Raw genomic sequence first — 46,109 nt, forward strand, 5'->3', positions numbered from 1 at the left:
CTGTCAGTTACATAGATCACAATATGCTCCAGACTGATTTCAAAAATCCTGACGATCACAAGTATCTTATGAGCGTTGCTAAAAGATACGGTATATACCTCTCAAAACCGGGAAACGGTATATGTCATCAAGTGCATGTAGAAAGGTTTGCAAAGCCCGGGAAAACTTTGCTCGGATCTGATTCGCATACCCCAACTTCGGGTGGTGTAGGTATGCTCGCTATAGGTGCCGGTGGTCTTGATGTTGCTGCTGCTATGGCGGGTGAACCTTTCTATTTGAAAATGCCAAAAATTATAGGGATCAAACTGACCGGGAAGTTACCCCCTTGGGTTACAGCAAAAGACATAATCCTTGAGCTTTTAAGAAGACTCACAGTAAAAGGAGGCGTCGGTAAAATTTTTGAGTACTTTGGAGATGGAATAAGGGAGCTTTCCGTTCCTGAAAGATCAACCATAACCAACATGGGCGCAGAGCTTGGAGCTACAACATCCATTTTCCCTTCCGACGAGATAACAAGAGCTTATCTGAAAGCTCAAGGCAGAGAGGAAGACTGGATAGAGCTTTTGCCAGATCATGATGCCGAGTATGACGAAGTTATAGAGATAAACCTTTCAGAACTTGAACCTCTTATAGCTTGCCCACACTCCCCTGACAACGTAGTACCTGTAAGTGAGGTGGAAGGTATAAAGGTTGATCAGGTAGTTATAGGTTCATGTACAAATTCTTCTTTTGTGGATCTTACCCGTGCTGGGAAGATGTTGGAAGGTAGAAAAATACACCCGGATGTGATATTCGCAGTTGCACCAGGTTCAAAACAAGCTCTTGAACTTATCACTCAAAATGGTATGCTCCTTAACTTTCTAAAAGCGGGAGCCAGGATACTGGAGAGTGCTTGTGGTCCATGTATAGGTATGGGATACGCTCCACCGAGCGGAGGAGTATCTTTGAGAAGCTTCAATAGAAATTTTGAAGGAAGAGCAGGTACAAAGGATGCAAAGGTTTATCTGGCATCTCCCGAAGTTTGCGTGGCTTCTGCCATTGTCGGTGAGATCGTAGACCCCAGGAGGCTTGCACAAAAGGAAGGTATAAAATGGATAAAGGTAGAGATGCCCGAAAAGTTTCCGTATGGCGATGAAGCCATTATAGAGCCTCTTCCTGAGGAAGAAGCTAAAAAGGTAGAAATATACAGAGGACCCAACATAACACCTCTGCCTGAGTTTGACGAACTCCCGCAATATATAGAGGGAGAAGTTTCCCTTATAGTAGGTGACAACATTACTACAGACCACATAATGCCCGCAGGTGCGAAAATTTTACCTCTGAGGTCAAACATATACGCCATAAGCGAGTATGTTTATCACTACGTAGATCCGGAGTTTGTAAGTAGGGCTAAAGGGATCAGGGACGAAAAGAAAAAGTGGAGCATCATAATAGGTGGGGAAAATTACGGGCAGGGTTCTTCAAGAGAACACGCTGCGCTCGCTCCGAGATTCTTGGGTGTAAGAGTCGTCATAGCCAAATCCTTTGCACGCATACACCACGCAAACCTTGTCAACTTTGGCATACTACCTCTTGAGTTTACGGATAAAGAAGATTACGCTAAGTTTTCGGTGGGTGATGAGGTTTACCTGCCAGAACTTATAGAGAGACTTCAAACAGGCAAGGAGATAGTTGTAATAAATAAAACTACACAGGAAGAGATAGTATGCAGGTACAATCTAACGCCCAAGCAGATATCCGTCCTGTTAGCGGGAGGGCTTCTAAGATGGATAAAAAACAAACAAGAAGTCGGTGTAAATTGACGTGATAGGAGGGTAGCAATTATGAAGATGAGGAAAGTTGTATCGGTGATAGGTGCCGGTAATGTAGGTGAACATGTGGCGAGTCTTTTGGCTTTGAGGGGTCTTGTAGATGTGAGGATGTTTGACATTCCCAGAAAGGACGGAGAGAAGGTTATAGAACCAGTTAAAGGGAAAGCTCTTGACATAAAGCAGATGCTCGCAGCCATAGATATTGACGCGAAGGTGGATGGCTATACGATAAGCCCGGAAGGTAACGGCTATGAGGCATTAGAAGGAAGCGATATAATAGTAATAACTGCAGGTTTTCCAAGAAGACCCGGCATGTCAAGAGAGGATCTCCTTGAAAAAAACCTCTCCATACTCTCTGTTATATCAGAAAGGATAAAACAGTATGCCAAAGATTCCATAGTTATAGTGGTGACTAATCCCGTTGACCTGATGACTTATGCAGTATATAAGATGCTTGGATTTGGCAAAAGGAAAGTTATGGGAATGGCAGGTGTCCTTGATTCTGCGAGGTTTAAAACCTTCATATCACAGGAAGTAAAAGTTTCCCCAAAGGATATACACGCTTACGTCATAGGTGGTCACGGAGACGAGATGGTACCGCTCATATCCATATCCAACGTGGGAGGTATACCTTTAAAAGATATGCTACCCAGAGAGAGGCTTAGCGAACTTATAAAGAGAACACAATTTGGAGGAGGTGAGATAGTTGACCTCATGGGAACTTCAGCCTATTACGCACCTGCTGCATCCATAGTAGAAATGGTGGAAGCGATCGTGACGGATAACAAGAGAATACTTCCATGCTCCGTTTACCTTGAGGGTGAGGAAGGAAAGTACTACGAAGCTGAGGATATATGCGTAGGAGTACCTGTAAAACTTGGAAACTGTGGTGTGGAAGAAGTTATAAATATACCCATGATACCAGAAGAGAGGGAAATGTGGAGGAGATCCGTAGCATCCGTGAAGAAAAATCTCAAAGTAGTGGAGGAAATGCTTCATGCGCGAAGTGTATTACGGTGATATAGTCAGAGCTGTAAAGGAAGCAGCCATAAAAGCCAACTACGAGCTTCCAGAGGACGTAGTTCACGCCTTTGAATCGGCACTTGAGAAGGAAAGATCTCAAATAGGGAAAGAAGTTATCAGGCAGATACTTACAAATGCTCAAGCTTCAAAAGAGGAACAGATGGCATACTGTCAGGATACTGGCGTGGCTGTAGTTTTTGTGGAGATAGGGCAGGATGTCCATATAACAGGTGGATCCCTTGTTGATGCTATAAATGAAGGTGTCAGGCAAGCTTATACAGATGGATATCTGAGAGCATCTATGGTATATGACCCTGTGTTTGAAAGAAAGAACACGAAAGACAACACGCCTGCGGTGATACACACATTCTTAGTTTCTGGAGATAGAGTTAAGATCACCTTTGCACCCAAGGGAGCAGGCTCAGAAAACACATCACGCCTTGCCATGCTCAAACCTGCGGATGGCTGGGAAGGTGTGAAGAAGTTTATACTTGAGACGGTAAAGCTCGCAGGACCAAACGCATGCCCACCACTTACCGTAGGGGTAGGTATAGGTGGAAATTTTGAGTACTGCGCACTGCTTTCAAAGAAAGCCCTTTTAAGAAAAACAGGAGAGAGAAGCCAAAATCCCATTGCGAGGAGAATGGAGGAGGAACTCATAGAGGATATAAACAAGCTGGGACTTGGACCTATGGGTTTTGGCGGTACGGTAACAGCTGTGGATGTGAGGGTAGAACTTTATCCCTGTCACATAGCCTCACTACCTGTAGCTGTCAATATTCAGTGTCATGCAGCAAGGCATGCAGAAATAGAGTTATGAAGTACATACTTTTTTTAGCCATAGTAGGTTTTATAACCATGCTATTTCTTTCTGGCTTTGCCTTGAGAATTTTCAGAAAGATAAAACTCTGAACTTTATGAATAAGGTATTTCTTGCCCTTTACGCAGGTTCCCTCTTCATGTTAGTTTTCGTGGTTGCTCCCGTGCTTTTAAGGGAGAAGGATAGCAAAAACATCGCCGGAAGATTTTACGGAAGAATACTTTGGCGTTTTTATCCCCTTGCTTTTTTATTACTCCTGTCTTATCTTATTTTTGATGCTAAAAGGGTTCAAGCTTTATTTCTCATGAGCGGGTTGGGGGTGAACGTTACCGTATCATACTATCTAAAGAAAGTAAAAAAGTCCTTAGGTAATATAGATGCGTTGCCTTTTGACCACCAGCGCAGGAGCTTTTTCAGGAAGCTCTCCATTTTTTCAACCCTAATACTCTTTATTAACTTTCTTTTAGCCATTTATATGTTTGTGAGGTCATGATTTACTTAAAAAAACGGAGGTGATGATGCAGGACCACAGAATAAACAGGCAGATAAGAGCAAGGGAAGTTAGGCTCATTGACGAAACCGGCAAACAAATAGGAATAGTGCCTCTTGAAGAGGCTCTTAAGATGGCTGAAGAGAAGGGGCTTGATCTGGTTGAGATAGCTCCACAAGCAAAACCTCCCGTATGTAAAATACTTGATTACGGGAAGTTCATATACGAGCAGAAAAAGAAGGAAAAAGTTGCCAAAAAAAAGCAGAAGGAACACGCTATTGAAGTAAAAGACATACAGCTTTCCACACGGATAGATGAACACGATCTCAAAGTGAAACTAAAGCATATGAGGGAGTTTCTGGAAGAAGGTGACAAGGTGAGAGTTAGGATAAGGTTCAGGGGAAGGGAACACATACACCCTGAACTCGGAGACAAATTGGTGAGAAGGATACTGGAAGATCTCTCAGACATAGGTCAGATAGAGACAGAACCTAAGAAAGAAGGGGCATTTTTGATGTTTTCACTGCTTCCAAAAAAGAGATAAAACTCAAAATATGTAGCCAAAGCCTGCATAAACCCCATCCTTAAAATCCGAAGGTAAGGTTGAAGACCTTCCCCTGTTTAAGTTGTTATATCCATAAGTGTACACATGAAAGTCTAAATTTTTTGTAAAGTAATACTTCATACCTATGGATATGTCAAATTCTCTTTTAGTCCCCGCTAAACCATCGTGTGATGTAAAGAATTTATTACCATACTTTCTCTGAAAATAAAAATCCATATTAACACATAAGGAAAATTTAGGATTAGAAATATCTCCTATCAAAAATACCTCATCTTTCGTGCCTATACTCAAAAGCGGAGCATAAGGTATCAAATTTGGTGCAATTCTATTACCATAGAAATAAACTTTTGAGTAGAGGGAGGCAGAGATCTTCTTGTAAGAATAAGCGGTTTTTAGTAAAATTCCGAAATTATAATTGTCGTTTGAGGGGATTTCACTTTCTTCATCTGCGTATTGAACTACCTGACTTGATGTAATTTGTGGTTTAAAGGGTTTAAGGCTCTGATAGTCTTCCGCAAAAGCTCCTATATTGATCCTTGAATTACTGTCTTTGTATATAGCATAAGAAATATCGGTATACATATCAAGCTCAAGGGGTCTATTTTTTAAAGTACCTGCTCCGGTAATAGCAGATCCATAATACGCTACCGCTTGAAAACTCCCAAACCACTTATCGTAAGATAGGTTAAGTTTATAGTCTAAGCTTAAGTTTGGTTTAAGTGTGACACTCCTTATACCGGCTAATCTTCCAGAAAAAGAATTTACATCTATCTGATTTTTAATCTCCAAAGCGTAAATAGTTGGTGCAATAAAGAGCATACATGGGATCACAATGGTCAACCTTTTTAGCATCGCAATGATTATATCACGTAAAGAAATCTTTGCGCAAAGTTTTGAGCTTGGAGCATCGGGAATAACTCTTTTTTTATGACGGAGACATAAATACATGTTATAATTTGTCAAATACGTTGAGTGAGAAATAGGTTCATTGGAATACCTCCTTTCTGAAGAAGCTATACCAGATGGCATAAGCATATAGGTAAGTAAGCAAACATATCCAGTGCCTCCACCTGCTTGAATAGTTAAAGAGCTTGAGCATGGAAAATACACCCTCCACCTTCTGCCTTTGCGATTTATCCTCCTTACTGCTACAAACCTTCACAAGCTCACATCCCCTGTAGCCTCTATCACCTATAAGCTCAAACCTCTCAAGCAAACTCCTAAGCCATAAACTCTTTGAAAACCTCAACCTCAAAGACCTCACCTCATGATAGCTTGCAGGATTAAACCAAAGGTCATAAGGAGCTCCATCTGTATCACACACCACCATCACAAGCACTCCATAGTAAAGTTCCTTAAACTTGACCCTTTGTTTGTAATGCTGACTATAAAGGTTTCTATTCCTTACACCCCAAAATTGCTTGCCTGACATACGCCTTATCTTCTGTGTCCTTGCTCTATTTACATTGGCTACAGGTAAAAGTGTTCCATCTACCACAAGCCTTATCTTTTTACCGCTTGCCAGCTTCAAAAGTATGAGCAAGCTTACTCTATAGAGCATATACTCTCTCAAAAGCCTATAGACCCTTTTGACCCTTGATTTTCTGAAGATGTGATAGGACATTAGCTTGTCATCAATAATAAATCTTGCGAGTTTAAGGACAGGCATTCCCGTGAGTAAGGAGAGTATCAAAAGGGAAGCTATTTGCTCATCGGATAACTTAGGCTTTCTGCCTGCTTTTTGTGTATAGCCCATAGTTTTTGAGAAGGTTTGCATGGTGTTTAGGATTTTGTGATATACTTGGAGTAGAAGCATTTTTATACCTCCTTGTGAGGTATTGGGTAGGGTAGTATAAAGCCACTGCCCTACCCGCTTCTTATTTTAGCACCAGACTTTGACAAAATAGAATTTCTCACTCAACGTATAAATACATGTTATAATTTGTCAGATAAGGCGCGTAGCTCAGAGGGAGAGCGCTGGCCCGACACGCCAGAGGTCGGCGGTTCGAGTCCGCCCGCGCCTACCATGTTATAATCTTATATATGCCTCTTGATTTTGAAAGGGAGTATGTGGAGCTTTACCAAAAAGTTGATCAATTCAAGCGTTTGTATCAACTCGGTGACAGAGAAAAAGAGGGGGAACTTAGAAGGCTACAGAGGGAATTGAGGAAAAAAGCGAGGGAAATTTACAAAAAACTTGATCCCTGGAGTAAGGTACTTGTTGCTCGCCACCCTCAAAGACCTCATACTATGGACTATATAAGCCTCACTTTTAAAGACTTCATAGAACTGCACGGAGATAGATGTTTTGGTGATGACAAATCTATAGTTGCTGGTTTTGCTTACTTTGATGGTGTGCCTGTAGCTGTCATAGGTCACGAAAAGGGTAGAAGCACTAAAGAGAAAATGGAAAGAAACTTTGGCATGCCTCATCCGGAAGGATACAGAAAGGCTATAAGGGTTGCCAAGCTTGCTGAGAAGTATAATATGCCTGTGATAACCTTCGTTGATACACCTGGAGCTTACCCAGGTATAGGAGCAGAGGAAAGAGGGCAGTCTGAAGCTATCGCTCAAAGTCTTTACACCTTCGGCTATCTAAAGGTACCATCTATAGCTGTAGTTATAGGTGAGGGTGGATCTGGAGGGGCTCTCGCCTTGGCAGTTGCCAATAGGATACTTATGCTTGAAAACGCTATCTACTCAGTGATATCCCCAGAAGGTTGTGCTGCGATACTTTGGAAGGATCAGTCTAAAGTAAAGGAAGCTTCCCACGCTCTAAAGCTTACAGCTCAGGATCTGTTAAAGCTGGGTGTTATTGATTATATCGTCCCTGAACCTTTGGGAGCTTCTCACATAGATCCAAAAAGGAGCGCAAAGGTGTTGAAGTATTTTCTGAGGAAGTGTTTAAGGGAACTTATCTCTAAGAGTGGGCAAGATATACTCAAAGATAGAATAAAAAAGTTTGAAAGTATGGGAGCATTTTTGGAACAATGATCGCTGTGATTCACGGACATTTCTACCAACCTTACAGGGTAAATCCTTACGTTGGTGATGTTATGCTTGAAGATACCGCATACCCTTATGACAACTGGAACGAACGCATATACAGGGAGTGCTATCTTCCCAACGCATACGCTCACTATAGGATAGATACGAAGGTAAAAAACATAATAAACAACTATACAAGGATAAGCTTCAACTTCGGATGGACACTTTTAGATTGGCTTGAGAAAAAACATCCCGAGCTTTTGGATAAAATCAGAGAAGGTTCACAAAACGCTATAGCCACATCCTTCAACCACACCATACTGCCTCTTGATCCAGAGGAGGACAAAGAGATCCAAATATTCTGGGGGTTAAGAGCTTTTGAAAAATTCTTTGGTAGGAAACCTAACGGTTTCTGGCTTCCGGAACTTGCTATTGATAGAGAAACTGTTGATGTACTTGTGAAGTACGGAATAAAATACACTTTGCTCGCTCCACATCAGGTAAAAACGAAAGGAAGTTTTCTGAGGCATTATACTCAGAAGGGTCACCTTGACCTTTTTGTGTATGACGGGGAACTGTCTCACGGTGTAGCCTTCGGTGAACTTTTGAGTGATGCGGGAAGTCTTCTTGAGATACTCAAAAGTAAAAGAGAACTGATACTTATAGCGACAGATGGTGAGACCTTTGGACATCACAAAAAGTTCGGTGAGATGGGACTTGCTTATATGTTTGCAAACTCTTCACAATTTGAAAGCTTAGAAGCCTATTACGTGAAGAACACACCCAAACTCTCTGTTGAACTAAACTGGAACACTTCCTGGAGTTGTCCCCACGGTGTGGAAAGGTGGAGAAGCGATTGTGGATGCAGTACAGGAAGTCTACCGGGCTGGCACCAAAAATGGAGGAAACCTCTCAGGGATGGTTTGGAAGCTGTAAGATCAAGAGTGAAAGAATTAGTTTACAACCAGCTGGAAGAATACTTTTTTGACGTGCATAAGGCGATTTTGGGTTTTGTAGATGTAATCTTAGGATCTTCTAAGGAGGAATACTTTAACAGATACGCAAAGCGTGAACTGAGCAAGGAAGAAAAGGTGAAGGCATTGAAGCTCTTAAATGCCATAAAATACGTTCAGCTATCCTTTTCTTCTGATGGATGGTTTTTTGCCGAGATATCCGGTGTAGAAACCGTAAAAAATCTTCTTTTTGCAAAAAGATCCATTGATCTTGTAGAGGACAACACGCTTGAAAAGATACTTCTGAGATACCTTGAGGAAGCTCCCAGTAACATACAAACTTACGGTAATGGTTTAGGTGTCTGGAAAAATCTTGTGATACCTCAGGTCTATTCACCTTACTCCATCTGGCAGTGCGCTCTTGTTATGTACCTTTCCGAGCTAAAAGATCAAAAAGATAGTATAGGCAAATGGAGTTTTGAGATTTTTGAAGATCGCAGTGTCAGACTAAAGGACACAGAAACTGAGGAAGAATTTTTATTTGAGGAGGATCTTGGGAAGTTTGATGTAACCCAGCTTCCGTCTTTGTACGCAAAAGAGATCTTTGAGAAGTGGGCTATGGACTATATAGAGGAAGAAACTGAATTTTTCAAAGACTACAGATTTTTATTGGAAGACATGGTTTTTCACTCAAGAACTCTTAAATTTAGTACAGCTAATCATATGAGGGAAAAGTTAAAACTCTTTTTGAAGTCAGAACTTTTGAATCTCCTTAAGAAAAAAGCCTCCCTCGAACAGGTAAGGGAAGTATTTGAAAGATCTGAAAAGCTTTCTGTAGATATAAAGGATGAACATATCGCAAGGGAGCTTGCAAACTATGTAAAAGGTGTGGCGTTTTACGCTCAAGAGGAAGAACTTATAAAACTCCTTGAGTTCGTCAGAGAATATAACCTTTCTGTCACCAAGCACGAACTTACAATTGATCTGTGGGAAGTACAAAACATGGTTTGGGATAGGCGTGGGAAGATAAAAGAAGGTAAGATCTTTGAGCTTTTGAATATGGAACTACCTTCTTCTCCTTGATTGAAGTCTCTCTTTGAGGGTTTTTTTCTTGGGACCTTTTTGGTCAGCTTTTCCTTCAACACCACTGAAGATCGCCTGTTTGAGCAATCTATCCATTTGTTCTTCTTCTCTCTGCACTTCCTTCTCCACATCTTCTTGGGACTTTACCTCCACCTTTAAAAGATCCGATATGGCGTTTTCTTTAAAGTTCAGCATCATGTTTTCAAAAAGGTAAAAGGCTTCTTTCTTGTACTCCACGAGTGGGTCTTTGGAGGCATATCCCCTCAGATATATACCCTCTCTCAACCTATCAAGTATATGCAGGTGTTCCCTCCAAAGGTGATCAAGATTGTTGAGTAAAACTATTTTTGTGATTTCCGAAAAAAGGTCTTCCCCTAAGCTTGCCTCTTTTTGAATATATATATCCTTAACAGCTTGGGTGAGCTTCTCTACAAGCTCTTCCTTGTCCCTGGCTTGTGGTATATCCAGATCTCTGCCAGTAAGTTCCTTAATATAGTCCGCAAGGGCTTTTGTGTCCCAAAGTTCTGGCTCTTCTTCCGGAAGAAAGTTGTGTACCTTTTCCTCAATCAGATCCCTTATAAATTCCTCTACGTATTCTTTGATCCACTTACCTTCCAATATGTCCCTTCTTATACTGTATACTGTAAGCCTTTGCGTGTTCATAACATTGTCATACTCAAATAATCTCTTCCTTATCTGGAAGTTTTGGGCTTCAACCCTCTTTTGCGCGTTCTGTATAGCTTTTGTGACCATCCTGCTCTCTATAGGTTCTCCTTCGGGGATCTTCAAAAACTCCATCATCTTCTTTACTCTGTCCCCCCCAAAGATACGCATGAGATCATCCTCAAGGGAGAGTATAAACCTCGTTTCACCTGGGTCCCCTTGCCTTCCTGCCCTTCCTCTGAGCTGATTATCTATTCTGCGCGATTCGTGTCTTTCAGTACCTATAACCAAAAGTCCACCAAGCTCTATAACTTTCTTTTTCTCTTCCTCCGTTACTCTGTATGCCTCCTCCAGAGCTTCTTTCCACTCTTCCTGTGTAGCTGTCTCTAAGGTTTTACCATTCTTGGTAAGTATCTCCTTAGCCAGGTATTCTGGATTACCGCCGAGAAGTATATCCGTTCCCCTTCCAGCCATATTTGTAGATATGGTTACAGCCCCGAGCCTGCCAGCCTGCGCTATAATCTCAGCTTCCTTTTCGTGGTGTTTGGCGTTTAAGACGTTGTGAGGTATCCCAGCCTCTTTGAGTAGTTGTGAGAGATGTTCAGAATCCTCTATAGAAACTGTACCTACCAAAACGGGTCTTCCTCTTTTATGTTCTTCTTTTATATAATTTACTACGGATTGCCATTTTTCCCTTTTCGTTTTGTAAACGAGATCCGGATGGTCATACCTTTTAACAGGTTTGTGAGTCGGTACTACAACGACATCAAGCCCATATATCTCCTTAAACTCAAGAGCCTCGGTTTCTGCTGTACCTGTCATCCCCGAGAGCTTCCTGTAAAGTTTGAAGTAATTTTGAAAAGTTATGCTCGCCAGCGTTTGATTTTCCTGCTGAATAGGAACCCCTTCCTTTACCTCAATAGCTTGATGGAGACCGTCACTCCACCTCCTGCCTGGGAGAACCCTTCCTGTAAATTCATCCACTATAAGCACTTCCGAATCCCTAACTATGTAGTGAACATCCCTCTTGAAGAGCTGGTGCGCTCTTAAAGCCTGACTTATAGCGTGGAGCAGATCTATGTGCCTAACGTCGTATAAGTTATCAATGCCTAAAAGCTCTTCAGCTTTTTTTATACCTACTTCCGTGAGCAGTACAGTCCTGTTTTTTTCATCCACCGTAAAATCTTCATCCTTTTTGAGCTTCCTGACTACCTGATCGGCTTTGTAGTATGCGGATGTATCTATCTGAGAAGGTCCAGATATAATGAGAGGAGTTCGCGCTTCGTCTATGAGTATAGAGTCCACCTCGTCCACTATAGCAAAGTTATGTCCCTTTACCTGTACTATGTCTTCTAAGGATATCGCCATGTTATCTCTCAGATAATCAAACCCGAATTCATTATTTGTGCCGTAAGTCACGTGAGCTTCATAAGCTTCTCTTCTGTTACACGGTTCAAGTTTAGTAAAGAAGTTTTTCTTCGCTTTTGTGTTTATAAGTTCAGAAGGAAGTATCTCGTCAAAGTATCCTTTAGGCCATACACGGAGATCTTCTTCTATAGCTTCCTTTACGGATTCTTCGCTCACCCACTCTACCTTGTACGATGAGTAGTCAGAATTTATAACGCCTATATCAAGCCCCAAAAACTTGTATATGGGACCCATCCACTGCGCATCTCTCCTTGCAAGGTAGTCGTTTACAGTAACCACATGCACCCCTTCATCCGTCAGTGCATTCACATACACTGCGGAGGTTGCCACAAGGGTTTTTCCCTCTCCCGTCTTCATTTCAGCTATTTTCCCTTGATGAAGTACCAACCCTCCGATCAACTGAACATCAAAGAATCTGAGTCCTATGGTTCTTTTCCCAGCCTCCCTAACTATGGCAAAAGCCAGGATCACATCTTCGGTTATGTCCCCTTTGAGTATGCTCTCCTTGAGGGATTCGTCGCTTGTGACCTTCAGATGAAGCTCTTTGGATAGTTCAACGAGTTCTTTATTGGTAAGCTCATCAAGCTCCCTCTCCTTTTCACTTATCCTTTTTACAAAGGTCCTTAGCCTTTTTACTTCCCTATCACTTTTCGTACCTATGAGCCTTTTTATGATCCAACTTATCATAATTTATAATTATAGGATAGTTTTAGTATATGCTGAGTGAGAAATTCCTCTTATAGCTACACTATGTTCTTACCCAGTGTATCAAGTTCAGACCTGCAAAGATTTATGAAGCTTGTCGATCTTTTATAAGCCTTATACCTCTGTATAGCCACTCTACTCCAAGAAAGCCCCTCTTTGTGTAATACTCCACCTTATCCCCAGGCTCAGCCCTTTCGTAAAAGTCCTCAGATATATTAAAGCTATCACACCACTTCTTTTCGCTGTGAAGCCCATCAAGGAGTAGCTTTGGACCATACTTCACGTGCCAATAGACTGACCTTATCCTATCCTCTTTTCTTTGAGGTTCTGATGTGTCAAACTTGCCGTTTATGTAGGTTAGAAAGAAAAGGCTTATAAAAAAGCTACATACAAAGCACACAAAGGCGGTTTTTAAAATAACCCTCTGAACGAGGCTCTTGCCACCCACTAAAAGGGTACTTATACCCACATATAGCAATGCTATAGGAAACAGGAGCTTGGAGCCTAATATAAAAATCTCGATATGGCAGAGCGTGTCGTATTTGTAAAAACCACCAACTATACCTATTAGAGAAAGTAAGACTGTGATGGCTATGGGAAGCTTGAGGGTAAGAAGGCTTCTCAAGTTGTCTTTATAGTGGTTAGGTTCTGGCAGTTTGTTTATCAAATTTATAAGCTCCTTTATAACTTGTGTGGCTCCTAAAACCCTTTCTTTTTCGACCTCAAAGGGGCTTTTCTTAAAGCTAAAACTGATTGAAACCTTACCCTCTCTTATCTCAAGACTATAAGCTCCAAGGTTGTAAAAGATCTCCTCTACTACTCCGTCAAAGTCCCTGTGAGAGAAAAGCCTATTTGCCCAGGCTTCATCTTCATATTCCACTGAGAGTCCTTTGTAGGTTTCTTGCATAAGTATCCTATCAAACAAATCCCTCCTTTTTATCCTCAAAAAGGCTCTTTGCTTTATATCTTTTTCAAGTTTTATATACCTGCCAGCCCTTGACTCCTTTATTGAAAGACTTACATCCTTCTCCTTTAGATCTCCGCGAGTATAAAAGGGGATAAAGCCCCTCAAGGTTATATTTCCCAGACCTTCAAAATAATTTATATGCTCCCTTCTCTTTTTTATGACAAAGTAGCCTACGAAGGCAAATATAAAAAGCCCTACAAATAAAACGGTCATATTACAACCCTACCTACTCAACAATTTAACACAATAAAGACAAGATTTATGTTATGTTATACACTTGGCGATAACCAAAAATTATGAGTAGTTCACTAAAGTATATTAGTATTTCTCACCTTGTGTGTTTTCTTTGATCACAATGTAAGTGAGGACAAATAGGAGTGAAAGTTCTACCGCAATACCTGTAAGAAAAAGATGAGTTTCAAAAGGATAGTAATACTTGAGTCTAAAAAGAAAGTACCTCAAGAGGTGTTCACAGAAAGCTATGAAGGCATAAGATACTATCAGGGAAAGACGCGTCGCAAATATCCACCTACTTTTTAAAAGCTCAAGAAGAAATGCACTGAAAAGTTTTCCCGACATATTCCATCCGAAAGTGTCATACATAATATCAAGGTAAAGTCCGGAAATTAAGGGTTTTTTAAGATCTGTCCTATCATTCCTGCTGATATATATAAACAGATATACAAGCACGATATCCGGTACGTAAAGGTTTGATGCAAATAAGCCAGTTATTAGTGAGGCTTGCAAGAAGGCTAAAAGTATAGAAATTGTGTAAAACCTCATAACTTTACCTTCACTATCACCACATATTCAAGCCGTCTTATATCAACGGAGGGTGTAACCAACACCTTTTTAAAAAACTGGTCACTCGTTTGCTCCACGCTGAACACGGTTCCTATCACAAAAGCCGGAAGAACCCTCCTTGTATCCCTCAAAAGTACAACATCCCCTTTTTTAATCGGATCCTCAAGGTTTACGTAAAGAAGCTGACCGTACTTCCATCCGCCTCTGTATATGTAGTTTTTCCAAATACCCTCAGTGGTTGAAGAGACGGTGAGATCCTTTGAGTAAACAGTTCTAACCCTTGAGGAGCTACCAAACACCCTATCCACAAAACCTACCAGCCTATCCTTTGAGAACACCACAAATCCCTCCTCCACGCCCTGATCTTTACCTTTATCTATAAGTAAAAAAGTATCCATCCCAGAAGGATCGTATCCCAACACACCCGCAAATATCAGGTTCTTTCCATACTCTTCTCTCTTTATGTTTAGAAGGTCAGAGATGCTTCTTAGAGATGTTTCACACGATCTTAACTCAGCTCTGTAAAGGTAAAGTTCCTGTATTTCCTTTGAAAGCGTCTCGTTCTTTTTCTCCACATTTACGAGGTATACGTATCTGTTAAAAGCTTCTTTTACAGCATTAGCTGTGTAGGTTTTCAGCCGAGTAATGGGCAAAAGTATGTTATAAAAAGTATCAAAGATAAAAGAAAAATACTTACTTGAGGAAACATTTAGAAAGTAGATGGAAGAGCTTAACAAAAAGAGAAGCATGTAAAGGAAGAACCTTTTTCTATTCATTCCATGGATATTCTCTTTATAAGGTCTATCTTATCCAAAACTTTTCCAACTCCTCTTGCCACTGCGGTTATAGGATCTTCACAGTAGTATGTTTTTATCCCTACTTCTCTTTCTATTCTTACATTAAGATTCTTAAGCAGTGAGCCACCACCTGCCAGTACTATTCCCCTTTCAGCTATATCAGAAGCGAGTTCTGGGGGCGTCCTTTCGAGGGTTATCCTTATGGCATTTATTATGGAGCTTATAACATCCTCAAGGGCTTCAGTTATGTCCCTGCTGGCAATTCTTATAGTTTTTGGAAGACCTGTTATATCTCTCCCCTTTATCTCCACCTCCCTCTCTTGATCTTCATAAACCGCACTTCCGAGTTCTATCTTTATCCTCTCACCAGTCTGCTCCCCTATAAACATGTGAAATTTTTTCTTTATATACTGTATTATTGCTTCGTTCATCTCGTCTCCAGCCACCCTAATGGAGTTGGAAACCACTACGCCAGCAAGGGATATAACCGCTATCTCTGTAGTTCCTCCACCTATGTCAACGATCATGCTCCCCACAGGTTCTTCTATGGGTAGTCCGGCTCCTATCGCCGCAGCCATGGGTTCTGGGATCAGATACACTTCCCGCGCTCCAGCTCCTTTTGCTGCATCTACCACAGCCCTCTTTTCCACCTGAGTAACACCAGAAGGTACACCTATGACTATACGGGGCTTAGGTCTGAATATACCTCCACCAATAGCCTGATCTATAAAGTAGGATAGCATCACTTGGGTAGCCTCAAAATCCGTTATTACGCCGTCCCTGAGCGGTCTTATAGCTTGTATGTTTTCTGGAGTTTTTCCAAGCATCTCTTTTGCCTCTCTACCTACCGCTATTACCCTTTTAGTTCTCGTGTCTATAGCTACTATTGAAGGTTCGTAAAGGACTATACCCTTGCTGTCCGAATATATCACCGTGTTGGCCGTACCGAGATCAATGCCTATGTTGTTTGAGAAAAAGCCTAAAAAAGACATAACTTTCTCAAGCATATCTCCTCCTATTTAACATTTTATCAAAAAGGCATTAACTTATAAGTATGCACACAACTATTGGGAAGGTCAAAGTTGAAAGGCTTTTGGGGTTTTTTGAGGGAGAGGATAAAGAAAGTGTAAAGAAAGCCATAGAGTTTATAGAAGAAAGGCACGAAAATCAGGTAAGGGCTTCAGGAGAACCTTATATTACGCACCCTATAGAAGTAGCGCTAACGCTTGCACAAATGGGTCTTGACAGGGATACGGTTATTGCAGGTCTCCTTCACGATGTATTAGAGGATACTCAGACTGCTTATGAGGAGCTAAAAGGGAAGTTTGGTGAAGAAGTAGCGACTATAGTTCAAGGTGTTACCAAACTTGGGAAATTCGTTTTTAAGGATATAGAGTGGCAGAAGGCTGAAAATTACAGAAAACTCCTTTTAGCAACAGCAAAAGATTTGAGAGTCATATTGGTCAAACTTGCTGATAGGTTGCATAATATGAAAACACTTGGGTATCTCAAAAAAGACAAACAGATAAGGATAGCGAAGGAAACACTTGAGATATACGTACCTATAGCGAACAGATTGGGTGTTTGGAAAATAAAGACTGAGCTTGAGGATCTGTGTTTTATGTACCTTTATCCTTCCGAGTATGAGAAAGTGAGGAACTTTGTAGGTGAGAGCAAAAGGGAACTGGAGGATTACTTAAGGAGGAGTTTTATACCAAAGCTGAGAGAAGCACTCAAGCGCTCAAACATCAACGCATATATAACGTACAGACCTAAGCACCTTTACGGTATATGGCAGAAGACGGTGAGAAAGGGCATAAAGTTGGAGGACGTTCACGATATACTGGGTGTAAGGGTTATATTAGATACGCCTCAGGAGTGTTATCTTGTGCTTGGCATAATACACAGCACTTTCAAACCGGTACCGGGCAAGTTTGATGACTATATATCCCTTCCCAAACCCAACCTTTACCAATCTCTGCATACTGCGGTGATAGGTCCTAAAGGTAGGATGGTGGAGGTGCAGATTCGCACCTGGGAGATGCACGAAAGAGCTGAGAAAGGTATAGCGGCTCACTGGGCATATAAGGAAGGCAAGATCCTGAAAGAAAACAGCGTCTATGCTTGGCTCAAAAGCTTAGTGGAAAGCATACAAGGTAGCAAAAATCCGCAGGAACTTATAGAAAATATGAAGATGGAGCTTTTCTCCGAAGAAGTCTTTGTGTTCACACCTAAGGGGGATCTAATGGTGCTTCCAAAAGGCGCAACACCTGTGGATTTTGCATACCAGATACATACGGATATAGGAAATCACTGCGCTGGTGCGAAAATAAACGGCAGAATAGTGTCTCTAAACTACAAACTCCAAAACGGTGATATGGTGGAGATAATCACAAATCCCGGCAAAACTCCAAATCCCGAATGGCTCAAATTCGTCGTAACATCAAAGGCTAAAAACAGGATAAAGGCTTATCTGAAAGAGTTAGAGAAGGAGAGGTATCTCCAAGAAGGAAGACAAGTCGTTGAAAAGCTTGCTACGAAGTTGGACCTCTCAAAGGAAGCTATCCTTGAAAGATTACTTCATGAGCTGAATCTAAAAAGTGAGGAGGAAGCCTTTGTAGCTGTAGGTAGTGGTAAGATAAGCAAGGAGAAAATATACTCCCTCTTTCAACAGAAAGTTAAAGAGAAACAAAAAGAAGAAAAAGGAGAAGACCTCCTTATTATAGACGGTTTGGGAAGCGTGCTACACTCTTTTGGAGAATGCTGTCTTCCCTTGCCAGGAGAGGAAGTTTACGGTGTGGTAACCAAGGGAAGGGGTGTAGTGGTACATTCCAAACTATGTCCTAACCTTCGCTATATACAGAGAAACCTCCCGGACAAAGTAATCTCCGTACTTTGGAAGGTGTCTGGAGGAAAGCATCCCGTAAGGCTCAGGATTGTAGTAAAGGATAGGCTTGGTGTACTTGCAGAGATCACATCAAGTATGTCCAAAATGGGGGCTAACATACTTGAGGCGAAAACCAAAAGCGTAGCCACGGGTATGGCTTTCATGGAGTTTTTGGTGCAGGTGAGCAATTATGCGGAATTTTTGAGGCTTTCTGAAGCTATTAGATCCGTGGAGGGAGTAGAAGTCTGTGAGAGGCTCTTTACCTGAGTTAATATATTCTTCATGCTGGATATTCTTATAAAAGGGGCTTTACTGCCTGAAAAGGGAATTCTTGATATAGCTATAAAAGATGGTGCAATTATCTGCATAGGCGAGAACATACAAGAGACTGCCAAACACGTAATAAATGCTAAGGGTAAAATAGCCATTCCGTCTTTTGCTAACATGCACACACACATATCCATGAGTCTCCTGCGCGGTATAGGAGCAGATCTCGCGCTTATGGATTGGCTTCAGAAAGTTATATGGGTACTTGAAGGTGAGTTTGTATCGCCGGAGTTCGTCAGGGATGGTGCGTTGCTGGGTATAGCCGAAAGCATTATGTCCGGTAGTACGCTCCTGATGGACATGTACTTTTTTGAAGAAGCTGTCGCACAGGTGGCTACAAAAGCGGGTATAAGGGTAGGTTTGGGATTCGGTATTCTTGATTTTCCTACGAAAGTGGCATCTACTATCGATGAGTACATAAAAAGGGCTGAGGGGTTTATCAAAACATTCAAAGGAGAAAAGCTCGTGTTTCCGGTTTTGTGTCCTCATGCAACTTACACATGCTCGCCATCAACCCTTATAAAAGTAAAAGAACTTGCAGAGAAGGAGAATGTGCTTATTCATACGCATGTAGCAGAAACAAAATCCGAGGTGGAGAGCATAAAGGAAAAGTATGGGAAAACACCGGTGAAACATCTTGAATCCTTAGGGTTTTTGTCAGAGAGGGTACTGATGGCACATATGGTTTGGCTTGATGAGGAGGAAAAAGCTATCGTCAGGGACAGAAAGGCGAAAGTATTACACTGTCCTGAGAGTAATCTCAAGCTCGCCTCGGGTATAGCTCCAGCCTGGGAATACATACGCATGGGGGTGCATGTGTGTTTGGGAACGGATGGTCCCGCTTCCAACGATAATCTGGATATGCTTGAAGAAATGTCACTTATGGTCAAGCTACAGAAAGGTTACAGCCTATCAGCAAAAGCCATGGATGCAAAAACAGCTCTAAAGGTAGCAACCTACAACGGTTTTTTAGCTTGTGGAATAAGAGCGGGAAAGCTGGAAGAAGGTTATGAAGCTGATATACTGCTTGTAGATACTGACAAACCACATATGCAACCCCTATATGACCCTGTAGCTCAGATAGTTTACTCGGCAAAGTCATCAGATATAGACACAGTTATATGCAAGGGCAGGGTTCTTATGGAAGGTAGGGAACTAAAGACTATAGACATGGATGAAGTGAGATACGTTGCAAAAAAGTGGAGGGAAAAGATCACGAGCTTTATGATGGGAAAAAATATGTTATATTTTTAGTGAAATCTTGACAAGGAGAGTATCATGGAAGAACAAATGTACGCTGTTCCCTTCAGTCTTGTAGGTTTTTTCTTCACAAGCAAGCCTATCGAGCAGAGTATCAGAAGCGATCTCACGCCTGAAGAGATGGAAAAACTTCAGGATATACTCGCCCGCTTCCTCTTTACAGAAGACATAAAGGTAGCGTTGTATCCCTCAGTAGTACCACCCGATCAGGCTGAGGAAGCCCTTGAAGAGCTTGAAGATATGATGTTTGGAGAAGGTGAGGAGGAATGACAAAGGCTGTACTCTGTGGTGCGCTTGGAAGGATGGGAAGAACCATCCTCAGGCTTTCCCTTGAGTATTCGGATTTTGAAGTAATTGCAGGTGTTGAACACCCAGATTGCATAAAAAGTACCGATTTAGGAGAGGCATCAGGGATAACCGAGTTAAAAGGGAAGCCTTTGACTCCAAGGCTTGAGGATGTCATCTCTTACTGTGACGTAGTTGTAGAGTTTTCTGGAAATGTGTCTGCGGCAGTTGCTCACACCAGGATCGCATCACTGAGTGGTAAAGGGACAGTTGTGGGAACTACGGGTTTTTCCGATCAGGAGCTTGAGGAAATAAGATCATGTTCTGAGAACGCTCCCGTGTTGTTATCACCGAACATGAGCCTGGGTGTAAATCTTCTTTTTAAACTTGTCGAGATCTCAGCCAAAGCCTTAAAAGACAGAAACTTTGATGTGGAAATCTTGGAATTACATCACAGGTTTAAAAAAGATGCACCAAGCGGTACAGCCCTGAAGCTTGCAAGTATACTTTCACAGGCTTTGGGTATTCCATCTTGGGCTATGGTCTTTGGTAGGGAAGGTATAAAGCAAAGAGAAGAGACAGAAATTGGTGTTATGGCTTTGAGAGGTGGTGACGTGGTAGGAGATCACACCGTTTACTTTCTGGGTTTTGGCGAAAGGATAGAACTTACACACAGGGCAACTTCAAGGGATACCTTCGCAAAGGGTGCCATAGAGGCATCAAGATGGATAAAAGGCAAACCGCCGGGTTTTTACTCTATGTTTGATGTGCTTGGAATATGAGTTTCTATGAAGTAATAGAGGACGTAACTGCCGATGCAGGCATACGTGTGAAGGCAAAAACCCTTCAAGAACTGCTGTGTAAAGTTATACTCGCTACCTTTAACGAGATCACGAACATAGATAAAGTACAAAGGAGAGAAAGCTACACGATTGAAGTTAGCTCAAAGATGCCTTACTTACTTGCAGACATTATAAACGAAGCTCTTGTCCTTCATGAAGCTAAGAATTTTGTAGCTTCAGACTGCCAAGTGTTAGAACTTTCCGATGGTCATGCAAAGCTGAAACTCTCAGGCGATAAATTTGATGCGGAAAAAAATGAGCCTAAGCTTGTTATAAAGGCTGCTACCTATCATAGATTGAAGGTGGAAAAAAACCCTGACGGGTACGTGGCTGAGGTGATCTTTGACATTTAAGGACTTTTCTTTTGGTCGTTGATTTCTGACAGACTTTGAAATATTTTTAAATCCCATGTTGGTGGATGAGTTTGATGTAGCTGTCGTAGGTGGTGGGCATGCAGGTATAGAATCAGCGCTCGCCTGTGCTCGCATGGGAGCAAAAACTGTAATGTTCGTTCTGAATGCAGACAGTATAGGTCAAATGTCGTGCAATCCTGCCATAGGCGGTATAGCAAAGGGTATAGTAGTTAGGGAGATAGACGCTTTAGGAGGTGAGATGGGGAAAGCTATAGATAGTGTAGGAATACAGTTCAAGATGCTAAACACACGTAAAGGTAAGGCTGTATGGTCTCCCAGAGCGCAAGCGGATAAGAAGTTATATAGAGAATACATGAAGAGAGTTTGTGAAAATCAGGAGAACCTCTATATAAAACAGGACGAAGTTGTGGATATCATAGTAGAAAAGGACAGGGTTGTTGCTGTTAAAACTAAGCTGGGTCTTGAGTATAGAGTTAGGGCTGTGGTAGTGACTACTGGTACTTTCCTGAACGGCACCATATACATAGGCGACAAAACTTTTCCAGCAGGAAGAGCTTGGGAGCCAAGATCCGAAGGTCTTTCGGACTTTTACAAAAGGCACGGATTTCCACTATTGAGGTTCAAGACAGGAACACCCGCCAGGCTTGACAGGAGAACCATAGACTTTTCGGTGCTTGAGATAGCACCCGGTGATGATCCGCCTCCCAAGTTTTCTTTTTGGACAGAGCCTGTAGGTACTTACTGGTTTCCGAAGGGTAAAAAGCAAATAAACTGTTGGATCACATACACAACACCAAAAACACACGAGATAATACGCAAAAACCTTCACAGGACAGCCCTTTACGGTGGTCTCATAAAGGGCATAGGACCTCGCTACTGCCCGTCCATAGAAGACAAAGTGGTAAAGTTCGGTGATAAAGATAGACATCAGGTTTTTCTTGAACCGGAAGGTTGGGATACCATAGAGATCTACCCTAACGGTCTTTCCACATCCCTCCCTGAGGAGATCCAGTGGGAACTCTACAGGAGTATTCCGGGACTTGAAAAGGTGGAGCTTATAAGACCCGCTTACGCTATTGAGTACGATGTAGTTTCACCTACTGAGCTTTACCCTACGTTAGAAACCAAAAGGATAAGAGGACTTTTTCATGCGGGTAACTTCAACGGTACAACAGGTTATGAGGAGGCTGCAGGTCAAGGTATACTTGCGGGTATAAATGCAGCACTGAGAGCTTTCGGCAAAGAACCTATATACCTGCGCAGGGATGAAAGCTACATAGGTTTAATGGTTGATGATCTCACCACAAAAGGTGTTTTAGAACCATACCGACTTTTCACATCAAGGTCTGAGTGCAGGTTATACCTCAGACAGGATAATGCCATTTTTAGATTGTCTAAACTTGGCTACGAGCTTGGGCTTTTGAACGTAGATCAATACAAACTCATCAAAGAGCTAAAAAAAGAGGTAGAAAACTGGATTGAGTTCTACAAAAGCCAGAAGGTGGCCATAGCGGTAGGATCCGACGTAAGAAGTTACAGTCCTACACAGCTACTTACATCAGAACGTAGCATTGATGATCTCAAAACCTACGGATTTGAAGTACCTCATCATCCATTCGTTAAGGAGGAAGTAGAAATAGAGCTAAGATACGAACCTTATATGGAAAGGGAAAGAAAGCTTAACGAAAAATTGAAGAAACTTGAAGACGTGAAAATTCCCGAAGAAATAGATTATGACAAAGTACCCGGCATAACTAAGGAAGCTAAGGAAAAACTAAAACGCTTTAGACCACTAACAGTGGGGCAGGCATCTCGCATAGATGGTATAACACCTGCCACGATAACATCGCTTCTTGCCTTTCTGGGAAAGTTGGATTGAGATGAGCGACGTCAGTGTGTAGTTTCTCACTTAGCATAGAATAAAAACTTATGGCTAAGGTAAAGATAAACAAAAAGATCATTGAGATCCCTGTAGGTGTCAGGTTCGGTGAACTTCACCACGAGATAGAGAAAGCTGGCGTTGAGTTTGGTTGTACGGATGGTCAGTGCGGTGTGTGCGTTTGCAGTGTAAAAAAAGGCTTGGAGTATCTGGCTGAACCTTCCGAAGCAGAAGAGGAAACCCTCTGGAGAATAGGCGAGTATGAGGAAAACAGAAGGCTCACTTGCCAGCTCGTTATAGAGAAAGAACCATCTGATATTATAGAGTTAGAGACAGATTGATACGGAGAGGGCGGGATTCGAACCCGCGGTACGGCGTTTAACCGTACACAGCATTTCCAGTGCTGCGCCTTAGACCACTCGGCCACCTCTCCTCAAGGGAATATTATAATACGGTGGTCAAGGCGCAAGCCAGTTATCTTGCAGTATAACCTCTTCCATTTTCTCGGATACGTTTTGAGATATCCTGTAGGCACAGAACTCAGGTCCGCACATGGAGCAAAACTTGGCTGTTTTATACCCTTCCTGTGGAAGTGTCTCATCGTGGTATGCTCTGGCAGTTTCCGGATCTATGGCAAGTTCGAACTGCCTTTTCCAGTCAAAGGCAAACCGAGCCTTTGACATCTCAAGATCCCAATCTCTGGCCCCTGGCCAATTTTTGGCAACGTCAGCAGCGTGAGCCGCTATCTTGTATGCTATCACCCCCTGTTTTACATCTTCTAAGTTGGGAAGACCAAGATGTTCCTTTGGAGTTACATAACACAACATGGAGGCACCGTACCAGCCAGCCATCGCAGCGCCTATGGCTGAAGCTATATGGTCGTAACCAGGAGCTACGTCTATCACTAAAGGTCCGAGTACGTAAAAGGGTGCTTCATGACAGATCCTTTGCTGGATCTTCATATTGAACTCTATCTGGTCCATAGGTACATGCCCCGGACCTTCCACCATAACTTGTACACCGTGTTTCCATGCTCTTTCTGTAAGCTCTCCCAGAACCTTCAGTTCTGCAAGCTGGGCATCATCAGACGCATCAGCTATAGCCCCCGGTCTGAGACCATCCCCCAAGGAGAATGATACATCGTACTTTTTGAATATCTCGCATATCCTGTCAAAATGTTCATAAAGTGGGTTTTGTTTTCCATGCTCTATCATCCACTGAGCCATTATGGCACCACCGCGGGAAACTATACCCATAACCCTGTGCTGAACCATAGGTAAAAACTCCCTCAAAACACCAGCATGTATAGTCATATAAGACACACCTTGCTGTGCCTGTTCTTCAATAACATCAAGTATGAGGTCAACAGTCATATTCTTCACATGTCCCTTTGCCCTCTTTAGTGCTTCGTAAATGGGAACCGTACCCACAGGAACTGTACTTTCTTTTATAACCGCTTCCCTAGTCTCCTTTATAGCGTCGCCCGTAGAAAGATCCATTACCGTGTCCGCACCGTACTTTATGGCTACTTTTACCTTTTCTACTTCTGTAGGTATGTCCGATGCGAGTCCCGAATTGCCTATATTGGCATTAACTTTAACCCGTGAGTTTATGCCTATGCACATAGGCTCCAAGTGAAGGTGATTAACATTTGCGGGAATGATCATCCTACCTCTTGCTACTTCCTGACGTACAAACTCTGGATGCAGTCCTTCCCTTTTTGCCACATATCTCATCTCTTCGGTTATTATGCCCTCTCTGGCTAAATACATCTGGGATTTATTTTTTAACTTCCTCCTCTTTTCTACCCACTCGGCTCTCAGCATACTAAAACCTCCTTACAAAATGGTTTTATAAATATCTTTCTACTTTTCTGGGTTGCAATATGATCTTTTTCCGATCTACAATGTTTAAAACCCATCAGGAGGTAATAGTATGAGGGAGTATGTTACTATAATTATAGCTCATCACGAAGGAAAGCCTCCCAAAACGTTAAGGATTCGCAAAAGCTATCTGAAAGCTTTTGTTGTCTCTGCTGTGAGCTTTTGCCTTTTGTCAGCTTTGTCTTATGCTCTTAACTGGAATTTTATCTACGAGAGGGAACAGCTCAAAGCAGAGACCAAAAGACTTCTTGAGGAAAAAGAAAATGTCCTTGCACAGAAGGAAAGACTTACTCAGGAAAGAAGGTTTATAGCTAAAAAGCTCAGGGACATTGAGACGAAAATGTCTATGGTAGAGGACTATCTTTCAAAAAGAGGAGTATTAGGTAAGCCACTATCCGTAGGTGGAGTGAGCTACAATTCTCAGGCTTATCAGGATGTCTCTTACATAGAATTCCTTGAGGAAAGAGGAGAATATTTGCTTTCAAAGGTTAGAGGTACACCTTTAGGATATCCCCTCTTTGGTAGGATCACCTCCCTTATGGGCTGGAGGAAGAATCCCTTCGGAAGGGGTTATGAGTTTCACTCAGGCATTGACATAGAAGCATCTACGGGTAGCAGAGTTAGGGCTACTGCAGATGGTGTGGTTGAGTTTGCAGGCAGATACGCAGATTACGGAAAAGCCATTATAATAAAGCATCCTTCGGGGTATCTAACTCTTTACGGACATCTATCCCAGATCGATGTTAAAGGAGGTCAGAGGGTCAAAGCTGGCGATGTGATAGGAAGGGTGGGATCCACTGGAAGGAGTACGGGACCACACCTTCATTACGAGGTGATAAAGGATAACAAACCCGTGAATCCTCTTGGCTTTCTTGTCTGGAAATGAGTTATAATATTTAAAAGGAGGTAGTATGGAAAGGAGCTGGAAGGTAGGGACTGTTTATCTCAATGATAAGACGAGAATTGTAGTTATGGGAATAACGGGAAGGGAAGCTTCTCAAGTAGTTGCAGAATCCGAAGCCTTATATCCCGGCTTTGTAGTGGCAGGTGTAACTCCCGGTAAGGGAGGTTCGGAAGTTGCAGGTGTTCCTGTCTACAATACGGTAAGCGAGGCTCAAAGGAGACATCCGGAGATAAATACGGGAATAGTTTATGTACCACCGGCTTCTGTAAAGGATGCGGTCATAGAACTTGTGGATGCAGGTATAAGGATCATATTCATAATAACGGAGCATGTACCCATAAGAGACACTGTGTATTTTTATCATTACGCAAAAGAGAGGGGAGTGATCATAGTAGGTCCCACTTCCCTGGGCTGTATTGTACCGAGGATACCTGCAAGAATAGGAGCTATAGGTGGGAAAGATCCCTCCATAGCTTATGCGGACGGAGGGCTTGTGATCCTTTCCAAATCTGGTGGTCTTACCACAACAACTGCGGAGATGTTCAAAAGGAGGGGATGGGGTGTTTACATGGCTTTAGCTTTAGGTGGAGACGTAATATCTTGTACCACATTTGCTGATGCTATACAGAACATTGCGGACGATCCTAATGTAAAAGGTGTCATAATACAGGGAGAGGTGGGAGGATCTTACGAAGAGCAAGCAGCTGAAACCATACTGAGACTTTGGAAAGAAGGAAGATGGAACAAACCTGTTGCGGCTTTTGTAGCGGGCAGATTTCAGGAAAAAATGGAAGGTGTGTCTTTTGGACACGCTGGAGCTATAGTGGAAAGGGGTAAGGGCAAAGCTACAGATAAGATAAGGGCTTTCAGCGAAGTGGGAAAGATCACCGGTTTGGTAAAAGTTGCCGAATTTTACCACGATCTTGTGCATTGCATAGAGGAACTTGGTGTTCCGAGGGATTTTGAAGACACAACTCCAGAGGGAAAAGTCAAACCCCTTTACTCTACTATAGATGAAGAGACCTGCAGATTCAAGGCATAGGCTATAATGCTTTTTGATGGAGCTTGATTTAGAAAAGGGTACGGTTATACCCAAACTTAGGGAGTGGGAAAAAACTGCGTTTATATATGGCGGTGTAAATATAACCTACAAAGAACTTACGGAAAAGATAAAGTCTCTCGCTCACCTTTTGGATATAACGCCTGATGAGAGGATAATAATAATCTGTGAAAATCGCCCCGAATGGGTGTATACACTCTTTGCGGTATGGCAGAGAGGTGGTGTGGTAGTTCCTGTGGACTTTATGTCATCCCTTCAAGAGCTTGAGTACATATTGAGAGAGATAGAACCTTCTGCAATATTTTTCTCGGATACAACGCAAAATGTTGTCACTAAAGCTGTTGAGAACTTAGGTATATCACCACAACTTTTTAACTTTGATAGCATAGCCCCAGGTGAAAAAAAACTTGAGCGCTTTACTGTAAGATCTTTGCACGACACAGCTCTCATACTTTACACATCCGGAACTACTGGAGAACCAAAAGGTGTAATGCTAAGCTTTAAAAACATACTTTCCAATATAAAGGCTATAGAGAAGCTCAAAATAGCTACTGAGAGGGATATTACCCTCGCTCTGCTCCCTTTCCATCACTCTTATCCGCTTATGACTACTCTGCTCGTACCTCTGTACATAGGTGCAACAGTGGTATTTTTAGAAAAACCGAGTTCGGAGGAAATTATAAAGGCTTTGAGAGAACACAAAGTTACCATTCTGGTGGGGGTTCCCAGACTTTACCAGCTTCTGGAAAAGAGAATAAATGAGCGAATAAGTTCAAGTAGGCTGGCATCACTCTTTTTTAAGCTTTCAGGAAGCTTACCGAGATCCCTTAGAAAGATATTATTTTGGAAGGTTCACAAAAACCTGGGAGGACACTTAAGATTTTTAGTAAGCGGAGGTGCAAAACTGCCATTGGACACAGCTCGCTTTCTTGATAGACTTGGATTTACTGTTGTGGAAGGTTATGGGCTCACGGAAACATCTCCCATAGTATCCTTCAACCCTCCGTGGAGGATAAAGCTCGGCTCCGTAGGAGTCCCTATAGAGGAGGTTCACGTGAAGATCGAACATGATGGTGAGGTGCTCGTTCGTGGGGTCAACGTTATGCAAGGATATTTTAAAAAACCTGAAGAAACTAAGCAAGCTTTTAAGGACGGCTGGTTTCTCACTGGAGATTTAGGATACATGGATGAGGAAGGCTACCTATACATAACTGGCAGAAAAAAAGAGATTATAGTGCTTTCTGGAGGGAAAAACGTAAATCCTGAGGAGGTAGAAAACCTCCTCATGGGGAAGAGCGATGTGGTAAAAGATGTAGGAGTTTTAGAGGTAAACGGCTCTTTGCATGCGCTTGTGGTCCCAGATTTTGAAAAGGTAAAAGAGAGAGGCATTTTAAACATAAAAGAGTATATAAAGTGGAACGTTATAGATAAGGCAAACAGGGAACTTCCCGAATGGAAAAGAATAACAGGCTTTAAGTTGACAGATAAGGAACTTCCCAAAACAAGACTTGGGAAACTTAGAAGATTCCTACTGCCAAAGCTTTACATGTCTGTAGAATTCAAAGAAGAGAAAGAGAAAGTAGAAATACCATATACACAAGAGTGGGAAGTGCTATCCCAGTATCTTTTTAGGCTATCGGGTAAAAAACCGACTCCATCTGACCATATTGAGATAGATCTCGGTCTTGATTCCCTCGCAAAAGTTGAGCTTCTGAGTTTTATAGAGAACGCTTTTGGTGTAAGAGTGGAGGAAGAGGAACTTTCTTCTCACAGTATACTGTACCAGCTTGTAAACTTTATCTCTGAAAAGAAGGAAAAGATACAGATAGCGCATGTAAATTGGGAAAGTATCTTAAAATCTTCACTTCCTTACAAACTTGAGCATCATCCTGCAGTGTTTAAAATGGGACGCTTGCTTTTGCTTTTGTTTTTTAAGCTTTATAACCGGTTGGAAGTCAAAAATCCCCATTACCTACCCAACCCACCCTATATTTTAGCTCCCAACCACGCCAGCTACCTTGACGGCTTTGTTATGGCAAGCGCTTTGCCTGAGACTGTTGCTGAAGAAACATACTTTCTCGGAGAGGAGGGATACTTTAAAAGTCCTATAACATCTCTTTTTGGAAAACTGGCTCACGTCATAACGGTGAACTTGGACAAAAAGTTGAAGGAATCCCTTCAGAAAACCGCATGGGCGCTGAGACTTGGAAAAATTGTAGTGATATTCCCAGAAGGTGCGAGAACCCGTGACGGAAACCTATTACCCTTTAAGAAGGGTTTTGCCATACTCAGCAAAGAACTCGGTGTGCCTGTTGTACCTGTTGCCATCGTAGGAACCTACGAATCTATGTCGCTCAGAGACAGATTTCCCAAGCCTAAGAAAATAAAAGTGATCTTTGGTAAACCCATAAATCCAGAAGATAGAACTTATGAAGAGATAGTGGAGGAAACAAAAAGACAGGTAGAAGATCTTATCAAGGAAGAAAAGAGATGAGGCACACATATGTAAGGAGAGTTCATTTTTACGAGACGGACGCTCAAGGGATCGTCCACCACTCCAATTACTTCAGGTACTTTGAGGAAGCGAGAGGCGAATTACTTCGTAGTTTGGGGCTTCCTTACTCCGCACTTAGGAAAGAAGGCTACGAGGTGGTACTTCTTGAAGCATCATGCGAATTTAAAAAACCCTTATTGTACGATGAAGAGGTGCATATAGAGGTATCCCTTTCCCATATGGATAAATTTACCTTTTCCTTTGATTACAAAGTGAGTGCAGAGGGAAAATTGAGAGCTTTAGGTCATACGAGACATTGTATTCTCAAAAACTCAAAGATAATCTCACTGCCTGTTAAAATAAAGGAACGCTTAATAAGAAGGGAATAGGATTATGGAGGAGAATTTTCTAAAAAGACGGGCTTACAAGATAGTTTTTCTTTTCGGTTTGGTCAGTCTTTTCGCTGATGTGACCTACGAGGGTGCGAGAGGTGTAATAGGTCCTTACTTGTCCCTTTTAGGTGCTTCAGCCTTTGCGGTGAGTTTTATTGCCGGTTTAGGCGAATTTATCGGGTACGCTCTGAGATTAGTCTTTGGTTACCTTGCGGATAGAACAGGTTTTTATTGGGGGATCACCATAACGGGTTATGCTATAAATCTCCTTGCGGTACCTCTTCTGGCTGTAGTTCCAGACTGGTATTGGGCGAGTTTTTTGCTTCTCCTTGAGAGGGCGGGAAAGTCAATAAGGGCACCATCAAGGGACGCTCTTCTGTCTTTTGTTACAAAGAGGATGGGACACGGTCTGGGTTTTGGTATACATGAATTTTTTGATCAAATCGGTGCACTTTCGGGTCCAATTTTGGTAAGCCTCATTATGTTTGCTGTCGGGAGTTACCGCACAGCCTTTTTATCCTTAGGTGTGCCGGCTTTGATGGCTCTTTTTACTCTCATATACACCAAATTAATTTATGCGGACCATATATCAAAAGAGAAAGAATCGCATACAGATCATCTGAAGGCTTCTTTCTTTATTTATGTTTTTGCTTTTTCACTCGTTGCGATGGGTTATGCGGACTTTGCTCTCATAGCTTATCACATTAAGGAAAAAGCTCTGGTTGCTGACGGATGGATCCCCCTGTTTTACGCGACAGCCATGGGTATAGATGCTATCTTTGCTCTCATTTTCGGTATGCTTTTTGACAGGATAGGTTTTTATGCACTCATGATCGGTATACTTCTTGCGTCACCTTTCTCGCTTTTTGCCTTCTCCCAAAGTATTTCTCTGGTGTGGCTTGGCACGGTGCTTTGGGGTCTGGGTATGGGTATTCAGGAATCCATCATGAGGTCAGCCATAGCCAAACTTACACCGCCTGAGGCAAGAGGCAGAGCTTTTGGTATCTTCCACTTCTTTTACGGATTTTTTTGGTTTTTAGGAAGCGCCCTTCTTGGTTATCTGTATCAGGTATCTACTAACTACCTGATGGTCTTCTCAGTTTTCTGTCAGATCTTCTCTTTGGTACCCCTTTTCATACTCTCCAGAAGTATCTCCGCAAAGGGAAGATCCTCCGGATAAGTGACCTTTATATTCCAGAAAGATCCTTCTACCACACCTACTCTGTAGCCATACCTTTCCAACAGGGAAGCATCATCCGTTGCATAAAAACCTTCGTTTCTGGCTTTAAAATGGCACTCAAGAAGTACTCTTCTGATAAAAGCCTGAGGTGTCTGTGAAAGCCACACATTCGTCCTATCCAAAGTTCTCACAACCATATCGCCAGCAACCTCTTTAAGCGTGTCCCTTGAAGGTACAGCTGTTATCTTTCCGTGATAACCATCAAGCTGGGATACCTTCTTAAAGAGTTCAGCGTCTGCAAGAGGTCTTGCGCAGTCATGAACTATAACGATCTCGCCTTTGGCTTGTAGCAAACCTTCAAGCACGGAATCTTGCCTCTCCTTACCACCCTTTACCTTCTGAACACCAGCCTGCACCTTTATCCTTTCTATATCTTCTTCTGGAAGTACCAAAATAACCTCTTCAAACCTTCCTACAACCTTTTCTAAGGAGTGAAGGTAAAGGGGTTTCCCCGCAAGCTCAACAAACTGTTTCTTTCCACCAAAGCGCCTTCCTTCTCCGGCTGAAAGTAGGATGACGCTTATCATTCCTCTTTTAACTGCTCTATCCTCTCCTTTATACCCTTTTTGAAGCTCTCCTCCAGAGGGATCTCCGAAGAGAAAAAGTACTGACCGCTCTTTTCAAGAACCATAGCGATGAGCTTAAGTCCCTTCACTTCACTCTCTAAGGCTTCTCTCGTTGTTCTATCCAAGAACTTCTTTACACTCTCAGCGTTGGAAAATTCTACTTTCATATCGGTGATCTCAAGTTCATCCACATCCATGGCACCTGCCTTAGTGTATATGTTAAATACAGTATATTCTTCTTCATCCGCTTGATCTTTTATCTTAGTGAAAAGTCCTTCCACATACTCTCTCATTCGGTGCCTTACGCTCATAATAAAAATTTTATCATAAAAGGTGTAGGTGTTATAATAAAAGTTTTATGATAAACCACAATGTTTTTATTGCGCTTCTTCACTACCCTGCGCTTGACAAACATGGAAGGATAATAATTACCTCTTTTGCTACTATGGATTTACATGATATAGCCAGACCAGCAAGAGCTTATGAGATAAATACCTATTATATAGTCCAGCCAGTAGATGGTCAGCGCTCAGTAATAAAAAAACAATTAGATTACTGGCTTTCCGAGGAAGGACTAAGAACAAACCCAACGAGGAATGAGGTGGTAAAGCTCGTCAAGTTATTATACACCTTTGATGAAGTTGTAGAGGATATTATCAATACAAGGGGAAGAAGACCTATCATAATAGGAACTGATGCAAGAGACTATCCCAACAAGGTTTCTTATGATTTTTTGAGAAGCGAGATAAAAAAGAGGGATAAAGACTTCCTCATAGTTTTCGGTACAGGTTACGGTATACCTCCAGACTTAATGAAGACCTTTGACTATATACTTGAACCGGTTTACGGAGCGGGAAATTGGAATCACCTATCGGTGAGAAACGCGGTAGCGATCATTTTAGACAGACTTTTTAGCAAGAACAGGTGCTGACATGCTTTATCATCTCTCCCTATGGCTTAAAGACTACCTATTTGTTTTTAACGTATTCAAATACATAACCTTTAGGTCCCTTATGGCTGTTATCCTTGCCTTTATCATTACCCTCATCATAACTCCCATCTTTGTAAAGAAGATGAAAGCTCTTCAGAGGCTTTTCAAGGGCTATGTGAGAGAATACACACCAGAGGGTCACTTGGTTAAGAAGTATGTGCCGAGTATGGGTGGTTTTGTTATAGTGATTTCCATTATGCTCTCCTGCCTTTTACTTATGAGGCTTGATCTCGCATACTTTTGGATCATCACCTTTTGCATGGTGGGATTTGCTCTCATAGGATTTGCGGATGATTATATAAAACTCAAAAACAAAAAGGGTATATCAGCAAAGTTCAAGTTTACTGCCCAAATAATAGTTTCTTTTGCTACTGTGATGCTCATACACACACTTACAAGCGTAAACACAAAGATATACTTTCCACTTTTTAAGGAGCTTCAGATAGACCTGGGACTTTTTTACGTGCCTTTTGCAGTTTTCGTAATCGTGGCAACCTCCAACGCTGTAAATCTAACGGACGGTCTTGATGGTCTGGCTATAGGACCTGTTATGACTACTTCCGCATCCCTCGGAATAGTATCTTACGTGGTGGGTCACTTTACCCTATCTAAGTACCTGAACATACCTTACGTGCCTTACGCTGGAGACCTTACCGTGCTTTGTTTTGCGATAGCCGGTGCAGGTCTGGGTTTTCTCTGGTTTAACTCTTATCCAGCACAGCTCTTTATGGGTGATATAGGCTCTCTCTCTCTTGGTGCAACGCTCGGAGTTATAGCCCTAATATCTAAGTCGGAGCTTTTACTTCCCATAGCTGGGGGCATTTTTGTTTTTGAGACTGTAAGCGTCATACTACAAGTAGCCTATTTCAAGATCACTAAAGGGAAGAGGCTCTTTAGGATGGCACCCTTTCATCATCACTTGGAGCTTTCAGGCATACCAGAGCCTAAGATAGTGGTAAGAATGTGGATAATTTCCCTACTTCTTGGCATACTTGCCATATCCACACTCAAATTGAGGTGATTTTTCTTAACCACTCATCAAAATCTTCAGAAAAGTACCTTATCCTTTCTTTTTTAAACTCCCTTGTACTGAAAAGCAAGACGTAATCTCTAAGTGCCTTCTCCCCGCTTATGCGCTCTACTAAGCGTTGTACATCTTCCATGCTTTTGCCGTGTATCATAGCAAAGAGATTGTACTTCCAACTTTCGTTAGTTGTCCTCTCATAACAGTGAGATACTCCCTTAAAACTGGCTATGTAACTTCCTACTTCCTCTATGCTATCTTCCGGAACTTTCCATACACTCATGGCATTTGCAACAAATCCAGCTCTTCTATGGTGTAGTATAGCTGATATCCTTCTGAGTATACCTCTTTCTTTAAATTCCCTGAGCTTTGTTAAAAGCTCCTCTTCCGATATGGAGAGTTTCTTTGCATACTCAAAGAAGGGTCTTTCCGTCAGGGGTATACTTCCCTGTGTCACACTCACTATTTTCTTTTCTTCATCGCTTAGAGGTATGTAAGTATAAGTATTAACACTGAAACTTCCCCTTTCAAGTGTAGATTCGTAATCAAGTTTTACACCGATCTTAAACATCCTCACAGTTCTCAAAACCACATAATCCTGCGTCTGTGTCCTTTTCGCCATAAGTTTTACAATATCCTCAAGGCTTAAGGTATCAGGCAAAACCGCTAAGGTAAACCAGAGATTAAAGTCATGTGTCCTCTCGTAGTTGTGACTGACACCGGGACAAGAGTTGATAAAATTCGCAACTTTCTCCAGCCTTTCCTTATCAACCCTAAAAGCTACCAAAGCCGAATCGTACCCAAGCATCTTGCTATCGTATATAGGTGCTATCTGTCTTACAATACTATCCTCCATGAGCTTCTCTATAACTTTTAGAAGTTCCGTCTCTTTAAGACCAAGCTCTTTCGCAAGCACCAAGAAGGGTCTCTTGACTAAAGGAATTTCCCCTTGTATGATTTTTAAAATCTTGTCAAATTCATTTCCCATGCTATAATTATAACATTATGATATACTCAGAAACAGTAAAGTACGCACTGTTAGCTTTAGCTTATTTGGCTCTCAACAGGGACAGGCTGGTCAAAGTTGAGGAGATAGCAGAAGCTCAAAAAATACCAAAGCCATTTCTGTCTAAGATATTCCACAAACTGGCAAGGGAAAGGGTCCTTAGGTCATACAAAGGTCCAACTGGCGGTTTTGCCCTTGCGGTACCTCCGGAGCAGATAACCATAATGGACGTTATACGCTATCTTGATGAAGAATACAAACTGGATTACTGTGCTCTGAGACCAGGAAGGTGCGAAGAGTGGCAGGTATCACCTTGTAAGGTACACGAAAAGTGGACACGCCTAAGGGAAACCATACTGGATTATCTCAACAGCACTACCATAGCGGAACTTTCGGAAGTGGAAGAAAAGCACAGGCACGAAAAACCCGTGCAGTTTGAAAGATCCATCAAATAAGATACTCCAGCCTTTCCCTAAACTCTTCCTGCTTGCCTCTGTTCCATCTTTGGACTGGTCTGTAGTAGCCTACCACCCTTGAATAAACCTCCGTAGGTCTTTTACATTCTGGGCAGTAAAAATGTTCACCCCTTATGTAGCCATGCTCCTCACACACAGAAAAGGTAGGCGTTATGGTCAGGTAAGGTATGGGATAACTCTCAAAGACGGTTTTTATAAACCTTGAAACCGCGAACTCTTCTGGAGATTCCTGAAGAAAGAAGTGTATTACCGTGCCACCCGTATATAGAACCTGCAGGTCCTTTTGATGCTCAAGCACTTCAAAGGCATCGTCGGTGTAATTAACAGGCAAATGGGTGGAGTTTGTGTAGTAAGGCTCCCTTTCTCCCGCGGTTATTATATCTGGAAACTTAGCCTTATCTATCTTTGCAAGCCTGTAAGAGGTGCCTTCCGCAGGTGTTGCCTCAAGGTTGTAAAGATGCCCCGTTTCTTCTTGAAAGTCCGAAAGCCTTTCCCTCATAAACTTAAGAACCCTAATAGCAAAGTCTTTACCTTCAGGCTCTGCAATGGAAACGCCAAGGAGGTTTAGGCAGGCTTCGTTCATACCTACAAGACCTATGGTAGAAAAGAAGGTGTCAAAAGAGTCAAGATATTCCCTTGAGTAAGGCATCAGCCCTTTTCTGAGGTTCCTCTCAATTACCTTCCTCTTTATCTCAAGGCTTTCTTTGGCAAGCACCATAAGCTCATAAAGCCTTTCAAAGAACTCTTCTTCAGACTTTGACAGGTAAGCTATCCTCGGCATGTTTATAGTAACCACACCTATGGAGCCTGTCTTGTCCGCACTTCCAAAAAGCCCACCCATTCTATTCCTCAGTTCTCTAAGGTCAAGCTGTAGCCTACAGCACATGCTTCTTATATCACCAGGCTTTAAGGAGCTTGATATGAAGTTCTGGAAGTAAGGTATGCCGTACTTTGCGGTCATTTTCCACAAAAGCCTTGCCCTTTCTGAATCCCAGTCAAAATCCTTTGTTATGTTGTAGGTGGGTATGGGAAAGGAAAATACCCTGCCCTCGTAGTCCCCCTCCATCATAACCTCCATAAAAGCTCTGTTTATCATGTCCATCTCCTTCTGAAAATCACCGTAATAGCCTATATCCGGTCTTTCCCTACCGCCCACAATTACTGGTCTATCCTTCATATCCTCCGGCACCGTCCAATCAAAGGTGAAGTTTATAAAGGGTGCCTGACTTCCCCACCTTGAAGGCACGTTCAAGGAAAAGACAAACTGTTGTATAAGCTGTTTTACCTCTTCATAGCTAAGCCCATCTACTCTGATAAAGGGAGCAAGGTACGTATCCACCGAGTTGAGAGCCTGAGCGCCCGCAAACTCCATCTGGGTGCAACCAAGAAAATTTACAATTTGCCCGATAAGGGAGGAAAGGTGCTTTGCAGGACCTGCAGTTACCTTCCCATAACCTCCCCTAAAGCCTTTTCTCAAAATGTCTTCTAAAGACCAGCCTGCACAATAGCCTACTATACCATGAGATAGGTCGTGTATGTGAAAGTCTCCCTCCCTGTGAGCCTTTGCAATCCTTTCAGGGTAGATATGAGTAAGCGTGTAGTGGGCTATAACGGTTCCTGCGGTATGAAGCATAAGCCCGGAGAAGGAATAACTTGCATTGGCATTTTCCTGCACTCTCCAGTCTTGCTGATATATATATTCTTGCACCACCTTCTCGGCATCAATTATGGCTTTTGAGATATCTCTAAGCTCCTCCCTCTTCTTTCTGTAGAGGATGTATGCCTTTCCCGCCTTGGCAAAGCCGTGAAGTATTAAGGTTTCTTCTACAATATCTTGAATTTCTTCCACATGAACCTTTTCCTTCCTTAGCTCAACAACCTTTTTAATAACATCCTCCACAAGCTCTTCAAGTATGCTGTGGTCAAGAGGCTCCCCTACAGCCTTGAAAGCCTTTGATATAGCCCTTTCTATCCTTGTGCGGTCAAAGGAAACTATGGTACCGTCCCTTTTAATCACTTGGTATGCATCGTTGATAAGCTTTTGCCTGAGTTTACCTGCTCCTTCCAGTCTGAACATGGTTTACCTCCTTTATAATTTGATTACTTTAAAATCATAAAAAATGTTTTCTGTTAGTCAAGGCAGGATTTTCTTACTCTAAAGGCTTATCCCTTTGTGGAAGAATAAGTTAAGGAGACAACGATACTTTTGTGAGATAATTTATTCTCCTATGAAGAATGTAGCTTTTTTCACCTTAGGCTGTAGGAGCAACGAGTTTGATACCCATCTTATGATGCATCAATTTATACAGAAGGGTTATCGGGTGATAGATTTTGAAAAGGCGGACATATACATTATAAACACATGCAGTGTAACAGCGGGGGCTGACAGGTCATCCCGTCAAGCCATATATAGGGCAAAAAGATCAAATCCGCACGGTTTGGTAGTTGTAACAGGATGCTATGCACAAACTAACCCTCACGCTCTGTCAGAACTCAAGGAAGTGGATTTAATAGTGGGAAATACGCACAAGCGGGACATACTTAAGATAATTGAGGAATATTTGGAAGGAAGAGGAGAAAAGATTTACGTAGACAACATATTCAGGCAAAACTCCGTGGAGAACTTTGATATTATTACCTACTTTGAGAAAGTAAGACCCTTCGTAAAGATTCAAGAGGGCTGTAACAGATTTTGCACCTTTTGTGTGATCCCATTTGCCAGAGGTAAGTCAAGAAGCGTTCCAAAGGAGAAAGTTTTGAAGGAAGTGAGGCTTCTTGCTGAGAAAGGTTTTAAAGAAGTGGTTTTGACGGGAACTCAGCTTACCCAGTACGGCTGGGATATGGGGACTGATCTTTACGAGCTTTTGGTGGATCTCGTTAAGATAAGAGAGTTAGAACTCGTGAGGCTTTCCTCCGTGTATCCTTCTGAGATAAGCAAGGATCTGTTAGATCTTTTACTCTCTGAAGAAAAGATCGCACCTCACTTCCACATACCACTTCAGAGCGGTTCCGACAGGATACTGAAACTTATGAAGAGAGATTACCAAGTTAAAGACTATGTGAAGCTAATAGAGGAAATTTTGAAGAAAAGACCTATCTCTGGTATCGGTACAGATGTGATAGTTGGCTTTCCTTCTGAGAACGATGAGGACTTTACAAAAACTTATAACCTTTTGTATGAATTACCCATTTATTACCTGCATGTGTTTCCCTATTCGGATAGAAAAGGGACAAAAGCGTATGCCATGTCACATAAAGTGAGCAAAAAGGTAAAAAGGGAAAGAGTGGAAGCACTTAAATCGCTTGACTACGAAAAGCGAAAGATTTTCCTTGAGAAAAATAGGGGCATGGAGCTTAGAGCTTTGGTAATAGATGAGAATAGACTTCTAACGGAGAACTACATAAATTTGGAACGTGAAGGCTACAGGAAGATAGGTGAGTTTTTAAGAATCAAGATATAAAGCTTTACAACTAAATTGAAAAGGACCACCCCCACGTGTAGGGGGTGGTGAGGAGGTGTGCCATGGGGAGGGGTTTCTAAACACCCTTTTATTAGCTCTTACTTATAGGTATTATAAGAAAAATTTATAAAAATGCAAGGGGTTTAAAATATGATTGCTGTCAGAAAGTAGTCGGATATGAGTATGAGCATGGATGAAGTTACTACACTGTTTGTAGTAGCCCGGCCTACTCCCTCGGTCCCTCCGCTTGTATAAAAACCAAAGTAACAGCTCACTGCGGATATGACAAGACCGAAAAATACCGCCTTGTAAAGTCCACCTATAAAGTCGTAAAGCTCCGTTATATCTCTCATTTTTTCCCAAAATAGGTACTCGTTAACACCAAAGAGTTTAACCGCTACAAACCAACCACCGAATATACCTGAAATGTCCGATATCAAAACCAGCATAGGGACACCTACAAGCCCTGCAAACAATCTGGGACTAACAAGATAACTCACGGGATTTATACCCATAACTTCTAATGCATCTATCTGTTCAGTTATTCTCATGGTGCCTATGTTGGCGGTCATGGCGGATCCAACTCTTGCTACTACCATCAAAGATGCCAGTACAGGACCTAACTCCCTTCCCATGGATATAGCCACTACAGCTCCTATCAAAAACTCTGCGTTAAACCTATGGAAGGTACTGTAAGTTTGCAAGGCTATAACACCGCCCGAGAATATGGAAGTTATCACCACTACTGGAACTGTTTCCGATCCGAGATAAGCTACCTGCTTTAGGAAATGTCCAAACTTTGGAGGTTTTTTAAGTATAAAGTATAAACCCCAGAAGGTTAAAAGTATAGCTCTCCCAACTTCCTCTAAAACCTTAATAACAAACACGTTGTATATTATAGTATAGCCAAATCCTGCATCTTCAAATTCTGAGATATCTCTGATAGCTTTTGCTTTAAATAAGTATCCACCACCGCTTACCAGTATAGTCATGCTTTGAGAGTTTGCACAAGAGCGGGGAGAACGGCAAATAATTGTTGACATACCGGAAATACTTTGCACTTGATAAAAGGCACTACCAGAAGTGTTGTATCCGCCAAAATTTATCTCCTTGCTCGGCTATTAGCCTTTTAAAAAGCTTTTCAAAGCTCTTTAATCTCCTCATAATTCTACTATTATTTTACAATCCCGAAATGTCTGTGAAAAGGTAAGTTCTCAAAACCCCTCTCACCTTGACAGCAGGTATATCTTCACGTTTTAACATCGCTTCCAAAATCTTTTTCTTTTCCTCTCCCTTTACGAAAAAGATAATCACGCAGGAGCCGTTTAAGTACTCTTGTGTCAAGGAAAGTCTCAAAAGACCGTCAGGAGACCTGCTTACACAAACTTTTTGACTTACCTTTTTACATTCCCCCTTGGGAAATAGGGAAGCGGTATGCCCATCTTTACCAACTCCCAGAAGGGTTATGTGAAGCCTCTCGGGCAGTTGTAAGCTGTAATCTAAGGCGCATTCTTCTATATCCATATCGGTTTTGTAAAAGACCAGCTTTGCTTTGTCTCCCAAAGTTTCTCTTACAGCCTTATAGTTACTTAGTTCAGACACCAAAGATACATACCTTTCATCTGTTAAGTAAAACTTGATTTTACCCCAAAGGAGGTTTTCTTTTGAAAGCATCCTGTATAGCTCAATGGGAGTTCTACCACCCGCAAGAGCTATATGACAGACTTTCTGATGTTTTAGAAAAAGGTTTATAAGTCTTTTGAGAAAGGTTTTCAGTTTAAGATCAGGATCCTCTAAGCTATAAAGCTTGTACATGAAAAAATTATAGCTTCCTACATAAAACTTTCTAAGTTATAATTAAGCATTATGAAAAGAACATTGTTGCTTCTTACTGTTATGTTGGCTGCTTGCGGACCCATCACAAAAGAGGAGCTGGATCAGAAGTTTGCAAAAGTTGATGAAAGACTAAGCAAACTTGAGGATAGGCAAAGGAGACTTGAAGAGCAGAGTATAAAGACGGAAACAAGGGTGGATAATCTGGCTGAAAGTCTCACTAAGTTAAGATTGGATGTAGAGAGATTAAAAGCCGGTAGAGAAAGTACAGGTTCTGTAAGATTGTCTGAAGAAATTAAGAAAAAGGTAGAATACCCTCAAAAGCTCGAAGAGAACTATCAGAAAGAGTATGACGAAGCAATGAATCTATACAATCAGAAACAGTTCGGTAAAGCAAAGGATAAATTCATAGAGTTTATAAGGAGGAATCCCCGCACTCCTCTTACAGACAACGCCTACTTTTGGCTAGGTACTGTCTTTAAGGATATGAACGAATTTGATAAAGCTGAAGCTGTTTGGTTGACTCTTGTAGAAAAGTGCAAGAGAGGTGAGCTTCCGGATTGTAATAAAGCTCCTGGGGCTTATTTGCAGTTAGCGAAACTTTACGAACTCAAAGGAGATCAGCAGAAAGCTAATGAGTTCTACCAAAATCTGGTAAAGGATTATCCACTATCAGAAGAGGCTGAAATAGCCAAAAGAAAGCTCGGGAAATGATATCTTTAAAAATACCCACGCATCTTGCCATCATCATGGATGGGAACGGAAGATGGGCAAAGGAAAGGGGACTTTCAAGAATACACGGTCATTATCAGGGAGTAAAAAGGGCTGAAGAGCTTGTTGATATATGCTTACAGCTTGGGATTAAATATCTTACCCTTTTTACCTTTTCAACAGAAAACTGGAAGAGACCTAAAGAAGAAATAAGGGCGCTTTTTGAACTGTTTGAATCGTACCTGAAAGACAGGAAAGAGGAACTTATAAGCAAAGGCGTGAGGATAAAATTCATCGGAAGGAGGGACAGACTACCTTTGGGGCTTGTCAGCCTGATGGAAGAGATGGAAGAGGAAAGTAAAAACTGTAACGGGATATTTGTCTGTATAGCACTTGATTACGGAGGTCGGGATGATATAGTGAGAGCTGTAAATAAAGCTATAAATGCGGGCTTGAAAAGTGTGGACGAAGTGATCTTTTCAACCTTTCTTGATTTGGATGGTATTCCAGATCCGGATCTTCTCGTAAGAACTGCAGGCGAAAAGAGGATCTCCAACTTTTTGCTCTGGAATTTGGCATACACAGAGCTTTACTTTACCGATACATATTGGCCGGATTTTGATAAGATGGAACTTTTAAAAGCTATAGAAGACTATTCAAAGAGGGTGAGAAAGTTTGGAGCGGTTATTTGAGAGTAGGGAAGCCGTTGGCTTTTTCGTAGGATTTGTATCTCTAATAGCTGTTTTGTCTCCATTTTATATATTTCTGCCAATAATCGCTTTACTTTCGTACGCTATAGCTCAAGAAGTATCAAAGGCTTTAAAAGTGAATCTTTATGCTTTATCTGCACCTGCGGTGTTTTTTATGGCTTGCCTTCACACCGGTATGGGTATTATCCTTTCCGCATTTCTCTCTTTAGTAAAAGGGTATAGAAGCTGGAAAATGGAAGATTTTTTAAAGAGCTTTTTTATTCTGGTCTACGCAGGTATTTTGCCTTCATACTTATATATCCTCAAATCTTCAAACAACTATCAACTTTTAAAGATCTTGTTGTTAGTGTGGTCTGTGGATATAACTTCCTACTATGTGGGAAGGCGTATAGGAAAGCATCCCTTTTTCCCTGAACTTTCACCCAAAAAGACGTGGGAAGGTTTTCTTGGCGGTGCGCTGATGGGTGTAGCCTTATTTTCCTTCCTTTCCGACTTTTCCATTTTCAAATCTCTTATGTATGGCACCTTGCTTGTCCTGTGTGCTGTGTCTGGCGACCTTTTTAAGAGTTTTATAAAAAGACAGGCAGGTATAAAGGACTTTTCAAGCGCGCTGGGACAACATGGAGGTTTCACAGATAGATTTGATTCTTTGCTCTTTACAGCCCCGGTTTATTCGGCTATTTTGGGTTTATAAGTAAATTAAAGCCCCCCCACAAGGGGGGAAAGGCTGATCAGTCAAGTTCAGGCATTTCTGGAGCTGGAGCTTTCTCTTTCTTCTCCTCTGGTATTTCAGCAACGAGAGCTTCGGCTGTGAGCATAGTACCTGCAACGGATGCTGCATTTTGAATGGCTACCCTAACCACTTTTGTCGGATCTATTATACCTGCCTCAACCATATCTTTGTATTCTCCTGTGGCTGCATCAAATCCCCAGTTTTTACCCTTTTCCTTTCCAAGCTGAAGTGCCTTTTCAAGTACCACGTAACCTTCAAATCCGGCGTTTGTGGCTATCTGTCTGAGTGGCGTTCTGCAAGCCTTCTTTATTATATCAATACCTAACTGCTGATCTGCGTTATCTACTTTCAGGTCATCCAAGGCTTCGGAGGCTCTCACAAGAGCGACACCACCACCAGGAACTATGCCTTCTTCAACAGCCGCTTTTGTAGCATGTACAGCGTCCTCAACTCTCGCCTTCTTTTCTTTAAGTTCAGCTTCCGTTGCGGCACCAACTCTTATAATGGCAACTCCGCCAGAGAGTTTAGCAAGTCTTTCTTGCAGTTTTTCCCTGTCATAATCCGAAGTTGTCTCAAGTATTTGTTTTTTGATCTGCTCTATCCTTGCCTGTATAGCTTCTTTAGAGCCTTTACCTCCTACTATAGTGGTGTTGTCTTTGTCTACTATCACCTTATCGGCTCTTCCGAGCATATCAAGAGTCACGCTTTCTAACTTTATGCCAAGTTCTTCCGTTATGGCAGTCCCACCAGTCAGTGTGGCTATATCCTGCAGGTAATCCTTCCTCCTTTGACCAAAGCCAGGAGCTTTTACCGCACAAGCCCTTATTACACCCTTTATGTGGTTTACTACCAATGTCGCTAACGCTTCAGCTTCCACATCTTCAGCTATAACAAGTAAGGGCTTGCCGGCTCTCACCACGTTTTCAAGTACAGGCAGGAGGTCCTTTACGTTAGATATTTTCTTTTCATATATGAGTATGAAGGGATCCTCAAGGACAGCTTCCATCTTATCAGGATTCGTCACAAAGTAAGGGGAAAGGTATCCTCTGTCAAACTGCATACCTTGAACTGTCTCTAAGGTGGTCTCCGCAGACTTAGACTCCTCCACGGTTATAACTCCATCCTTACCAACGGCTTCCATAGCATCGGCTATGATCTTGCCTATGTTCACATCGTTGTTAGCCGATATGGTGGCAACCTGTTCTATTTCTTTCCTACCTGATACGGGAATGGATAGCTTCTTTATTTCGCTTACGACGGTTTCAACAGCTTTATCTATACCCCTTTTGAGGTCCATAGGATTGGCACCAGATGCTATGGCTCTCAAACCTTCGTTGAATATGGCTTGAGCCAGTACCGTTGCGGTTGTAGTTCCATCACCTGCCACATCGGATGTTTTGGAAGCTACTTCCTTTACCAGCTGAGCACCCATGTTTTCATAAGGATCTTTAAGCTCCACTTCCTTTGCTACAGTAACACCGTCCTTTGTAACTACAGGTGTACCCCACTTTTTCTCTATGATCACCTCTCTACCCCTCGGACCGAGGGTTACTTTAACAGCGTTGGCAAGCTTGTCAACGCCCGCCTTAAGTCTTGACCTTGCATCTTCTCCATAAATGACCTTCTTTGCAGCCATCTTTCCACCTCCTTTAAAAGTTTTTTACTCAATTACTGCTAAAACTTCATCTTCAGACATTATTAAATACTTTTCACCGTCAAGCTCCACCTCCGTTCCCGCATACTTATTGAAAACCACCTTATCCCCCTTCTTTACTTTGGGGGAAACAACCTGACCATTGCTCAAGAGTTTCCCGTCACCTACGGCTATAACTTCCCCTATCTGGGGCTTTTCTTTCGCCGTATCAGGTATGATTATACCTGACGGCGTTTTTTGCTCTTGTTCCTCCATCCTCTTGACAACTATCTTATCGTATAGAGGTCTTAACCTTGCCATGTCCTTACCTCCTTCGTTTTTTTACAGATAAAAATTATATTAACACCTTACCGCTTTGTCAAGGGGTAAAAGACAAAATTTTTAGCCTATTATACTAAACTTTCTTGATGCTTTAAATGTATACTTTAAGAGAATGTGATCTATATCACTAAATTTTTAATACGCACTTAGCTGGTGTAAAATACTTACCCACTATGAGTATAAAGAAAGTAAACAGGAAGGCTTTCTTAAACGTAGTGGAAACCATACTTTTTGTGGATTTTATAAAGGGTCTTTCCGTAACGCTCAGGAATCTCCTCAGAAAACCCATAACTACCAACTATCCTCTTGAAAAACTCACATTACCCAAAAGATACAGAGGAGCGCATGGTCACTTTGTTTGGGACGGTACCGAACCTGACTCACTCAAAGCTATAGGAAAGTTTATGAGTTACGAAAAGGGTAAAAGCAGGTGTGTAGCCTGTTATATGTGTCAAACCGCATGCCCAATGCCAACCCTCTTTAGGATAGAAGCTATCCAGATGCCTGATGGAACCAAAAAAGTGGTAAGGTTTGACATGAATCTCTACAACTGCCTCTTCTGTGGGCTATGTGTTGATGCATGTCCAGTCGGATGTTTAACTATGACGGATCTTCACGAGCTTGCCGGTTATTCTAGATCCGCAGGCGTATTCCGAATGGATGATCTTGAGAAGCATGCAATAGATTGGAAAAAGAGAAGGGGTGGAGAACCTGACAGGATATGGATAGATGACGAACAAAGGGAAAAGCTTTGGGGGAAGATACAGTGGAGTGGGTAGTTATCGCTTTTCTTTCCGTATGGCTTGTAATATCAGCTTTCGCTACCATTTTTATGAAAAATCCTGTTCACGTCATACTGTCTTTCCTTTCCGTGATACTCGCTATGGCTGGTATATTTCTTCATATGGGAGCCGAGCTTTTGGCTGGTCTTCAGCTTATTATATACGCTGTTGCCATAGTAGTTTTTTACGTGCTTGTAATAACTGTGATCCCTTGGGAGAAAGTGAAAAAATTTGAAGGTATATATAAACAGGAACTCCTTTTAGGTTTGCCCTTTTTTATGATTTCCTTTGCTCTTATGTCTTACATGATTCTGAAAGGTAAATTCGCCGAGCCTGCGAATGTTATTAGTGGTAACAATGTGAGAGATGTAGGAAAGCTCTTATTTACCTCTTACCTCTTTCCTTTTGAAGTGGCTTCTGTTATACTTTTGATCGCTATGATAGGGGCTATACTTCTCGGGAGGAAAGAGGAGTGAGCGTTGAGAAGTTTTATCTTCTTCTGAGCCTTTTTCTGTTCCTTTTGGGTTTTTTTGGGATACTAATACGTAAAAACCTCCTAACTATTCTTGTAAGTACTGAACTTATGCTAAACGGTATAAATCTCGCCTTTGTTAGTATAGACAAGATGCTCGGTAAAGTAGAGGGTCAGGTTTTTGCGTTGTTTATACTTACTGTTGCTGCAGCGGAAGTGGCTGTAGGTCTGGGTATTATAATTTCCATATTCAGACTGAGAGGTTATGAAGGCTCCTCCGAAACCGTCCATCTGAGGGATTAGAATGGAAGCACTCATAATATTTTTGCCCTTTATCTCTTTTTTAGCTGTGGGTCTTTTGGGAAGGTGGTTGGGTGATAAGCTATCTGCCATCATAACTTCAGTTACAGGCGTCTTGTCTTTCTTGCTCTCCTTGTCTGTCCTC

The 46,109-nt window shown here is 41.9% G+C and carries 45 protein-coding genes and 2 tRNA genes (1 of these 47 only partly in view); 30 read left to right on the forward strand and 17 right to left on the reverse strand.

The genetic code is table 11. The annotated features are described in order from the left end of the window. The 5 genes from ABWK04_07055 to infC all read left to right on the forward strand — a co-directional run. On the forward strand, positions 1-1,802 hold the 3' portion of the coding sequence (locus ABWK04_07055; protein ID MEZ0361631.1) for an aconitate hydratase. The gene continues 178 nt to the left of window position 1, outside the view; the window shows 1,802 of its 1,980 coding nt (coding positions 179-1,980); its start codon lies beyond the left edge, outside the window; it ends in the stop codon at positions 1,800-1,802. Positions 1,803-1,823: 21 nt separating this feature from the next. Next, positions 1,824-2,831 carry a malate dehydrogenase gene (locus ABWK04_07060; GenBank protein ID MEZ0361632.1) on the forward strand — a complete coding sequence of 336 codons (1,008 nt, stop codon included), beginning with the start codon at positions 1,824-1,826 and terminating at the stop codon, positions 2,829-2,831. Beyond that, positions 2,809-3,654, forward strand: a complete 846-nt coding sequence (locus ABWK04_07065) for a fumarate hydratase (GenBank protein MEZ0361633.1) — start codon at positions 2,809-2,811, stop codon at positions 3,652-3,654. The genes ABWK04_07060 and ABWK04_07065 overlap by 23 nt, the downstream gene beginning before the upstream one ends. 97 nt (positions 3,655-3,751) lie before the next feature. Next, the gene (locus tag ABWK04_07070; protein MEZ0361634.1) at positions 3,752-4,147 is read left to right on the forward strand and encodes a hypothetical protein; all 396 of its coding nucleotides are present in this window, start codon (positions 3,752-3,754) and stop codon (positions 4,145-4,147) included. A 25-nt stretch (positions 4,148-4,172) separates the two neighbouring features. Then, positions 4,173-4,688, forward strand: coding sequence for a translation initiation factor IF-3 (gene infC / locus ABWK04_07075; GenBank protein MEZ0361635.1), 516 nt, complete (start codon positions 4,173-4,175; stop codon positions 4,686-4,688). A 3-nt stretch (positions 4,689-4,691) separates the two neighbouring features. Here the strand turns inward: infC and ABWK04_07080 are convergent, their stop codons facing one another. Beyond that, positions 4,692-5,561 carry a hypothetical protein gene (locus ABWK04_07080; GenBank protein MEZ0361636.1) on the reverse strand — a complete coding sequence of 290 codons (870 nt, stop codon included), beginning with the start codon at positions 5,559-5,561 and terminating at the stop codon, positions 4,692-4,694. A 133-nt stretch (positions 5,562-5,694) separates the two neighbouring features. Then, positions 5,695-6,525 carry a hypothetical protein gene (locus tag ABWK04_07085; protein ID MEZ0361637.1) on the reverse strand — a complete coding sequence of 277 codons (831 nt, stop codon included), beginning with the start codon at positions 6,523-6,525 and terminating at the stop codon, positions 5,695-5,697. 136 nt (positions 6,526-6,661) lie between these two features. On the opposite strand from ABWK04_07085, the gene ABWK04_07090 reads away from it, so the two are divergent. The 3 genes from ABWK04_07090 (at position 6,662) to ABWK04_07100 (ending at position 9,733) form a co-directional block, all read left to right on the forward strand. After that, a tRNA-Val gene (locus tag ABWK04_07090) sits at positions 6,662-6,736 on the forward strand. Positions 6,737-6,752: 16 nt separating this feature from the next. After that, complete coding sequence (locus ABWK04_07095) at positions 6,753-7,703, forward strand: acetyl-CoA carboxylase carboxyltransferase subunit alpha (GenBank protein MEZ0361638.1); 951 nt, start codon at positions 6,753-6,755, stop codon at positions 7,701-7,703. Then, on the forward strand, positions 7,700-9,733 hold the full coding sequence (locus tag ABWK04_07100; GenBank protein ID MEZ0361639.1) for a DUF3536 domain-containing protein: 2,034 nt from the start codon (positions 7,700-7,702) through the stop codon (positions 9,731-9,733). Before ABWK04_07095 ends, ABWK04_07100 begins: the two co-directional genes overlap by 4 nt. Here ABWK04_07100 and secA read toward each other — a convergent pair. The 5 genes from secA to ABWK04_07125 form a co-directional block, all read right to left on the reverse strand. Next, complete coding sequence (gene secA / locus ABWK04_07105) at positions 9,716-12,511, reverse strand: preprotein translocase subunit SecA (protein MEZ0361640.1); 2,796 nt, start codon at positions 12,509-12,511, stop codon at positions 9,716-9,718. The genes ABWK04_07100 and secA overlap by 18 nt on opposite strands. Before the next feature lie 103 nt (positions 12,512-12,614). Beyond that, positions 12,615-13,709: a hypothetical protein gene (locus tag ABWK04_07110; GenBank protein MEZ0361641.1), complete on the reverse strand. Its 1,095-nt coding sequence runs from the start codon at positions 13,707-13,709 to the stop codon at positions 12,615-12,617. A gap of 105 nt (positions 13,710-13,814) precedes the next feature. Beyond that, entirely contained in the window at positions 13,815-14,279 is a 465-nt protein-coding gene (locus ABWK04_07115; protein ID MEZ0361642.1) for a hypothetical protein, read from the reverse strand. After that, on the reverse strand, positions 14,276-15,076 hold the full coding sequence (mreC, locus tag ABWK04_07120; GenBank protein MEZ0361643.1) for a rod shape-determining protein MreC: 801 nt from the start codon (positions 15,074-15,076) through the stop codon (positions 14,276-14,278). The genes ABWK04_07115 and mreC overlap by 4 nt, the downstream gene beginning before the upstream one ends. Continuing rightward, a complete protein-coding gene (locus tag ABWK04_07125; protein MEZ0361644.1) occupies positions 15,073-16,104 on the reverse strand; it encodes a rod shape-determining protein in 1,032 nt (343 codons plus the stop codon). Before ABWK04_07125 ends, mreC begins: the two co-directional genes overlap by 4 nt. 47 nt (positions 16,105-16,151) lie before the next feature. Between ABWK04_07125 and ABWK04_07130 the strand changes: the two genes are divergently transcribed. Genes ABWK04_07130 through ABWK04_07160 form a run of 7 tightly spaced genes read left to right on the forward strand, consistent with a single transcriptional unit; the run spans position 16,152 to position 23,292 of the window. Next, a complete protein-coding gene (locus ABWK04_07130; protein ID MEZ0361645.1) occupies positions 16,152-18,251 on the forward strand; it encodes a bifunctional (p)ppGpp synthetase/guanosine-3',5'-bis(diphosphate) 3'-pyrophosphohydrolase in 2,100 nt (699 codons plus the stop codon). A 15-nt stretch (positions 18,252-18,266) separates the two neighbouring features. Beyond that, positions 18,267-19,565: an amidohydrolase gene (locus ABWK04_07135; protein MEZ0361646.1), complete on the forward strand. Its 1,299-nt coding sequence runs from the start codon at positions 18,267-18,269 to the stop codon at positions 19,563-19,565. A 24-nt stretch (positions 19,566-19,589) separates the two neighbouring features. Beyond that, entirely contained in the window at positions 19,590-19,841 is a 252-nt protein-coding gene (locus tag ABWK04_07140) for a hypothetical protein (protein ID MEZ0361647.1), read from the forward strand. Continuing rightward, complete coding sequence (gene dapB, locus ABWK04_07145) at positions 19,838-20,638, forward strand: 4-hydroxy-tetrahydrodipicolinate reductase (protein ID MEZ0361648.1); 801 nt, start codon at positions 19,838-19,840, stop codon at positions 20,636-20,638. The genes ABWK04_07140 and dapB overlap by 4 nt, the downstream gene beginning before the upstream one ends. Further along, positions 20,635-21,051: an archease gene (locus ABWK04_07150; protein MEZ0361649.1), complete on the forward strand. Its 417-nt coding sequence runs from the start codon at positions 20,635-20,637 to the stop codon at positions 21,049-21,051. Before dapB ends, ABWK04_07150 begins: the two co-directional genes overlap by 4 nt. Before the next feature lie 55 nt (positions 21,052-21,106). Continuing rightward, the gene (gene mnmG, locus ABWK04_07155) at positions 21,107-22,951 is read left to right on the forward strand and encodes a tRNA uridine-5-carboxymethylaminomethyl(34) synthesis enzyme MnmG (protein ID MEZ0361650.1); all 1,845 of its coding nucleotides are present in this window, start codon (positions 21,107-21,109) and stop codon (positions 22,949-22,951) included. A 50-nt stretch (positions 22,952-23,001) separates the two neighbouring features. Then, entirely contained in the window at positions 23,002-23,292 is a 291-nt protein-coding gene (locus tag ABWK04_07160) for a 2Fe-2S iron-sulfur cluster-binding protein (GenBank protein ID MEZ0361651.1), read from the forward strand. A gap of 2 nt (positions 23,293-23,294) precedes the next feature. Here the strand turns inward: ABWK04_07160 and ABWK04_07165 are convergent. Continuing rightward, a tRNA-Ser gene (locus ABWK04_07165) sits at positions 23,295-23,384 on the reverse strand. Positions 23,385-23,409: 25 nt separating this feature from the next. Further along, on the reverse strand, positions 23,410-24,777 hold the full coding sequence (gene thiC, locus ABWK04_07170) for a phosphomethylpyrimidine synthase ThiC (GenBank protein ID MEZ0361652.1): 1,368 nt from the start codon (positions 24,775-24,777) through the stop codon (positions 23,410-23,412). A 109-nt stretch (positions 24,778-24,886) separates the two neighbouring features. Between thiC and ABWK04_07175 the strand changes: the two genes are divergently transcribed. The 5 genes from ABWK04_07175 to ABWK04_07195 are packed head-to-tail and all read left to right on the forward strand — an operon-like array spanning position 24,887 to position 30,864. Then, entirely contained in the window at positions 24,887-25,720 is an 834-nt protein-coding gene (locus tag ABWK04_07175; protein ID MEZ0361653.1) for a M23 family metallopeptidase, read from the forward strand. Between the two features lie 25 nt (positions 25,721-25,745). Next, complete coding sequence (locus ABWK04_07180; protein ID MEZ0361654.1) at positions 25,746-26,780, forward strand: CoA-binding protein; 1,035 nt, start codon at positions 25,746-25,748, stop codon at positions 26,778-26,780. A gap of 16 nt (positions 26,781-26,796) precedes the next feature. Continuing rightward, positions 26,797-29,292 carry an AMP-binding protein gene (locus ABWK04_07185; protein MEZ0361655.1) on the forward strand — a complete coding sequence of 832 codons (2,496 nt, stop codon included), beginning with the start codon at positions 26,797-26,799 and terminating at the stop codon, positions 29,290-29,292. After that, complete coding sequence (locus ABWK04_07190; GenBank protein ID MEZ0361656.1) at positions 29,289-29,681, forward strand: thioesterase family protein; 393 nt, start codon at positions 29,289-29,291, stop codon at positions 29,679-29,681. The genes ABWK04_07185 and ABWK04_07190 overlap by 4 nt, the downstream gene beginning before the upstream one ends. A 4-nt stretch (positions 29,682-29,685) precedes the next feature. Beyond that, positions 29,686-30,864 carry an MFS transporter gene (locus ABWK04_07195; GenBank protein ID MEZ0361657.1) on the forward strand — a complete coding sequence of 393 codons (1,179 nt, stop codon included), beginning with the start codon at positions 29,686-29,688 and terminating at the stop codon, positions 30,862-30,864. Here ABWK04_07195 and ispD read toward each other — a convergent pair. Both ispD and ABWK04_07205 read right to left on the reverse strand, forming a co-directional pair. Then, positions 30,792-31,451: a 2-C-methyl-D-erythritol 4-phosphate cytidylyltransferase gene (gene ispD, locus ABWK04_07200; protein ID MEZ0361658.1), complete on the reverse strand. Its 660-nt coding sequence runs from the start codon at positions 31,449-31,451 to the stop codon at positions 30,792-30,794. The genes ABWK04_07195 and ispD overlap by 73 nt on opposite strands. Further along, a complete protein-coding gene (locus ABWK04_07205; GenBank protein MEZ0361659.1) occupies positions 31,448-31,801 on the reverse strand; it encodes a hypothetical protein in 354 nt (117 codons plus the stop codon). The genes ispD and ABWK04_07205 overlap by 4 nt, the downstream gene beginning before the upstream one ends. A 47-nt stretch (positions 31,802-31,848) precedes the next feature. On the opposite strand from ABWK04_07205, the gene ABWK04_07210 reads away from it, so the two are divergent. After that, positions 31,849-32,421 carry an RNA methyltransferase gene (locus ABWK04_07210; GenBank protein MEZ0361660.1) on the forward strand — a complete coding sequence of 191 codons (573 nt, stop codon included), beginning with the start codon at positions 31,849-31,851 and terminating at the stop codon, positions 32,419-32,421. Position 32,422: 1 nt separating this feature from the next. Continuing rightward, positions 32,423-33,502 (forward strand): phospho-N-acetylmuramoyl-pentapeptide-transferase, encoded by a 1,080-nt coding sequence (gene mraY, locus ABWK04_07215; protein ID MEZ0361661.1) that lies wholly within the window; start codon positions 32,423-32,425, stop codon positions 33,500-33,502. Here mraY and ABWK04_07220 read toward each other — a convergent pair. Continuing rightward, positions 33,489-34,493: an Lrp/AsnC family transcriptional regulator gene (locus ABWK04_07220; protein MEZ0361662.1), complete on the reverse strand. Its 1,005-nt coding sequence runs from the start codon at positions 34,491-34,493 to the stop codon at positions 33,489-33,491. The two genes, mraY and ABWK04_07220, sit on opposite strands and share 14 nt — an antisense overlap. Before the next feature lie 17 nt (positions 34,494-34,510). Here ABWK04_07220 and ABWK04_07225 point away from each other — a divergent pair, with 17 nt between their 5' ends. Then, positions 34,511-34,966 (forward strand): Rrf2 family transcriptional regulator, encoded by a 456-nt coding sequence (locus tag ABWK04_07225; GenBank protein MEZ0361663.1) that lies wholly within the window; start codon positions 34,511-34,513, stop codon positions 34,964-34,966. Here the strand turns inward: ABWK04_07225 and ABWK04_07230 are convergent. Further along, positions 34,959-37,064 carry a ribonucleoside triphosphate reductase gene (locus ABWK04_07230; protein MEZ0361664.1) on the reverse strand — a complete coding sequence of 702 codons (2,106 nt, stop codon included), beginning with the start codon at positions 37,062-37,064 and terminating at the stop codon, positions 34,959-34,961. The genes ABWK04_07225 and ABWK04_07230 overlap by 8 nt on opposite strands. A 151-nt stretch (positions 37,065-37,215) precedes the next feature. Here ABWK04_07230 and mtaB point away from each other — a divergent pair, with 151 nt between their 5' ends. Continuing rightward, on the forward strand, positions 37,216-38,448 hold the full coding sequence (mtaB, locus tag ABWK04_07235; GenBank protein ID MEZ0361665.1) for a tRNA (N(6)-L-threonylcarbamoyladenosine(37)-C(2))-methylthiotransferase MtaB: 1,233 nt from the start codon (positions 37,216-37,218) through the stop codon (positions 38,446-38,448). Positions 38,449-38,591: 143 nt separating this feature from the next. On the opposite strand, the gene ABWK04_07240 is transcribed toward mtaB, so the two are convergent. Next, positions 38,592-39,440 carry an MlaE family lipid ABC transporter permease subunit gene (locus ABWK04_07240; GenBank protein MEZ0361666.1) on the reverse strand — a complete coding sequence of 283 codons (849 nt, stop codon included), beginning with the start codon at positions 39,438-39,440 and terminating at the stop codon, positions 38,592-38,594. Positions 39,441-39,627: 187 nt separating this feature from the next. Continuing rightward, complete coding sequence (gene pgl / locus ABWK04_07245) at positions 39,628-40,263, reverse strand: 6-phosphogluconolactonase (GenBank protein MEZ0361667.1); 636 nt, start codon at positions 40,261-40,263, stop codon at positions 39,628-39,630. A 51-nt stretch (positions 40,264-40,314) separates the two neighbouring features. On the opposite strand from pgl, the gene ABWK04_07250 reads away from it, so the two are divergent. Genes ABWK04_07250 through ABWK04_07260 form a run of 3 tightly spaced genes read left to right on the forward strand, consistent with a single transcriptional unit; the run spans position 40,315 to position 42,396 of the window. Then, complete coding sequence (locus ABWK04_07250) at positions 40,315-40,995, forward strand: tetratricopeptide repeat protein (protein ID MEZ0361668.1); 681 nt, start codon at positions 40,315-40,317, stop codon at positions 40,993-40,995. Continuing rightward, positions 40,992-41,684, forward strand: a complete 693-nt coding sequence (gene uppS / locus ABWK04_07255; protein MEZ0361669.1) for a polyprenyl diphosphate synthase — start codon at positions 40,992-40,994, stop codon at positions 41,682-41,684. The genes ABWK04_07250 and uppS overlap by 4 nt, the downstream gene beginning before the upstream one ends. Then, entirely contained in the window at positions 41,668-42,396 is a 729-nt protein-coding gene (locus tag ABWK04_07260; protein ID MEZ0361670.1) for a phosphatidate cytidylyltransferase, read from the forward strand. Before uppS ends, ABWK04_07260 begins: the two co-directional genes overlap by 17 nt. A 37-nt stretch (positions 42,397-42,433) precedes the next feature. Here ABWK04_07260 and groL read toward each other — a convergent pair whose 3' ends face one another. Next, complete coding sequence (gene groL / locus ABWK04_07265) at positions 42,434-44,071, reverse strand: chaperonin GroEL (GenBank protein MEZ0361671.1); 1,638 nt, start codon at positions 44,069-44,071, stop codon at positions 42,434-42,436. A gap of 24 nt (positions 44,072-44,095) precedes the next feature. Then, entirely contained in the window at positions 44,096-44,389 is a 294-nt protein-coding gene (gene groES / locus ABWK04_07270) for a co-chaperone GroES (protein ID MEZ0361672.1), read from the reverse strand. A gap of 194 nt (positions 44,390-44,583) precedes the next feature. On the opposite strand from groES, the gene ABWK04_07275 reads away from it, so the two are divergent. From ABWK04_07275 to nuoK, 3 genes are read left to right on the forward strand one after another with little or no spacing between them, the layout of a single operon-like run. After that, complete coding sequence (locus ABWK04_07275; protein MEZ0361673.1) at positions 44,584-45,189, forward strand: NADH-quinone oxidoreductase subunit I; 606 nt, start codon at positions 44,584-44,586, stop codon at positions 45,187-45,189. After that, a complete protein-coding gene (locus ABWK04_07280; GenBank protein MEZ0361674.1) occupies positions 45,177-45,668 on the forward strand; it encodes an NADH-quinone oxidoreductase subunit J in 492 nt (163 codons plus the stop codon). The genes ABWK04_07275 and ABWK04_07280 overlap by 13 nt, the downstream gene beginning before the upstream one ends. After that, the gene (nuoK, locus tag ABWK04_07285; protein ID MEZ0361675.1) at positions 45,665-45,967 is read left to right on the forward strand and encodes an NADH-quinone oxidoreductase subunit NuoK; all 303 of its coding nucleotides are present in this window, start codon (positions 45,665-45,667) and stop codon (positions 45,965-45,967) included. Before ABWK04_07280 ends, nuoK begins: the two co-directional genes overlap by 4 nt. Positions 45,968-46,109: the final 142 nt, after the last annotated feature.

The sequence above is a fragment of the Hydrogenobacter sp. genome (assembly GCA_041287335.1).
Classification (GTDB): Bacteria; Aquificota; Aquificia; order Aquificales; family Aquificaceae; genus Hydrogenobacter.

Coding starts and splice junctions, on each gene's coding strand:
- ABWK04_07060 (MEZ0361632.1), top strand. CDS start 1,824: ATGAAGATGAGGAAAGTTGTATCGGTGATAGGTGCCGGTAATGTAGGT.
- ABWK04_07065 (MEZ0361633.1), top strand. CDS start 2,809: ATGCGCGAAGTGTATTACGGTGATATAGTCAGAGCTGTAAAGGAAGCA.
- ABWK04_07070 (MEZ0361634.1), top strand. CDS start 3,752: ATGAATAAGGTATTTCTTGCCCTTTACGCAGGTTCCCTCTTCATGTTA.
- infC (MEZ0361635.1), top strand. CDS start 4,173: ATGCAGGACCACAGAATAAACAGGCAGATAAGAGCAAGGGAAGTTAGG.
- ABWK04_07080 (MEZ0361636.1), bottom strand. CDS start 5,561: ATGCTAAAAAGGTTGACCATTGTGATCCCATGTATGCTCTTTATTGCA.
- ABWK04_07085 (MEZ0361637.1), bottom strand. CDS start 6,525: ATGCTTCTACTCCAAGTATATCACAAAATCCTAAACACCATGCAAACC.
- ABWK04_07095 (MEZ0361638.1), top strand. CDS start 6,753: ATGCCTCTTGATTTTGAAAGGGAGTATGTGGAGCTTTACCAAAAAGTT.
- ABWK04_07100 (MEZ0361639.1), top strand. CDS start 7,700: ATGATCGCTGTGATTCACGGACATTTCTACCAACCTTACAGGGTAAAT.
- secA (MEZ0361640.1), bottom strand. CDS start 12,511: ATGATAAGTTGGATCATAAAAAGGCTCATAGGTACGAAAAGTGATAGG.
- ABWK04_07110 (MEZ0361641.1), bottom strand. CDS start 13,709: ATGACCGTTTTATTTGTAGGGCTTTTTATATTTGCCTTCGTAGGCTAC.
- ABWK04_07115 (MEZ0361642.1), bottom strand. CDS start 14,279: ATGAGGTTTTACACAATTTCTATACTTTTAGCCTTCTTGCAAGCCTCA.
- mreC (MEZ0361643.1), bottom strand. CDS start 15,076: ATGAATAGAAAAAGGTTCTTCCTTTACATGCTTCTCTTTTTGTTAAGC.
- ABWK04_07125 (MEZ0361644.1), bottom strand. CDS start 16,104: ATGCTTGAGAAAGTTATGTCTTTTTTAGGCTTTTTCTCAAACAACATA.
- ABWK04_07130 (MEZ0361645.1), top strand. CDS start 16,152: ATGCACACAACTATTGGGAAGGTCAAAGTTGAAAGGCTTTTGGGGTTT.
- ABWK04_07135 (MEZ0361646.1), top strand. CDS start 18,267: ATGCTGGATATTCTTATAAAAGGGGCTTTACTGCCTGAAAAGGGAATT.
- ABWK04_07140 (MEZ0361647.1), top strand. CDS start 19,590: ATGGAAGAACAAATGTACGCTGTTCCCTTCAGTCTTGTAGGTTTTTTC.
- dapB (MEZ0361648.1), top strand. CDS start 19,838: ATGACAAAGGCTGTACTCTGTGGTGCGCTTGGAAGGATGGGAAGAACC.
- ABWK04_07150 (MEZ0361649.1), top strand. CDS start 20,635: ATGAGTTTCTATGAAGTAATAGAGGACGTAACTGCCGATGCAGGCATA.
- mnmG (MEZ0361650.1), top strand. CDS start 21,107: ATGTTGGTGGATGAGTTTGATGTAGCTGTCGTAGGTGGTGGGCATGCA.
- ABWK04_07160 (MEZ0361651.1), top strand. CDS start 23,002: ATGGCTAAGGTAAAGATAAACAAAAAGATCATTGAGATCCCTGTAGGT.
- thiC (MEZ0361652.1), bottom strand. CDS start 24,777: ATGCTGAGAGCCGAGTGGGTAGAAAAGAGGAGGAAGTTAAAAAATAAA.
- ABWK04_07175 (MEZ0361653.1), top strand. CDS start 24,887: ATGAGGGAGTATGTTACTATAATTATAGCTCATCACGAAGGAAAGCCT.
- ABWK04_07180 (MEZ0361654.1), top strand. CDS start 25,746: ATGGAAAGGAGCTGGAAGGTAGGGACTGTTTATCTCAATGATAAGACG.
- ABWK04_07185 (MEZ0361655.1), top strand. CDS start 26,797: ATGGAGCTTGATTTAGAAAAGGGTACGGTTATACCCAAACTTAGGGAG.
- ABWK04_07190 (MEZ0361656.1), top strand. CDS start 29,289: ATGAGGCACACATATGTAAGGAGAGTTCATTTTTACGAGACGGACGCT.
- ABWK04_07195 (MEZ0361657.1), top strand. CDS start 29,686: ATGGAGGAGAATTTTCTAAAAAGACGGGCTTACAAGATAGTTTTTCTT.
- ispD (MEZ0361658.1), bottom strand. CDS start 31,451: ATGATAAGCGTCATCCTACTTTCAGCCGGAGAAGGAAGGCGCTTTGGT.
- ABWK04_07205 (MEZ0361659.1), bottom strand. CDS start 31,801: ATGAGCGTAAGGCACCGAATGAGAGAGTATGTGGAAGGACTTTTCACT.
- ABWK04_07210 (MEZ0361660.1), top strand. CDS start 31,849: ATGATAAACCACAATGTTTTTATTGCGCTTCTTCACTACCCTGCGCTT.
- mraY (MEZ0361661.1), top strand. CDS start 32,423: ATGCTTTATCATCTCTCCCTATGGCTTAAAGACTACCTATTTGTTTTT.
- ABWK04_07220 (MEZ0361662.1), bottom strand. CDS start 34,493: ATGGGAAATGAATTTGACAAGATTTTAAAAATCATACAAGGGGAAATT.
- ABWK04_07225 (MEZ0361663.1), top strand. CDS start 34,511: ATGATATACTCAGAAACAGTAAAGTACGCACTGTTAGCTTTAGCTTAT.
- ABWK04_07230 (MEZ0361664.1), bottom strand. CDS start 37,064: ATGTTCAGACTGGAAGGAGCAGGTAAACTCAGGCAAAAGCTTATCAAC.
- mtaB (MEZ0361665.1), top strand. CDS start 37,216: ATGAAGAATGTAGCTTTTTTCACCTTAGGCTGTAGGAGCAACGAGTTT.
- ABWK04_07240 (MEZ0361666.1), bottom strand. CDS start 39,440: ATGACTATACTGGTAAGCGGTGGTGGATACTTATTTAAAGCAAAAGCT.
- pgl (MEZ0361667.1), bottom strand. CDS start 40,263: ATGTACAAGCTTTATAGCTTAGAGGATCCTGATCTTAAACTGAAAACC.
- ABWK04_07250 (MEZ0361668.1), top strand. CDS start 40,315: ATGAAAAGAACATTGTTGCTTCTTACTGTTATGTTGGCTGCTTGCGGA.
- uppS (MEZ0361669.1), top strand. CDS start 40,992: ATGATATCTTTAAAAATACCCACGCATCTTGCCATCATCATGGATGGG.
- groL (MEZ0361671.1), bottom strand. CDS start 44,071: ATGGCTGCAAAGAAGGTCATTTATGGAGAAGATGCAAGGTCAAGACTT.
- groES (MEZ0361672.1), bottom strand. CDS start 44,389: ATGGCAAGGTTAAGACCTCTATACGATAAGATAGTTGTCAAGAGGATG.
- ABWK04_07275 (MEZ0361673.1), top strand. CDS start 44,584: ATGAGTATAAAGAAAGTAAACAGGAAGGCTTTCTTAAACGTAGTGGAA.